This window comes from Mycobacterium paraffinicum, assembly GCF_001907675.1.
GTDB lineage: Bacteria > Actinomycetota > Actinomycetes > Mycobacteriales > Mycobacteriaceae > Mycobacterium > Mycobacterium paraffinicum_A.
The window spans coordinates 112,978-166,676 of sequence record NZ_MPNT01000014.1 but is presented as its reverse complement, the minus strand read 5'-3'; the positions used below and the strand labels follow the sequence as shown (position 1 = coordinate 166,676).

Annotated in this window: 46 protein-coding genes and 2 pseudogenes (1 of these 48 running past the window's edge); 26 read left to right on the top strand and 22 right to left on the bottom strand. The window is 67.0% G+C overall.

All coding sequences use genetic code 11. The features are described 5' to 3' along the window. The 3 genes and pseudogenes from BRW65_RS17045 to BRW65_RS17035 all read right to left on the bottom strand — a co-directional run. A pseudogene (locus BRW65_RS17045) lies at window positions 1–133 on the bottom strand (acetyl-CoA C-acyltransferase); the annotation flags it as partial. Window positions 134–167: 34 nt separating this feature from the next. Beyond that, window positions 168–830 carry a 3-oxoacid CoA-transferase subunit B gene (locus tag BRW65_RS17040; protein ID WP_073876521.1) on the bottom strand — a complete coding sequence of 221 codons (663 nt, stop codon included), beginning with the start codon at window positions 828–830 and terminating at the stop codon, window positions 168–170. A 1-nt stretch (window position 831) separates the two neighbouring features. Beyond that, window positions 832–1,479 (bottom strand): CoA transferase subunit A, encoded by a 648-nt coding sequence (locus BRW65_RS17035; protein WP_208611838.1) that lies wholly within the window; start codon window positions 1,477–1,479, stop codon window positions 832–834. Between the two features lie 213 nt (window positions 1,480–1,692). Here BRW65_RS17035 and BRW65_RS17030 point away from each other — a divergent pair, with 213 nt between their 5' ends. After that, window positions 1,693–2,460, top strand: a complete 768-nt coding sequence (locus BRW65_RS17030) for an IclR family transcriptional regulator (RefSeq protein ID WP_073876517.1) — start codon at window positions 1,693–1,695, stop codon at window positions 2,458–2,460. A gap of 266 nt (window positions 2,461–2,726) precedes the next feature. Here the strand turns inward: BRW65_RS17030 and BRW65_RS17025 are convergent, their stop codons facing one another. Beyond that, window positions 2,727–3,248, bottom strand: a complete 522-nt coding sequence (locus BRW65_RS17025; RefSeq protein ID WP_073876566.1) for an Lrp/AsnC family transcriptional regulator — start codon at window positions 3,246–3,248, stop codon at window positions 2,727–2,729. Window positions 3,249–3,404: 156 nt separating this feature from the next. Between BRW65_RS17025 and BRW65_RS17020 the strand changes: the two genes are divergently transcribed. Both BRW65_RS17020 and BRW65_RS17015 read left to right on the top strand, forming a co-directional pair. After that, on the top strand, window positions 3,405–6,884 hold the full coding sequence (locus BRW65_RS17020; protein WP_073876515.1) for an indolepyruvate ferredoxin oxidoreductase family protein: 3,480 nt from the start codon (window positions 3,405–3,407) through the stop codon (window positions 6,882–6,884). A 476-nt stretch (window positions 6,885–7,360) separates the two neighbouring features. Further along, window positions 7,361–7,960 carry a TetR/AcrR family transcriptional regulator gene (locus BRW65_RS17015; RefSeq protein WP_244168117.1) on the top strand — a complete coding sequence of 200 codons (600 nt, stop codon included), beginning with the start codon at window positions 7,361–7,363 and terminating at the stop codon, window positions 7,958–7,960. Between the two features lie 242 nt (window positions 7,961–8,202). On the opposite strand, the gene BRW65_RS17010 is transcribed toward BRW65_RS17015, so the two are convergent. Together BRW65_RS17010 and BRW65_RS17005 are read right to left on the bottom strand one after the other, a co-directional pair. Then, entirely contained in the window at window positions 8,203–8,985 is a 783-nt protein-coding gene (locus tag BRW65_RS17010; protein WP_073876513.1) for an alpha/beta hydrolase, read from the bottom strand. Between the two features lie 420 nt (window positions 8,986–9,405). Next, the gene (locus BRW65_RS17005) at window positions 9,406–9,870 is read right to left on the bottom strand and encodes a TetR/AcrR family transcriptional regulator (RefSeq protein ID WP_244168116.1); all 465 of its coding nucleotides are present in this window, start codon (window positions 9,868–9,870) and stop codon (window positions 9,406–9,408) included. Between BRW65_RS17005 and BRW65_RS17000 the strand changes: the two are divergent. The 3 genes and pseudogenes from BRW65_RS17000 to BRW65_RS16990 form a co-directional block, all read left to right on the top strand. Further along, window positions 9,794–10,744 (top strand): annotated as a pseudogene (locus BRW65_RS17000) (cytochrome P450); the annotation flags it as partial. The gene BRW65_RS17005 and the pseudogene BRW65_RS17000 sit on opposite strands and share 77 nt — an antisense overlap. A 65-nt stretch (window positions 10,745–10,809) precedes the next feature. Continuing rightward, window positions 10,810–11,955 carry a M20/M25/M40 family metallo-hydrolase gene (locus BRW65_RS16995; protein ID WP_073876511.1) on the top strand — a complete coding sequence of 382 codons (1,146 nt, stop codon included), beginning with the start codon at window positions 10,810–10,812 and terminating at the stop codon, window positions 11,953–11,955. Between the two features lie 85 nt (window positions 11,956–12,040). Further along, complete coding sequence (locus BRW65_RS16990) at window positions 12,041–12,292, top strand: hypothetical protein (RefSeq protein WP_067758071.1); 252 nt, start codon at window positions 12,041–12,043, stop codon at window positions 12,290–12,292. Window positions 12,293–12,297: 5 nt separating this feature from the next. Here the strand turns inward: BRW65_RS16990 and BRW65_RS32335 are convergent, their stop codons facing one another. Continuing rightward, a complete protein-coding gene (locus tag BRW65_RS32335; RefSeq protein WP_244168115.1) occupies window positions 12,298–12,762 on the bottom strand; it encodes a class I SAM-dependent methyltransferase in 465 nt (154 codons plus the stop codon). Between the two features lie 473 nt (window positions 12,763–13,235). On the opposite strand from BRW65_RS32335, the gene BRW65_RS16980 reads away from it, so the two are divergent. Genes BRW65_RS16980 through BRW65_RS16970 form a run of 3 tightly spaced genes read left to right on the top strand, consistent with a single transcriptional unit; the run spans window position 13,236 to window position 15,411 of the window. After that, complete coding sequence (locus BRW65_RS16980; protein WP_073876561.1) at window positions 13,236–14,252, top strand: GHMP kinase; 1,017 nt, start codon at window positions 13,236–13,238, stop codon at window positions 14,250–14,252. Next, window positions 14,240–14,857, top strand: coding sequence for a D-sedoheptulose-7-phosphate isomerase (locus tag BRW65_RS16975; protein WP_208611833.1), 618 nt, complete (start codon window positions 14,240–14,242; stop codon window positions 14,855–14,857). The genes BRW65_RS16980 and BRW65_RS16975 overlap by 13 nt, the downstream gene beginning before the upstream one ends. Window positions 14,858–14,859: 2 nt before the next feature. Further along, window positions 14,860–15,411: a D-glycero-alpha-D-manno-heptose-1,7-bisphosphate 7-phosphatase gene (locus BRW65_RS16970; RefSeq protein WP_073876507.1), complete on the top strand. Its 552-nt coding sequence runs from the start codon at window positions 14,860–14,862 to the stop codon at window positions 15,409–15,411. Here BRW65_RS16970 and BRW65_RS16965 read toward each other — a convergent pair. Beyond that, window positions 15,398–16,204, bottom strand: a complete 807-nt coding sequence (locus BRW65_RS16965) for a WecB/TagA/CpsF family glycosyltransferase (RefSeq protein ID WP_244168114.1) — start codon at window positions 16,202–16,204, stop codon at window positions 15,398–15,400. The two genes, BRW65_RS16970 and BRW65_RS16965, sit on opposite strands and share 14 nt — an antisense overlap. A 284-nt stretch (window positions 16,205–16,488) precedes the next feature. Between BRW65_RS16965 and BRW65_RS16960 the strand changes: the two genes are divergently transcribed. The 3 genes from BRW65_RS16960 to BRW65_RS16950 are packed head-to-tail and all read left to right on the top strand — an operon-like array spanning window position 16,489 to window position 18,804. Further along, entirely contained in the window at window positions 16,489–17,439 is a 951-nt protein-coding gene (locus BRW65_RS16960; protein ID WP_073876557.1) for a GNAT family N-acetyltransferase, read from the top strand. After that, on the top strand, window positions 17,436–18,122 hold the full coding sequence (locus BRW65_RS16955) for a DUF5642 family protein (RefSeq protein ID WP_073876505.1): 687 nt from the start codon (window positions 17,436–17,438) through the stop codon (window positions 18,120–18,122). The genes BRW65_RS16960 and BRW65_RS16955 overlap by 4 nt, the downstream gene beginning before the upstream one ends. Window positions 18,123–18,150: 28 nt before the next feature. Further along, window positions 18,151–18,804 (top strand): DUF5642 family protein, encoded by a 654-nt coding sequence (locus BRW65_RS16950; protein WP_073876503.1) that lies wholly within the window; start codon window positions 18,151–18,153, stop codon window positions 18,802–18,804. A 132-nt stretch (window positions 18,805–18,936) separates the two neighbouring features. Here the strand turns inward: BRW65_RS16950 and BRW65_RS16945 are convergent, their stop codons facing one another. Beyond that, window positions 18,937–19,533 carry an alpha-ketoglutarate-dependent dioxygenase AlkB gene (locus BRW65_RS16945; RefSeq protein ID WP_208611831.1) on the bottom strand — a complete coding sequence of 199 codons (597 nt, stop codon included), beginning with the start codon at window positions 19,531–19,533 and terminating at the stop codon, window positions 18,937–18,939. A 72-nt stretch (window positions 19,534–19,605) separates the two neighbouring features. Between BRW65_RS16945 and arcA the strand changes: the two genes are divergently transcribed. After that, a complete protein-coding gene (gene arcA / locus BRW65_RS16940; protein WP_073876499.1) occupies window positions 19,606–20,820 on the top strand; it encodes an arginine deiminase in 1,215 nt (404 codons plus the stop codon). Between the two features lie 83 nt (window positions 20,821–20,903). Here arcA and BRW65_RS16935 read toward each other — a convergent pair whose 3' ends face one another. After that, the gene (locus BRW65_RS16935) at window positions 20,904–22,472 is read right to left on the bottom strand and encodes a dolichyl-phosphate-mannose--protein mannosyltransferase (protein ID WP_073876497.1); all 1,569 of its coding nucleotides are present in this window, start codon (window positions 22,470–22,472) and stop codon (window positions 20,904–20,906) included. Between the two features lie 25 nt (window positions 22,473–22,497). Between BRW65_RS16935 and rsmI the strand changes: the two genes are divergently transcribed. Beyond that, window positions 22,498–23,334 (top strand): 16S rRNA (cytidine(1402)-2'-O)-methyltransferase, encoded by an 837-nt coding sequence (gene rsmI, locus BRW65_RS16930; RefSeq protein WP_073876555.1) that lies wholly within the window; start codon window positions 22,498–22,500, stop codon window positions 23,332–23,334. 3 nt (window positions 23,335–23,337) lie between these two features. Here rsmI and BRW65_RS16925 read toward each other — a convergent pair whose 3' ends face one another. From BRW65_RS16925 to BRW65_RS16915, 3 genes are read right to left on the bottom strand one after another with little or no spacing between them, the layout of a single operon-like run. Continuing rightward, window positions 23,338–24,591, bottom strand: coding sequence for an aminodeoxychorismate synthase component I (locus BRW65_RS16925; RefSeq protein WP_073876495.1), 1,254 nt, complete (start codon window positions 24,589–24,591; stop codon window positions 23,338–23,340). Between the two features lie 60 nt (window positions 24,592–24,651). Then, window positions 24,652–25,563 carry an RNA polymerase sigma-70 factor gene (locus tag BRW65_RS16920; RefSeq protein WP_073876493.1) on the bottom strand — a complete coding sequence of 304 codons (912 nt, stop codon included), beginning with the start codon at window positions 25,561–25,563 and terminating at the stop codon, window positions 24,652–24,654. Next, entirely contained in the window at window positions 25,560–26,741 is a 1,182-nt protein-coding gene (locus BRW65_RS16915) for an NAD(P)/FAD-dependent oxidoreductase (protein ID WP_073876491.1), read from the bottom strand. The genes BRW65_RS16920 and BRW65_RS16915 overlap by 4 nt, the downstream gene beginning before the upstream one ends. Window positions 26,742–27,032: 291 nt before the next feature. On the opposite strand from BRW65_RS16915, the gene BRW65_RS16910 reads away from it, so the two are divergent. Then, entirely contained in the window at window positions 27,033–28,652 is a 1,620-nt protein-coding gene (locus BRW65_RS16910; RefSeq protein WP_073876553.1) for a hypothetical protein, read from the top strand. Window positions 28,653–28,889: 237 nt separating this feature from the next. Next, complete coding sequence (locus BRW65_RS16905) at window positions 28,890–30,752, top strand: putative bifunctional diguanylate cyclase/phosphodiesterase (protein WP_073876551.1); 1,863 nt, start codon at window positions 28,890–28,892, stop codon at window positions 30,750–30,752. A gap of 63 nt (window positions 30,753–30,815) precedes the next feature. Here the strand turns inward: BRW65_RS16905 and BRW65_RS16900 are convergent, their stop codons facing one another. Further along, on the bottom strand, window positions 30,816–31,610 hold the full coding sequence (locus BRW65_RS16900; RefSeq protein ID WP_073876489.1) for an FkbM family methyltransferase: 795 nt from the start codon (window positions 31,608–31,610) through the stop codon (window positions 30,816–30,818). Window positions 31,611–31,953: 343 nt separating this feature from the next. Between BRW65_RS16900 and BRW65_RS16895 the strand changes: the two genes are divergently transcribed. From BRW65_RS16895 to BRW65_RS16870, 6 genes are all read left to right on the top strand, one after another. Beyond that, window positions 31,954–33,609, top strand: coding sequence for a hypothetical protein (locus BRW65_RS16895; RefSeq protein WP_073876549.1), 1,656 nt, complete (start codon window positions 31,954–31,956; stop codon window positions 33,607–33,609). A gap of 177 nt (window positions 33,610–33,786) precedes the next feature. Next, complete coding sequence (locus tag BRW65_RS16890) at window positions 33,787–35,238, top strand: polysaccharide biosynthesis tyrosine autokinase (RefSeq protein WP_073876486.1); 1,452 nt, start codon at window positions 33,787–33,789, stop codon at window positions 35,236–35,238. A gap of 26 nt (window positions 35,239–35,264) precedes the next feature. After that, complete coding sequence (locus BRW65_RS16885; protein WP_073876547.1) at window positions 35,265–36,710, top strand: O-antigen ligase family protein; 1,446 nt, start codon at window positions 35,265–35,267, stop codon at window positions 36,708–36,710. A 136-nt stretch (window positions 36,711–36,846) separates the two neighbouring features. After that, on the top strand, window positions 36,847–37,860 hold the full coding sequence (locus BRW65_RS16880; protein ID WP_073876545.1) for a glycosyltransferase family 4 protein: 1,014 nt from the start codon (window positions 36,847–36,849) through the stop codon (window positions 37,858–37,860). Further along, window positions 37,847–38,803, top strand: coding sequence for an aldo/keto reductase (locus BRW65_RS16875; protein ID WP_073876485.1), 957 nt, complete (start codon window positions 37,847–37,849; stop codon window positions 38,801–38,803). The genes BRW65_RS16880 and BRW65_RS16875 overlap by 14 nt, the downstream gene beginning before the upstream one ends. Next, window positions 38,800–40,497: a GMC family oxidoreductase gene (locus BRW65_RS16870; protein WP_073876483.1), complete on the top strand. Its 1,698-nt coding sequence runs from the start codon at window positions 38,800–38,802 to the stop codon at window positions 40,495–40,497. The genes BRW65_RS16875 and BRW65_RS16870 overlap by 4 nt, the downstream gene beginning before the upstream one ends. Before the next feature lie 103 nt (window positions 40,498–40,600). Here BRW65_RS16870 and BRW65_RS30970 read toward each other — a convergent pair whose 3' ends face one another. Next, complete coding sequence (locus BRW65_RS30970) at window positions 40,601–41,419, bottom strand: class I SAM-dependent methyltransferase (protein ID WP_167374056.1); 819 nt, start codon at window positions 41,417–41,419, stop codon at window positions 40,601–40,603. Between BRW65_RS30970 and BRW65_RS16860 the strand changes: the two genes are divergently transcribed. Together BRW65_RS16860 and BRW65_RS16855 are read left to right on the top strand one after the other, a co-directional pair. Continuing rightward, complete coding sequence (locus tag BRW65_RS16860; RefSeq protein ID WP_073876479.1) at window positions 41,403–42,719, top strand: UDP-glucose dehydrogenase family protein; 1,317 nt, start codon at window positions 41,403–41,405, stop codon at window positions 42,717–42,719. The two genes, BRW65_RS30970 and BRW65_RS16860, sit on opposite strands and share 17 nt — an antisense overlap. Window positions 42,720–42,728: 9 nt before the next feature. Next, entirely contained in the window at window positions 42,729–43,682 is a 954-nt protein-coding gene (locus tag BRW65_RS16855; protein WP_073876478.1) for a UDP-glucuronic acid decarboxylase family protein, read from the top strand. Here the strand turns inward: BRW65_RS16855 and BRW65_RS16850 are convergent. From BRW65_RS16850 to BRW65_RS16820, 7 genes are read right to left on the bottom strand one after another with little or no spacing between them, the layout of a single operon-like run. Continuing rightward, window positions 43,657–44,865, bottom strand: a complete 1,209-nt coding sequence (locus BRW65_RS16850) for a glycosyltransferase family 4 protein (protein WP_073876476.1) — start codon at window positions 44,863–44,865, stop codon at window positions 43,657–43,659. The two genes, BRW65_RS16855 and BRW65_RS16850, sit on opposite strands and share 26 nt — an antisense overlap. Then, window positions 44,855–45,814, bottom strand: a complete 960-nt coding sequence (locus BRW65_RS16845) for an NAD-dependent epimerase/dehydratase family protein (protein ID WP_073876475.1) — start codon at window positions 45,812–45,814, stop codon at window positions 44,855–44,857. The genes BRW65_RS16850 and BRW65_RS16845 overlap by 11 nt, the downstream gene beginning before the upstream one ends. Window positions 45,815–45,871: 57 nt before the next feature. Beyond that, a complete protein-coding gene (locus tag BRW65_RS16840; RefSeq protein WP_084187845.1) occupies window positions 45,872–46,915 on the bottom strand; it encodes a glycosyltransferase family 4 protein in 1,044 nt (347 codons plus the stop codon). A gap of 23 nt (window positions 46,916–46,938) precedes the next feature. Continuing rightward, window positions 46,939–48,399: an oligosaccharide flippase family protein gene (locus BRW65_RS16835; protein WP_073876473.1), complete on the bottom strand. Its 1,461-nt coding sequence runs from the start codon at window positions 48,397–48,399 to the stop codon at window positions 46,939–46,941. A gap of 6 nt (window positions 48,400–48,405) precedes the next feature. Continuing rightward, window positions 48,406–49,992, bottom strand: coding sequence for a sugar transferase (locus BRW65_RS16830; RefSeq protein WP_084187844.1), 1,587 nt, complete (start codon window positions 49,990–49,992; stop codon window positions 48,406–48,408). Continuing rightward, window positions 49,977–50,549, bottom strand: a complete 573-nt coding sequence (locus tag BRW65_RS16825; RefSeq protein WP_073876470.1) for a dTDP-4-dehydrorhamnose 3,5-epimerase family protein — start codon at window positions 50,547–50,549, stop codon at window positions 49,977–49,979. The genes BRW65_RS16830 and BRW65_RS16825 overlap by 16 nt, the downstream gene beginning before the upstream one ends. 44 nt (window positions 50,550–50,593) lie before the next feature. Next, entirely contained in the window at window positions 50,594–51,796 is a 1,203-nt protein-coding gene (locus BRW65_RS16820) for a PPE family protein (protein WP_073876468.1), read from the bottom strand. Window positions 51,797–52,391: 595 nt separating this feature from the next. On the opposite strand from BRW65_RS16820, the gene BRW65_RS16815 reads away from it, so the two are divergent. Both BRW65_RS16815 and BRW65_RS16810 read left to right on the top strand, forming a co-directional pair. Beyond that, window positions 52,392–53,069, top strand: a complete 678-nt coding sequence (locus tag BRW65_RS16815; RefSeq protein WP_073876466.1) for a TetR/AcrR family transcriptional regulator — start codon at window positions 52,392–52,394, stop codon at window positions 53,067–53,069. Between the two features lie 128 nt (window positions 53,070–53,197). Continuing rightward, a protein-coding gene (locus BRW65_RS16810) for a TetR/AcrR family transcriptional regulator (RefSeq protein WP_073876464.1) crosses the window boundary here: on the top strand, window positions 53,198–53,699 show its 5' portion. The gene runs 209 nt beyond the window's last position; the window shows 502 of its 711 coding nt (coding positions 1–502); its start codon is at window positions 53,198–53,200; its stop codon lies beyond the right edge, outside the window.

Below are 53,699 nucleotides of genomic sequence, written 5' to 3'. Positions count from 1 at the left end.
AGGCGGGAACGTTGGCCTTCTCCAACGCTCCGGCAATCGCAATCGCACCCAAATCGCTGGCCGAAAAATCCTTCAGCGAACCCATCAACTTGCCGATCGGCGTGCGCGCTCCAGCAACGATCACCGATGCCATTGGTGAATTCCTTTCGTCTTGCATCGTGGGTCTGTCATCGAGGTAGGCCGAGTTGGGAATCATTGCGCGCGTCGATAATTGGTGCGCCAGTGGCTGCGCGGACGTTATCGAGGGTGACCGTTGGTGCTAATCGACGCACCAGGATCTGGCCGTCGATAAGGTCCATCAGGGCCAGGTCGGAGATGACGCGGTCGACCACGCCGACACCGGTGAGTGGAAGACTGCAGCGCTGCAAGACCTTTGGTGATCCGTCCTTGGCGACGTGTTCGGTCAGCACCACAACTCGGCGGGTTCCGGCCACGAGGTCCATGGCCCCGCCCATGCCCTTGACGAGTTTTCCGGGTACCATCCAGTTGGCCAGGTCACCGGTGCGTGATACCTGTAGGGCTCCGAGGATGGCGATGTCGATGTGGCCGCCGCGGATCATTGCGAAGCTTTGTGCCGAGTCGAAAAACGAGGCGCCGCCCACGGCCGTCACGGTCTGTTTGCCGGCGTTGATGAGATCAGCGTCGACGTCCTCGTCGTAGGGGAAGGGCCCCATCCCTAACAGGCCGTTTTCGCTGTGCAACATGACGCGCGTGTCGGTGGGGATGTAGTTGGCCACCAGTGTCGGGATGCCGATGCCCAGGTTGACGTAGTCGCCGTCGGTCAGTTCGCGCGCCGCCAACTGGGCCATCTCGTCGCGTGTCCACGCCATCTCACACCTCCGCCGGATGAGGCCGGATCACTCGCTGTTCGATGAATCCCGGTGCCGTCACTTCGACAAACCGGTCAACATAGATGCCAGGGGTCATCACGTCGTCGGGGTGCAGGAACCCGTCGGCGACCTCTTCGACCTCGGCCACGCAGACACGGCCGCAGGTCGCGACGAGGGGGTTGAAGTTGCGAGCGGTAAGGCGGTAACGCAGGTTTCCCTCAGCGTCGGCTGTCTTCGCGTGTACCAGCGACAGGTCGGCGACGATGCCGCGCTCAAGGATGTACTGCTTGTCGTCGAAGACCGCGGTGGCCTTGCCCTCGGCCACTGGGGTTCCCACGCCGGTGCGGGTGTAGAAACCCGCGATGCCCGCGCCGCCGGCGCGCATCCGCTCGGCCAGCGTTCCCTGAGGGCAGAACTCCACATCGAGCAGGCCATCGAGATACTGCGCGGCGAACAACTTGTTCTCGCCCACGTAGGACGCAATGACTTTGGCGATCCGGTTGCCCTCGAGGAGCAGGCCAAGACCCTTGCCGTCGACACCGAGGTTGTTCGAGACGACCGTCAGATCCCTGACGCCGCTGTCACGCACGGCCTCGATAAGGGCTTGCGGTATGCCACATAATCCGAACCCGCCAACCGCGATCGTCATGCCGTCGCACAGAAGATCCTCGACCGCGTCGGCGGCGCTACTGCGGAGCTTCAATTACTACCTCCCAGTGAGAGGCCGTCCGTTTAACGGACGACGCCTCCACTGTGCACATACGCTGTACTTCAGGCAAGTTAATCGTCGGTAGCGATCAGATGCTGGAAATATCTCGGGATTGGTGTCCGAATAACGGACGTAGTCGGGAGGTCTGGTCAGTTGGGTGAATCGACGGGCGTCGTCAACCGGGTCGCGGCGGTGCTGCGTGTGATCGCCGAGCGTGGCGTCGTAGGGGCGTCGACGACCGATGTCGCCCGCCATAGCGGCGTTCCGCGTCCGTCGGCGCACCGATTGCTACAGGCCCTACACGCTCAGGGATTGGTAGATCGGGATCAGCGGTCCGGCAGGTGGTATCTGGGCCCCGAGGTTTACATCCTGGGCGCGGCGGCCGCTCCCCGGTTCGATGTGACAGAGAAGGCCGTCCAGTGTGTGCATCGGCTGGCGATCGAGACCGGCGAGAGCGCGTTCTTCTCACTGCGCCGCGGCGACCACACCGTCGTCATGCTCCAAGAAGATGGCGATTTCCCCATCCGGTCGCATGTACTTCACGAAGGCGCTCGGTTTCCTCTCGGTGTCGTGTCCGCAGGTTTAGCCGTGTTGGCTTATCTGAGCGACGATTACATCCAGACGTATCTCGATCGCGTCGACCTGGTCACCCGGTGGGGTCAAGCGCACAGCACCGCGGCGGTCCGGGCCGGGATTGCCGAAACGCGCAGGCGGGGCTGGGCCACCAATCCGGGACTGGTGGTGCCTGGTTCATGGGGGATGGCTGCCGCAGTGTTCGACGCAAGCAGGTCCCCGATCGGGGCACTGACCATCACCGGCATCGAACAACGCTTCGGCGACGACCGCCGAGGCGGCCTCGGCCAATTACTCCTGCGCGAATCCAACCACCTGAGCAAGCTGATCGTCGGGGCACCCCGGTGACCCGATATCGGTGCCGCGACTAGTAAGTGCAGCGTCGAGCGCTCGGCGATACGCCCAGGTGGCGCGGCGGTAGCTAGCACGCCCGTGGGAGGTCATTGCCAACTTTGACCGATGAGACGTTGCGTGACGCCGTTTTGTGCTGCGTCAAAGGCGTTCATATGCCTACGCGCCGGGGAGCAATCGCGGCGTCGCCGGCTACGAGACCTCTACGGCTGCACTGCGTTCGGCGAGGCACAGACGCAGCTGGAAAACGGACCACGGCAACATCACGCGAGCTCACCGCTGGGATCAATTGCGGGCGTTGATCTTCCCCAGCCCGCATCCCGTGTCATCTCCTTGAGCAGCGGCATCACCCGGTACGGCAACGGTGTGGTCAGGGCCAGGGTCGTGGTGGAATGCACGACGCCGTCGACAGCCACGATCTGTTCGATCAATTGCTGTAGGCCAGCCTCGCTGACCGTTGCGGCACGCACCAACAGATCTTCTCGGCCTGTGGTGGCATGTACTTCCAGCACGTACGGAATGCGAGCCAATGCGGCAACGATCTCGGCGAGCCGCCCTTGCTGAACTTCTAGTCCAATAAACGCCTGGGTGGTGACACCGGCCTGCGCCAGGTCAAGCGACGGACGAAATCCGGTGAGTATGCCTGAGTCTTCTAGCCGGCGCCGCCGAGCTTGGACAGTGTTGCGCGCGATGCCAAGTTCGGTTGCGATTTCGACGACGCCGGCGCGGGCGTCGCGCGAAAGCACATCGAGAAGTCTGACGTCGAGTTGGTCGAGACTGATCACTTCTGTCACCTCCGAAGTCGAGCAAGGATGCATATCTAACCTGCGCGCTCAGTTGTCAATGTACTAGTTGCGCATCTGGTTGCGCATCGCAACGCTTGGAGACACGTATGAATCAGTTGCGGCCTCGCAATGCTACGTAAAGGCGGTGATCGGGTCATGACCGAGACCAGCGTTGGATCGGCTTCACCCAACGTGCTTGCGGCTCGGTACCAACCTGGCTCGGGCCCCGTTCTGCTGACGGGCGTTCAAGCCATCGCCAGGCTGTTGGTCGAACAACACGAACGCGATCTCCGCGCGGGACGTCGCGTGGCGACGTTCGTTTCCGGGTATCAAGGCAGCCCACTGGCGGGTTTAGACCAGTTGCTGGCCGGAATCCCAGCGCTGCGCACCGATCACGACGTCAGGCTCCGGCCGGCGGTGAACGAAGAATTGGCCGCCACCGCGGTATGGGGCAGTCAAATGGAACTTCCCGAAGGTACGAGGACGCACGACGGTGTTATCGGCGTCTGGTATGGGAAGGGGCCTGGACTCGATCGGGCGAGTGACGCGCTGCGCCACGCGGCGATGTACGGTGCGCACCCCGGTGGCGGCGCGCTGGCCCTTGTCGGAGACGATCCGGCTGCGAAGTCATCGAGTGTGCCCGCAGCCAGCGAACGCAGCTTGGCGGCGCTGTCGATGCCAATCTTTTTTCCGCGCAACGCCAATGAAATCGTCGCCTTCGGTATGTATGGGGTCGCGCTGTCCCGGATATCGGGATGCTTCTCCGCGATGAAATTGGTCGCAGATATCGCCGACGGGTTGTGGACCCTCGACCGCGATTTCTCCGACTTCGACATCGCGATTCCAACGTTGCACTGGGAGGGGCGTCCGTGGACGTATCGCCAACGGGTCCTGAAAGCACCACCGGACAGCGTGCTGGCCGAGGCCGATCTGTATGGTCCCCGGTGGGCCATGGTGGAAGCCTTCACCGCGGCCAACGACATCGACCGAATCGAGATCGACCCCGGCGACGCTTGGCTCGGCATCATTGCAGTGGGTTCGGCCTACGACGCGACTCGTGAGGCGCTGACTACATTGGGCCTCACCGAACGCGATCTGTGCGATAAAGGAATCCGCGTCATGCGCGTCGGCATGCCATACCCCCTCGATGCAGGAAAGGTTCGTCGTCTCGCTCGCAACGTCGAGCAGGTGTTGGTCGTCGAAGACAAGACCGGATTCGTCGAAAGCCAGGTCAAAGAAGCACTTTTCGGCCGTTCGGCACCTGAGGTCATCGGCAAGCGCGGACTCGACGGACAGCGACTGATGCCGGCCGATGGTGAACTCACCGCCGCACGCCTGATCGCCCCGCTGCGGACCGTGGTGAAGGACCGCATCGCCAATCTCGCACCGACTCGTCCATCGCTGCAACTGACCGTGTTGCCCGCCAGCCGCACGGCGTACTTCTGTTCTGGCTGTCCGCATAACCGCTCCACCGCCGTTCCTCCCGGTTCATTGGCCGCTGGCGGAATCGGTTGCCACACACTGGTTACCATGTCGACTCGCGTCGACTCCGCGGTCACCGGCCTCACGCAGATGGGCGGCGAAGGCGCCCAGTGGATCGGGCAGTCACCATTCACCGACGTCGATCACATCTTCCAGAACGTCGGCGACGGAACCTATTTTCACTCGGGGCAGCTTGCCGTTCAGGCGTGCGTCGCCGCCGGGGTGAATATCACCTACAAGATCCTGTACAACTCCGCCGTCGCCATGACGGGCGCTCAAGAGGTCGAAGGCGGTCTATCGGTACCCGCACTCACCCACAAGCTGATCGCCGACGGCGCAACGCGCATCATTGTCTGCGCCGACGAACCTCAACGCCATCGCGGCGCGTCCTTCGCCCCCCACACCCAGCTGTGGCACCGCGATCGGCTCGATGAAGCCCAACGCGCGCTACGCGACACCAAGGGCGTGACGGTTCTGATCTACGACCAACAGTGCGCCGCCGATGCCCGGCGTAAGCGTAAACGAGGGAAGCTACCCGCGCGGACCACACGTGTCGTGATCAACGAGGCGGTATGCGAAGGCTGTGGAGATTGCGGCGTCAAAAGCAACTGCCTGTCGGTGCAGCCGGTCGACACTGAACTCGGACGCAAGACGCGCATCGACCAGACCACCTGCAATACCGACTACTCATGCCTGGATGGCAACTGCCCCTCGTTCGTCACGGTGGAGCTGCCGACTAACAATGGCCACGGCAAGCCGCCAGACGTTCCATCGCCACCACGCGTTGACGAGCCCACCCTGCCCACCGTGGCGGACACGTTCAACGTGTTTCTCGCCGGCATCGGCGGTACAGGCATCGTCACCGTGAACCAAACTCTCGCAATGGCGGCCTTGCGCAGCGGTTTGCACGCCGAGGGGCTCGACCAGACCGGGCTCAGCCAAAAAGCGGGCCCGGTCACTTCCCACCTCCGGCTGAGCACTCGACCCGTCGACTCCTCGAACCGAGTCGGCTCGCAATCCGCAGACTGTCTGCTCGCCTTTGACCTCTTGACCGCTGTCGACGCCAAAAACATCGGCTATGCGGGCCCCGAGCGCACAGTGGCAATAGCGTCGACCAGCAAGACACCCACCGGGGCCATGGTCTACGACCCCTCCGTGACCTACCCCGATACGGCCGACCTGCTATCCCGATTGGACGTCTGCACACGGGCGCTAGTTTCGTTCGATGCGCTCAGTGCAGCCCAGCGGCTCTTCCACGACAGCACAGTGGCGAACTTTCTCCTTGTCGGGGCCGCCTACCAGCTTGCGGCCCTTCCCATTCCAGCTGCCGCGATCGAAGAGGCCATCCGCATCAACGGCGTTGCTGTCACGGCCAATTTATCGGCCTTCCGGTGGGGCCGGGTCGCGGTCGGTGACCCCGCCGCCTTCGCCGCTGTCACCGCCAAGCCGCTCACCGCATCCAACGATCACTCCGCTTTCGTTGAGCGCATTGTTTCTGAATCGTCGTTGACCGGCAGCCCCGCTGAGGTTTTGAAGCGTCGCTGCGCAGACCTTGTCGCCTACCAGGGACGTCGGACCGCACGCCGACTGGTTGCGCTGGCCGAACGCACTTGGCGCGCCGAGCGTGACGTAACCGACCGGACCGAGCTTTCCGAAGCCGTCATCGGTTACTTCTTCAAGCTCTTGGCGTACAAGGACGAATACGAGGTGGCTCGCCAGCTGACCGATCCGGCCTTTCGTGATGCCGTGTCAGACCAGGTCCCGGGTGCACGCAATGTGACCTTCAAGCTGCACCCGCCGATGCTCAAGGCGTGGGGCGTGAAGAGCAAAATCGGATTCGGACCTCGTACCCACTTTGCGCTGCGGCTGTTGGCCAAAGGCCGGTTCCTGCGCGGTCGCGCGCTGGACCCCTTCGGACACACCACGATGCGGCGCTTGGAGCGCGGCTTGATCGATCACTACGAGGCCATGATCAATGTGCTCACCGAGGGCCTGACTGCAGACAGTTACCCGACCGCCGTCGAGGCCGCCAGCGCCCCAGATATCGTGCGCGGCTACGAAGAAGTCAAGCTCGCCAACGTCGTCCGATATGTCGAAGCCTTGACCAAGCTGGGCATTCAGGTGCCGCGCCTGCCTTCGATCGAGACCCGATAACCGTGTTCTCGACCGCCCGTCTGGCAGCCCGTGATGACCGATATTCGGACAGTCCGGCCAGGAGAGGTGGACCTAACGTCGCTTCGACCATCAATTGGTTAAGGAGGGTCCGATGGATCGGCGAAATGTTCCGCAACTTCTTGCCGGTTCCTAACATCGAACCGATCGACGTGACCGAGGCAATGGTCTAACTGTGCAGCCGGTCCGGCAGATACATCACCGGTGTCACGCTGCCCGTCGATGCAGGACTCACCCTCGAGTGGCAAGTCTATCTTCCGCGCGACGGACGGATTTCACGATGCGTGTCAATGCGGATTCTGAGACAAGCCCGCAAACGCGCACTCTGCGCATACCCCAGGCGCCAGAGGACGAGTGAGCGAAGTGCCACCGGCCCGAGACCCGTTGCTATACATAGAAAGACTCCATGTTCGCCGCGACTGGGAACGCTGTCGGCTACTACGCAGAAATGCCCTCGTTTGACCCAGACCAGCCCGAACGGCAGTCGAGGCCGGCGTCGAGGTGCGGTCCTCGAACGAGCGCTATACGAGGCTGTATTGGCTGAATTGGCCGAGGTCGGCTACGTCGGACTGACCATGGAGGGGGTCGCGGCGCGTGCCCACACTGGCAAAGCTTCCCTCTACCGGCGCTGGTGCAACAGACGTGACTTGGTGCACGCGGCTTTGGTCTTCGCTCTACGGCATATACACGAGCCTCGTACGGGCCGGGCGGCTCGAGAGAATTTGCTGCTGGTGTTCACCGCGCACTGCGATCTTCTGGCCGGAAAGACTGCCTTCCCGGCCCTAAACATTGTGGAACAGCTCCTTCACGAACCCGAAATGCGTGCCGTCTTCGCGAATGCCGTGGTGGGCCCGCGCCTGAAGATTATCGATTCGATTTTGCAGGCCGCCGTCGACACGGGTGACATTGATCCTGCAACGCTCAATCCGCTGACCGCGCGGATCGGGCCGGCCTTGATCAACGAGCACTTCATGTTCACCGGCAAGCCGCCGAATCGACGCCAGCTGGCGCTTGTCATCGACACTGTGCTTCCGCCAAGGTCGTCACGCGCGTATTGAATCCCAAGTGGTCATACAAGTGCACGAGGTTGGCGCCTTCCTGCACCCCTGCCGCGGTCGCCGATTGAGAATCCGTTGCGGGTGAGCCGAAACGAGCGTCGGCGATCCTCAGGAGATTTGAATCGCGGTCAATTGAACTGGCGCGCGCGGCACCAGTCTTTACGAACTCCCGTATCGGACAGTCGGTTCGGCGCGCGTCTGACGATGACGGCCCTGCCGTCGGCACCGTCGCAGTGTCAACATTATCCGGCGAGGAGCTCATTCTTGGTCAGCCACGCATCGATGTGACTCATGGTTGTCGATAGGGAAGCCCCAGAAAAGACCATATGGTCGGAGTCGGGTATCACGACGACGTCGGCGTGCCGGTATTGGGCCGCTGTCTCGCGCAAGACTCCGGTGGGCACGATCAGATCGCATTCGCCTCCGATCACCAAGACGGGCGCGGTCACCGCGGCGGCGTCTACCCGAGTGGCCTTCGAGAGCCTGAGCAACGCGAGGAGCATCTCGCATTGCGCTCGTCCGGAATCGCAAACCAGGCCGTCATATATCTCGCGGGCGGTGTCCTCGGATTGGGTGTTGGCCACCCATTGCCGGAATCGCTCGAATGGCGGAGGGGGCACCGGCTTGGCCCAGGCGCGCGGGCGTAAGAACCACGGCGCCGACATGCGCCTATTGGCCGGAGTGGAGCCGCCGATGCCGGCGGCGGGGGCGGGACACGCCGCGACCAACCCGATGTGGCGGGTCCGTGCGGCGACCAGTTGGGCAAGCAGGCCGCCCATCGAGTGCCCGACCAACAACGGTGGACTTTCGAGCGAGGAGACGAAAGCCACCAGGTCGTCGACGTAGTCCTGGAGGCTGACCGACGCGACCTGGCTGGCTCCCTCGTGGATCGGCAATTCGTGATAGCGCAGCGTCGGCGTGTGCGCCGTGAATCCGCGGTCGTGGAATGCGGCGCGGGCGGCGGCCAGCTGTTCCCCGCGTGACCAGTTGCCGTGAATCAAGACCGCATGCCGCGTTTCGGACATACCGAAAAGGATGGCACCGGCGCCAACCCCTTGGCGGCGATTTGGCTGGACCGTCCGCAACTCCGGTGTCCGCTGGCCTTTGGCGTCGCCGAGCACCCGCTCAGTCCAGTAAGCGAAGTTTCCCGCCAGAAGATGCTCAGCACTATCGGTTGGCGGCCACCAGGTGGCAAGGTCATCAGCTGGAAGGGACTGAACAGAGTCCCAACGGAACAAGCTGAGGCCAGACCGCTACGGTTCAAGCAACGGGCCGTAACCCGAGGTTTCCCCACCTCAGTCCCTCCCACCAACCATCGCCTCACGCGACGCGGTGAAGGTCCTCGACGAACAGGAAGCCCAACCGTGCGGGCGTGAACACCGCGGTTTTGACGAACTGTCGCATCACGAAAGACGGCCGTCAGCGACTGGCACAAGGGCGCTGCGTCACCTATTGGCAAAGCCGGGCGCCAGGAACCGCTGCAACACCGTTCGTTCGACGCGGCTGTCCGCCAGTGGCCAGTAGGCCAGGGACAACACCACGCGCACGATCCACTGCGCCGCCACGGGGTCGTCGGTGATTCCCGTGAGTTCCGCGGCGAGATGGCTCAGCACCGGCGAGGAATGCAGCTCGCCCAGATCCGGGCTACTCCCAGAACTGAGCATCAGTCGCCGTAGCGGATCCGACCGGATCTGTTCGAGAGCGACGGTGACGGCGGTGATGACGCGCTCGGGGCCGGCGAGTCCGTCCACGGCGCGCCGAACCGTCTCGATGATCCCCGCCGACAGGCGGATCAGCACCGCGTCGCGGCTCTGGGCCTTGCCGCCCGCGTAGGCGTTGGCGACCGCCGACGAGCCGGCGCATTCCGCGCACCGGAAGGCGCTGTTGCCGCAGCTCGCGGCCAAGCGCATCCGCGCGTTTCAGCCCTTCATCGCCGATACCGCTGCCGCCATCTGGAACGCCCGCGCCCGCGGCGGACGCATCGAATGGATGGGCGCGATGGCAAACCGCTTGCCCATGATGATCGTCGGGCGAATCATCGGCGTTCCCGACGCCGACGTCGACAAGCTCATCCAGTGGGGTTACTCCGCGACCCAGGTCGTCGAAGGCTTGGCCACCCAGGACCAGTTGGATGCGGCCGGCGTCTCGGTGATGGAACTCGGCGGCTACATCACCGAACAGTTCCAGCAAGCGGCAAGCGACCCGCGGGACAACCTGTTGGGTGACCTCGCCACCGCCTGCGCCTCGGGCGATCTGGACGACTTGGCGGCGCTCGCGATGATGATCACCCTGTTCAGTGCGGGCGGTGAGTCCACAGCCTCCCTGATCGGTTCTGCCGCTTGGGTTTTGGGGACGCGGCCGGACATCCAACGGCAGGTGCGTGAACGGCCCGATCTACTCGGGCCGTTCCTGGAAGAGGTGCTGCGCTACGAACCGCCCTTCCGGGGTCACTACCGGCACGTCGTCAACGACACCGAACTGTGCGGCGTCGAATTGCCGGCGGGGGCGCGGTTGCTTTTGCTGTGGGGAGCGGCCAACAGGGATCCCTCGCACTTCGACAATCCCGAAGAGTTCCGACTCGACCGCGCGGCGGGCAAGGGGCACATCAGCTTCGGCAAGGGGATCCACTTCTGCGTCGGAGCGGCGCTGGCGCGGTTGGAGGCGAACATCGTGCTGGGTCAACTCCTCGAGCGGACCGCAACCGTCACGGCCGCCGAAGTGGGGAAGTGGCTGCCCAGCCTGCTGGTGCGGCGCCTCGAACGACTGGAACTCGCGTACGGGTAGGCACGATTGCCCGCAACGCGACGCGGGTACTGATCCTTGCGACAGGCCACGAACCGAAGGACCGAATGGCGCCGCGCGAGGACAATTCCACCCGTCAGCTGTTGCAGGAACTGCTGTGGGCCTACGGGCCGTGCGGGCAGGAAGCCGACGTCCGCGCCGTGTGTGCCCGCGAACTGCGGCCCTTCGTCGACGACATGTGGACCGACGACGCCGGCAATCTGATCGGCTACATCGGTGCCCAGCCCCCGGCCGGGGACGCCGGGAAAGGGCACCGTCACCGGGTCTCCTCGGCGGCCGAACCCGGCGTCGCGACGCGAGTCATGGCGCACATGGACGAGCTGTCCATGCTGGTCAAGCGGGTGGAAACGGACGGCACGCTGCACCTGACGCAGCTGGGGACGATGTACCCGGGCAACTTCGGCCTCGGGCCGGTCGCCGTCCTCGGCGAGAACGAGACGTTCACCGCGGTGCTCACGCTGGGCTCGGAGCACACCACCCAGGAGAGCCAGCGGATCTGGCAGACCAAGCCCGACCAGGGCGATAAGGCGCTGGACTGGGACCACGTCTACGTCTTCACCGGCCGCAGCGCCGACGAATTAGAAGCCGCCGGAGTGCGCCCGGGCACCCGGGTGTGCGTCGACCGCAGTAAACGGACGCTGGTCGAGATCGGCGACTATCTGGGCTGCTACTTCCTCGACGACCGCGCCGCGGCGACCGCCCTGCTGCGCGCCGCTCGGGTGCTGCGCGACCGCGGCCAACGACCCGTCGACGATGTCTATCTCGTGTTCACCACCAACGAGGAGATCGGCGGGGTGGGGGGCACCTACGCCAGCGGGTCGCTGCCCGGCACCCTTACCCTCGCGCTCGAGGTCGGTCCCACCGAGCGCGAATACGCCACCAAAGTCAGCGGCGGGCCGATCATCGGCTACAGCGATGCGCTGTGCGTCTACGACAAGGACGTCGCCGACCGGCTGATGGGCATCGCCACCGACTTGGGCCTGTCGCCGCAGGGGGCCGTGCTGGGCGCCTTCGAATCCGACGCGTCGCATTCCAAGGCCAATGGCCTGACGCCGCGCGCGGGCCTGCTGTGCGTTCCGACGTTGAGCACCCACGGTTACGAGGTGATGCCGCGCCGCGCGATCGACGACATGGCGGCGATCATCGTCGAGTTCGTGATGCAATCCGGCGCGCACGCGCGCGGCGAACCCTGATGCCGTCCCAAAATTTGCCTGAACATTGCCTAAGAGCCGCGTGGCGGCACCCGGCGCGCCGTCCCGAGGGCCATACGGTCAACGGATGAACGTTGACTACTACCTGCAGAAGGTGCCGGTTGAGTCGGTGCGGCCCGGGTTTTCGCTCGCCATCGACCGGGGCGGTGACTATCGCTTGTTCAGAGTCGAATGCACGCAGATGACGCAGCGCAGCGGTCGGCCGGTGATGTTCACGCTCACCTCGGAACCCGTCGATGGCGGCGAACCCTGGGTGTTGGAGTGCGAGGCGGGGACGCCGGTCGTGCGGGTGCTCGGTGTGGGCAAGGTGGCGTCCTAGCCCCGTCAGGCGGGCTTCGCGGCGACGACGAACTGCAACGCGCGCTGGGTCTGCTGTTCGATGTCGACCAGGCCGGCCGACGAGAACAGCTCGACGAAAGCGTGCCGGTCGAACACGGTCAGCCCGATGACACGCGCGCCGCTGTTCATCCCATACCGGATCGGCGGCAGGTCCGGGGTGTAGCTGGTCAGGATCGCGATCCGCCCGCCGGGCCGCAGCACCCGCACCATTTCGTGTGCCACCCCGAACGGCTCGGGCATCAGGTACAGCGCGCCGAAGCAGCAGACCGCGTCGAACGTCTCGTCGGCGAACGGCAACGCACGGGCGTCGCCGCGGACATAACAGGTACGCGGGGTGCTGTTGTCCAAACCGGCGCGCGTCAGCATCGGCTCTGAGATGTCGAAGCCGACGGCCAGGCCGCCATCCGACAGTTGCGCGGCCAGGGAGCCCGTGAATATTGCCTGGGCCACAGGCGACGTCGAGCAATCTCCGCGCTGCGGATAGCTTCAGCGCCGACGCCGCGCGTCGCTGCTCGGCGCCGGTGGTGACGCCGCTGGCGACGTAGAAGGCGGCGGGGCGCCACAGCCGCTCGTAGACCTTGGCGACGAGCGGGCTGTTCATGGCGCGCTGGGCGAACGTCGGGGCGGGCGAACTCGTCGACGCGCCCAGTACATCGAGGAAACCGTGCCGCAGCGTGGCGCTTTCGGTGAGGAGGCCGCGGGTCAATTCGACTGCATCCTGGCTCATTTCATCGCTTTCCTGAAGGCGTGGACGGGTGGGCACAATCCGCAGGTGAATCCCGATTTTTCTGCCGATCCGGCTGCTACGCTAGGGCTCTTCGTGAGAGATCGATGCATTGGGGTTGGCACGTGGCGCATATTTCGCCGACGAACGCGGGACGCGCGTCGGCGGGCTGAGCGGATATACGTCGACAGTGAATTCCGTGCCCCGGCCCCGAATCCGCGCGCGCGCGCCGCTGCGGATCTCGTTCGCTGGGGGCGGCACCGACGTACCGCCGTTCCCGACCACCGAGGGCGGCTGCGTCCTGTCGGCGACCATCGACCGATACGCGCAGGGTTCGCTTTCCCCCCGCACCGATCGTAGGGTCACGATCGAGTCGGTGGATTTCAAAACCACCCACGAGATGACGCTCGACAGCGAGATCCTCTACGACGGCAGCCTCGACCTGATCAAGGCCGCGGTGCGCAGGTTCGGCAAGGACGGCACGGACGGCTACGACCTGGTGCTGCGGTCGAGCGCGCCGCCGGGGTCGGGGCTGGGCTCGTCGTCGACAATGATGGTCGCCCTCACCGGTCTGCTCGCCGAGCACTACCGGGTCCCGATGGGCGAGTACGAGACCGCGCAGCTGGCGTGCGCCATCGAGCGCGAGGACCTGGGCATCACCGGCGGCATGCAGGACATGTACGCCGCGACGTTCGGGGGATTCAACTTCATCGAGTTCACCGACCGCGTGATCGTCAACCCGCTGCGCATCCGCGAGGAGACCGCGTTCGAGTTGGAACTCAGCCTGCTGCTGTGCTTTACGGGCATCACGCGCGATTCCGCTCGCGTGATCGAGGACCAGACGCGGCGCGCCACCATCGGCGCGGACGACACCCTGGCGGGGCTGCGGGCGCAGAAGGAGTTGGCGGTAGCCATGAAGGCCGCCCTGCTGACGAACAAGCTCAACGATTTCGGCGCGCTCCTCGGCGAGGCGTGGACGCAAAAGAAGCGGATGTCGCCTTACATCACCAACGAACGCATCGACGAGCTCTACGACCTGGCCCTGCGCAACGGCGCCCTGGGCGGCAAGATCACCGGGGCCGGCGGTGGCGGTTACATCCTGCTGTTCTGCGACTTCGCGAAGAAGCACCGCCTCATCGAATCCCTCGAGTCGGCCGGTGCGGCGATCACCGAATTCGCTTTCGAGAGCAAAGGACTGACCACATGGCAGGCATGAGCAGCTCGGATGTCGTCGCCCCGAGTGTCGAGCTGGTCCGGGCGCGCCTGGCGGACACGATCTCGGTCAAACAGCAGATGCTGTCGGGCGACATCGCCGCGCAGACCGTCGAGATCGCGCGGCTGATGATCGCGTCGCTACGCTCCGGTGGGAAAGTGATCTTCTTCGGCAACGGCGGATCCGCGCAAGACGCGGGACATCTGGCCGCAGAACTGATGGGGCGCTTCGCTTTTGATCGCCCGGGTCTGGCCGCGATCAGCCTGCCGGACGCCACCGCGGCGATGACGGCGATCGGCAACGACTACTCCTACGACGAGGTGTTCGCGCGCCAGGTGCTCGCCGCCGGCCGCGCGGGCGATGTGGTGGTCGGCCTCACCACCTCGGGCAACTCACCGAACGTCGTCCGGGCGCTCGAGGCGGCCGCCGATGCCGGGATGACGACCGTCGCGCTGACCGGTGCGCGCGGCGGGAAGGTCGCCGGCGTCGCCGCATTGTGCGTCCGGGTGCCCAGCGACAACACCGGGCGTGTCCAGGAGGCCTGCCTGCACCTGGGTCACTCGATCTGCGAGATGGTCGAAGCGGCGCTGTTTCCCCGGCCCTCCTGACGATGGACTTGCGGAACGTCCGCACGGTCTTCCTGGACCGGGACGGGACGATCAACGTCAAGGCCGCCGACGGCGAGTACGTCAGGTCGCCCGAAGAGCTAGTGCTGTTGCCCGGCGCGGCCGAGGCGGTGGCCGCGTTGAACGCGGCCGGCCTGCGCACCGTGTTGGTGACCAACCAGCGATGGCTGTCCGAACCCGCCGCCGAGGCGGCGCGTTTCGCCGCGGTCCAGGACCGGCTCGAACAACTCCTGGCCGACGGGGGCGCCCGCCTCGATGCCGAGTACCACTGCCCGCACGCGACGGCCAGCTGTGACTGTCGCAAGCCGGAGGCGGGCATGTTGTTGCGCGCGGCACGCGAACACGGGTTCGCTTTGGGCGAGTCGGTGATGATCGGCGACAGCGAGACCGATGTGCTGGCGGGCCGCGCGGCCGGCGCGGCGACCGTCCTGCTGCGCCCCGGCGGGGGAGAGTCTCACGGCGCCGACGTCGTCGTCGACGACCTCGCCGCCGCCGTGCGGCTCATCCTGCGCGCGAAGGACTCTAGCCCCGCCTGAACCGTTGCGCCGCGGAGCGAATCACCAACGCCAGCGCAAACGGAAGGTCATCCCGCAGGTATCGCCGGGCGAGGCGGCGCGGCTCGAGCGCCAGCCGGTGCACCCACTCGAATCCCAGCCGTTGCAGGACGGGCGACGCACGTCGGACGACGCCGGCGGTCATCGCGATGCCGCCACCGCAGGCGAGGCACCAGGCACCGGGGAGTTCCGCGCGCAGCAGCTCGATGAGGCGTTCCTGCCGAGGGAAGCCCAGGCCGACGAAGACCAGGTCGGGTGCGGCGGCCACGACGGCGTCGACCGCGCGCCGCGCCCCCTCCTCCGTCTCGTCGAAGCCGAAGGGCGGCGAGCACGCGCCCGCGATGCGCAGGCCGGCGGAGTGCGCGGCGAGCGCCTCGGCCGCCTGCTCCGGTACGCCCTCGGCACCGCCGAGCAGGTATACCGACTTGCCGTCGGCGGCCGCCGCGGCGCTCAGCGGAGATATCAGCGAGGAGCCGGCGACGCGCTCGGGCAACCGCTCGCCCTTGGCCCGGGCCGCCCACACCAGGGGCATGCCGTCGGCGACCACGAGGGTGGCGCGGGCGATCAGGTCGGCGAGTTCGGGGCGGCGCGCGGCCGCCAGGGCCACATCGATGTTCACCGGCACGATCGAGCCGCCCCGGCCGCCGGCCCAGGCCGCGCGGACCGCCTCGACCACCTGCTCTTCGGTCAGGGCGTCGAACCAGAGGCCGCCCACCTGGATTTTCCGCGGGCCCGCGCCGGTCAGCCTCGGTGAACCTCGGCGGGCTGCGCTCACCCGATCATCATGCCCCGCGGCGTCTCCGGCCGACCGGTCGACGCGCTCTCGCGAAGTATCGGCCGCGCGTCCTTGCCGCGCCCGGAACCGAGCCCATAACCTGGGCAACATCCGACCGCGTCGGGGAGTTTCGGGACCGGCGGGGTAGACGACGACGGCAACGCAGGCGGGCAGGTCATGGCACAGCGGCGGTCACCGCGAGGCGCAGACCCACGCCACGACCGCGTGATCGGCGGGCTATCGCAGTGGCCTTGACCGGCGCCCGCGCGGACGAGCTGGCAACGATGGACATCTTCGAGGGATGTCCCACCTCCGACCTCGCGCCGTTGGCCGCCTCCCTGCAACCGCTGCGCGCCGGGACCGGCCAAGTGCTGATGAAGCAGGGCGAGCAGGCCGTCAGCTTCCTGCTCATCTCGTCGGGCATCGTCGAGATCACCCACGTTGGCGACGACGGTGTGGTCATCGTCGAGCACGCGTTCCCGGGCATGCTGATCGGGGAGATCGCGTTGCTGCGCCACATCCCGCGGACCGCGACGGTCACCACCGCCGGGCCGCTGACCGGTTGGATCGGCGACAACGACGCGTTCGTGCGCATGGTGCACATCCCCGGCGTGATGGAGCGGCTGCTGCGCACGGTGCGCCAGCGGCTCGCCGGGTTCATCACGCCGATCCCGATCCGGGTCCGCGATGGCACGCACCTGATGCTGCGCCCCGTGCTGCCCGGTGACAGCGAGCGAACCGTCCACGGCCACATCCAATTCTCCAGCGAAACCCTGTACCGGCGTTTCATGACGCCGCGCATGCCCACTCCGGCGCTGATGCACTATCTGTCGGAGGTCGACTACGTCGACCACTTCGTCTGGGTGGTGATCGACGGCAGCGACCCGGTGGCCGACGCGCGTTTCGTGCGTGACGAGGCCGACCGTAGCGTCGCCGAGATCGCGTTCACCGTCGCCGACGCCTACCAGGGCCGGGGGATCGGCACCTTCCTGGTCAACGCGCTGTCGATCGCCGCCCGGGTCGCCGGGGTCGAAAGGTTCTCCGCGCGAATGCTTTCCGACAACCTGCCGATGCGGGCCATCATGGACCACTACGGGGCGATCTGGCAGCGCGAGGACGTCGGCGTCATCACCACCGTCATCGATGTGCCGCATCGGCGCGACCACGGGTTCCGGCGTGACGTGGCCGGCCAAATCGAGCACGTCGCCCGCCAGATGATCGAGGTGGTCGGCTGAGCCCGTTCCGGATCGGCCCGGTTTCCGCGCTCGCGTTGCTGGCGGCCGCCTGCGGCCACGCGCCCGCACCCGGTCCGCCGCCGGCGCCGACGACGACGACTGCGCCGAAGGCCGTCAACCCGGCCAACATCAGGCGCGTCGTCCGCGAGCTGCCGCCCGGCTACGAGGCGACCACGGGCATCCCCAGCGGGGCGTCCCCCCGGGTGATCTGGAGCCTGGGGCCGGAGGCGTCGGACGCCCACGCGAGGCCGGCGCAGTGCGGGGAGCTCGCCGACCCCGGCAATGGGCGTGACCAGACGGCCCAGGGCGTGTCCGCGTCGGGCACCGGCGGCATCGTCGATGCCGTGGTGGTGGCTTTGCCGGGGCCGGCGGATCTGCCCGACGGCGTGGTGGCCGCGTGTGGTCGGTGGACGATGACCGCCGGGCGCACGACGGCGGCCGTGCACCTGACCGACGCCCCCCACATCGACGGCGTGCCGACCGTAGGGATGGTGGCCGACGTCAAGTCATCCGTCGAGTCGGGCGCCGAGATAGATTCGCGCACATACACCTTCACCGCGTACCTGGGCAACTTCTACGCGTTCACCACGCTGACCACCGACCCGGGCTCGGTGGTGCCCGCGCTGCCGCCGCAATTCGCCGCCGATCTGCTCGTCAAAACGGTGTCCACGTTGCGCAGCTGACGCACCCGCCTTGGGTAGATTAGCCACGGTGTTCAAGGTGGCGGTCACGGTCGCGGCGGTGGGTGTGCTCGCGGGCTGCTCGTCGGGGGAGTCGACATCGGCGAAAGTCGACATCAAGAAGGTCGCCGACGTGAAATCGAGCTTCGGGCCCGATTTCAAGGTCACCGACATCGGCGAGCGGGGGATCGATCCCAAAGTGCTGTCCGGCCGCAAGCTTCCGGAGGGGTTGACGTTCGATCCCGCCAACTGCGCGAAGGCGGCGACGGGACCGGAAATGCCGCCGGACCTGCAGGGCAACATGGCCGCAATCTCCGCCGAAGGTAGGGGCAACCGGTTCGTGGTGATCGCCGTGGAAACGTCAAAACAGTTGCCGCTCAACGAACCCGGCAAGGACTGCGCGAAGGTCGCGTTCTCCGGACCGCAGCTGCGGGGCGGTATGGAGGTGGTCGACGCCCCGCAGATCGACGGGACCCACACGCTCGGGGTGCACCGCGTCCTGCAGGCGCTGGTCGCCGGCGGCCCGCGGACCGGCGAACTCTACGACTATTCCGCCCAATTCGGCGACTACCAGGTGATCGTCACGGCCAATCCGTTGGTGATCCCCGGGCAGCCGGTCGCGCCGGTCGATACGCAGCGCGCCCGCGACTTGCTGGTGAGCGCGGTAAAGGCGGTCCGCAGCTAGCGCGATGACGGTGAGCACCGGAACGGCGCGAGCAAGGAATCGCGCGATGGGGCCTAGCGCGATGACGGTGAGCACCGGAACGGCGCGAGCAAGGAATCGCGCGATGGGGCCTAGCGCGATGACGCTGAGCGCCTAGCGCACGCCGCGCGGCCGGAACTGAATGCTGATGCGCGGGCCCACCGGCGTCGACGTCTTGGGCACGGCGTGCTCCCAAGTGCGTTGGCACGACCCGCCCATCACCAGCAGATCCCCGTGCGCCTGCGGCAGCCGCAACGACGGGCCGCCGCCGCGCCGCCGCATGGCGAACGTGCGGGTGGCGCCCAGGCTGATGATCGCCACCATGGTGTCTTCGGAGCTGCTGCGGCCGATGGTGTCGCCGTGCCAGGCGACGCTGTCGGAACCGTCGCGATAGCAGCACAACCCGACCGTGGTGAACGGCTCGCCGAGTTCGCCGGCGTAGATGTCGTTGAGCCGGCGCCGCAGCCGGGCGAGCAGGGGATGCGGCGGCTCGTCGACGGTGAGGTCGTGAAAGCTCACGAGCCGGGGCACATCGACCACCCGGTCGTACATCTGGCGGCGTTCCTCCCGCCAGGGCACCGCGCTCAGGAGGGTGTCGAGCAGGTCGTCGGCCTCGGTGAGCCAGCCGGCGCGGATTTCGATAAAGGCGCCGTCACCAAGCTGCCTGCGCTCGGTGTGCTGGAACAGGGAGCCTTGTACCGCCATCTCCACGGTGCCCAGTCTATCGCACACCCGTTCGACTGGGCCGGTGTCGGGACGGTCGGGTCCGGCGCCGCTACCGTTGTGGGTGTGGTTGAGCTGGGCACCGATTCCGAGGTGGGGGCACTACGCGTCGTCATCCTGCACCGCCCCGGCGGCGAGCTGCGGCGGCTCAATCCGCGCAACATGGATCAGCTGCTCTTCGACGGGCTGCCCTGGGTCGCCCGCGCGCAGGACGAGCACGACCAGTTCGCCGAGCTGCTGCGCTCCCGCGGCGTGGAGGTCCTGCTGTTGGCGGACCTGCTGGCCGAGGCGCTGACCCACAGCGGGGCCGCCCGGATGCAGGGCGTGGCCGCCGCGGTTGACGCCCGTAGGCTGGGAGTGCCTCTGGCGCAATCCCTTTCGGGTTACCTGCGTGGACTGGACGCGGGCAGGCTGGCCCAGGTGCTGATGACTGGCATGACGTTCAACGAATTGCCCGCGGATATCCGGACCGACGTGTCGCTGGTGCTGCGCATGCACCAGGGGGCTGACTTTGTCATCGAACCACTGCCCAACCTGGTGTTCACTCGCGACTCGTCGATCTGGATCGGCCCGCGGGTGGTCATCCCCACGCTGGCGCTTCGCGCTCGGGTCCGCGAGGCGTCGCTGACCGACCTCATCTACGCCCATCACCCGCGATTCACCGGAGTGCGGCGCGCCTACGAGTCGCGCACCGCGCCCGTCGAGGGCGGCGACGTGTTGCTGCTCGCCCCAGGGGTGATCGCGGTCGGGGTCGGCGAACGGACCACCCCGGCGGGCGCGGAAGCGTTGGCCCGCAGCCTCTTTGACGACAACCTGGCGAGCAAGGTGCTCGCCGTGCCGATTGCCCAGCGGCGCGCGCAGATGCACCTGGACACGGTGTGCACCATGGTCGAGACCGACACCGTCGTGATGTATGCCAACGTGGTCGACACGCTCTCGGCGTTCACCATCGAGCGCACGCCCGACGGGGTCGCCATCAGCGACGAGGCGCCGTTCCTGGAGGCCGCCGCCAAGGCGATGGAGATCGACCAGCTGCGCGTCATCGACACGGGGCGCGACCCCGTCGTCGCCGAACGGGAGCAGTGGGACGACGGCAACAACACGTTGGCGTTGGCGCCCGGCGTCGTCGTCGCCTACGAGCGCAACGCGCAGACCAACGCCCGGCTGCAGGACGCGGGCATCGAGGTGCTCACCATCGCGGGCTCCGAACTGGGCACCGGCCGCGGCGGCCCCCGGTGCATGTCCTGCCCCGTGGCCCGCGATCCGGTGCGTTAGACGCGGTCTGGGCGCCGAGATTGCCGCCAGGGTTGTGGACAGCGCGGGTTTCACAGCCCTCACGGCAATCTCGGCGACGAAAGCTACCGCCAGCTGGGCAGCCAGATCTCCATGTCCCACGTCTGCTGCGAAATCGGCAACCCGGTGAGCACCGGGAACAGCCAGGCGAAGTTGGTCACCACTACGGCCACGTAACAGCAGACCGCGATCAACCCCAGCGTGCGTCGTTCCGGGCTCAGGCCGCGCGGTCGCCCCGGCGGGTAGAGGATGTCCCCGCAGATCAGGGCGATCCCCATCACCAGGAACGGCGCCATCGTCGCGGCGTAGAAGAAGTACATCTGGCGGTCGATGTCGGCGAACCAGGGCAGCCACCCGGCGCAATAACCGGTCAGCACAACGGCGTAACGCCAGTCGCGGCGGATGAATGTGCGCCAGCACGCGTACACCAGGACCGGCACCGCCAGCCACCACATGGCCGGGGTGCCCACCAGCATCTCCGCCTTGACGCACGACTGCGCACCACATCCGGGCACGTTCTGCTGATCGATCGCATACAGCACCGGCCGCAACGACATCGGCCAGGCCCACGGCTTGGACTCCCACGGGTGGTGGTTGCCGGCGGCGTTGGTCAGGCTCTTGTGGAAGTCGAAAGCCTTGGCGGTGTAATGCCAAAGCGAGCGAATGGCATCCGGCAGCGGGAGCACCGAGTGGGGGCCGATCGACTGGCCCACCTCGTGCCGGTCGATGGCCGTCTCGGACGCGAACCACGGTGCGTAACTGGCCAGATACACCGCGAACGGGATGAACACCAGCGCGTAAGCCGTCGGGATCAGATCACGCCGCAAGACCCCGGCCCAGGGCCGGGTCACCTGGTACTGGCGCCGCGCCGCCACGTCGAACGCCAACGACATCGCGCCGAAGAACAGCACGAAATACAGCCCGGACCACTTTGTCCCGCAAGCCAATCCGAGCAGGACACCCGCCAGGAAGCGCCACCATCGCACCCCCAGCCGCGGACCCCACACCGTCTCGGCGGCGCGCCCCTGAAGCAGCGCGACGTGCATGCGCTCGCGCACCTGGTCCCGGTCGACGATCAGGGCGCCGAACGCCGCTACCACGAAGAAGGTGAGGATGCCGTCGAGCAGGGCGGTCCGCGCGGTGACGAAGCTGACGCCGTCGCAGATCACCAGGATCCCGGCGATCGCACCGACCAGCGTGGAGCGGCTGATCCGTCGGACGATCCGCGTCACCAGCACAACCAGCACCACGCCCAGCAGGGCGCCGGTGAACCGCCAGCCGACGCCGTTGTAGCCGAAGATCGCCTCGCCGAACGCGATCAGCTGCTTGCCGACCGGCGGATGGACTACCAGGCCGAACCCCGGGTTGTCCTCCACGCCGTGGTTGTGCAGCGCCTGCCAGGCCTGGGGCGCGTAGTGCTTCTCGTCGAAGACGGGCGTGCCGGCGTCGGTCGGGGAACCGAGGTTGAGGAACCGGCTGATCGTTGCCAGCACGGCGATCACACCCGTCACGACCCAGCCACGGATCTGATCGGTGGGGCCGAAATCGGCCACCGGAACCATCGGCCCGGGGCTGACCACGGGCACGACACGCTCCTGGCCGGCGACCGAGGTTTCGCGGGGCGGGGCGGACATCGGTGTCGATCGTAGGCTGTCCGACATGACCACTGGCCGCCTGTTGCTGGGCGCGACCCCGTTGGGTCAGCCGTCGGACGCCTCGCCCCGGCTGATCGAGGCCCTCGCCCACGCCGACGTGGTGGCGGCCGAGGACACCCGGCGGGTGCGGACGCTGGCGAAAGCCCTGGGTGTCACGATCACCGGCCGGGTGATCAGCCTGTTCGACCGGGTCGAGGCGGCACGGGTGGATCCCCTGATCAGCGCGCTGCAGGCCGGCGCGACGGTGCTGGTGGTCAGCGATGCCGGGATGCCGCTGATCAGCGACCCGGGCTTCCGGCTGGTGGCGGCGTGCGTGGAGGCCGGGATTCCGCTGACGTGCCTGCCCGGCCCCTCGGCGGTGATGACCGCCCTGGCGCTGTCCGGGCTGCCCGCGGAGAAGTTCTGCTTCGAGGGGTTCGCCCCGCGCAGGAAAGCCGCGCGGCGGGCGTGGCTGGACACGCTGGCCGACGAGCGGCGCACCTGCGTGTTCTTCGAATCGCCGCGCCGGCTCGCCGCGTGTTTGCGCGACGCCGTCGACCAACTCGGCGGCGCCCGGCGGGCGGCGATCTGCCGGGAGCTGACCAAGGTGCACGAGGAGGTGGTGCGCGGGTCGCTCGACGAGCTGGCGGCGTGGGCGGACGACGGGGTGCTCGGCGAGGTCACCGTCGTGCTGGCCGGCTCCACCCCGCGCGCCGACCTCCCGTCGCTGGTCGCGCGGGTGGAGGAGCTGGTCGCCGACGGCGCGCGCGTCAAGGACGCCTGCGGCGAGGTGGCCGCCGAGCATCCCGGGGTGCGCTCGCGCCAACTCTACGACGCGGTGCTGCAATCCCGCCGCGCGTGAGGGTCAGCCGGCCGAGAACGCCGCCGCGATGCGCGGCTGCCCGACGACGGGCGACGCCTTGTACAGGCATTCGGCCCACTCGGCGTCTGGATCCGAGTCGGCGGTGATGCCGCCGCCGACGCCCAGCACGGCGCCACCGGCGGCGTCGAACTCGACCGTGCGAATGGCGACGTTCAGTTCACAGCCCGCCACGGGAGAAGCCAGACCAATTGTGCCGCAATAGATTCCGCGGCGATGTGGCTCCCAGCGCGAAAGCAGTTGGCGCGCTCGGTGTTTGGGGGTTCCGGTGACCGAGGCCGGCGGGAAGGCGGCATCCAGCAGCGCTGACGTAGGCAGTTCGGGGGGCACCCGCGCCGACACGGTGGACACCAAGTGCCACACGCCAGGGGCGCGCCGCACCACCAACAACTCGGGCACGGTCACGGTGCCGACGATCGCCACGCGGCCGAGGTCGTTGCGCACCAAGTCGACGATCATGATGTTCTCGGCGACCTCTTTCGCCGACGCCCGCAGCGCCGACGGCCAAGCATCCAGGGGCAGGGTGCCCTTTATCGGGCTGGACGTCACGAGGGTCCCGCGCCGCCGCAGGAACAGCTCCGGGGACAGCGACGCCACCGCGCCCCACGGCCCGGCGACGAAGGCCGCCCGCGCCGGGGAGGTGCGGGCGATGCCGTCGGCGAAGAAATCCAGCGGGGTACCGCTGATCGTCCCGGTGAATTGCGTGCACACGCACGCCTGGTACACCTCGCCGGCGCGGATGGCCTCCAGGCAGTTGAGCACGCCGTCGCGGTGTGCGGCCCGATCGGCCGACCCCCAGTCGATCCGGCAGTCGCGGAGCGGCGCGGGCGCGGTGACCAGCGCGGCGGCCAGCCAGTCGGGAATGGCCGCTCCGGAAAGGCTCTCGTACCACCACTGCCCGTCCCGGTCGCGGCGCAGCACGCAGTCGGTCCAGCCGCCGGCGGCTTCGGGGATGCGGTTCGGCCGGTCGTCGGCGCCCGGATCGGGATAGGAGAGGTAACCGATCCAGCCGCCACCCACCGCCTGCGGCTCGACGGTTGGTGGGTCCTGCCGGACGGCGAAGGCGGCGTCGAGCTCGACCGGCTGTGCCGACACGCTCGGGGCGATCACCGCCAGGGAGTCGAACCAGTCGCCGGTCAGCGCGGCCGGCGGCGGCAGGCCGAGACGCGCCGTGGCGTCACCGACGGCGCGCAACACCTGGGTTGCGGCGCCAAGGTCGCCGAGCCGGTCGATACGCACCGCCCTAGCTTGACAGAAGGGCGGGTTTTCGCACTTCGGGCGTCGTCGACCGGCCGCAGCCTACCCGCGGCTGACGTCTCGGGCGGTCGCCAGGGCCGCCAGCTTGTCCGGGTTGCGGGTCACGTAGAAGTTGGTGATCAAGGCGTCGGCGATCTCCAGCGTGATCACCCCTTCGAGGTGATCGCCGAGGTAGAGCAGCACGGCCGGCGCGCTGTTGCAGGTCACCATTTCCGCGCGGAATTCCGCGAACTCGCTCGCCTTGCGGATCAGGCCGACGATGGCCCGGGCCACCCGGTCGGCGCCCACCACGGGCCGGCGGGCCGCGCTCACCTTGCCGCCGCTGTCGGCCGTCCAGGTCGCGTCCGGGGCGAGCATCGTCATCAGCGTTTGGACGTCGCCGCTGGCGGCCGTCTGTAGGAACTGGGCGGTGAGCTCGGCGTTGCGCTGCGGATCGGCGGCGTCGAACCTTTTCCGCCGCGCCCGCACGTGTTCGCGTGCCCGGTGCGCCACCTGCCGCACCGTCGGCGCCGGCCTGCCCACCGCCTCCGCGATCTCACCGTAGTCGAAGCCGAACACCTCGCGCAGTAAGAACACCGCCCGCTCGTCGGGGCTCAGCGTTTCCAGCAGGACCAGCATCGCCATCGAAATGGATTCCGCCAGAACGACGTCCGACGAGGGATCCTGCTCGTCGAGCAGCAGCGGCTCGGGCAGCCACGGGCCCACGTACTCCTCGCGTCGGCGGGCGTCGGCGCGCAGCGCGTTGAGCGCCTGGCGGGTCACCAGCTGGGCCAGGTAGGACTTGGTGTCGCGAACCGTGGACAGGTCGACGGCCGCCCACCGCAGATAGCTGTCCTGCAGCACATCGTCGGCCTCGGTGGCCGAGCCCAGCATCTCGTAGGCGATGGTGAACAGCAGCGGCCGCAGCGCGGTGAACCGTTCGGCGTGCTCACTGCCGGCGGGCGGGCGCGTCATCGCAGCGCGATCTCGGCCGGTTCCTGCGCGGGCCGCTTGCCGCCCTTGAGCCAGCGGTAGGAGCCCGGCTTGGCGGCCTCCCGCCGGATGGCCCACAGCGTTCCCTTGCAGATGGCCTCCTTGATCGACGCGGCGGTCCGGCCGCCGATCGCCAGGTTCACCGGAGTGTCGTCGGTGCGGGCCAGCTGGACCGTCCCGTACGTGCGGCCCAAGCTGATGCACTGTCCGACGAACGCCTGGTTGAGCGTGGTGGGGGCGGTCCCGGAGATGCGGCTCAGCACGGTGTTGGCCGCCTGCGCGCCCAGGGGTCCGGCGGCCTGGCAGCTCATCCGCAGCGGCTGGCCCGACGGCGCGGCGGCGTCACCGGCCGCGACGATGTAGGGGTTGTCCACGCTGGTCAGCGTCTCGTCGGTGAGCAGCCGGCCCAGCGCGTCCGTGCTCAGGCCGCTGCGGGCGGCCAGGTCCGGCACGGCGAACCCTGCCGTCCAGATGGTCGCCGCGCTCGGCAGCACGGCGCCGTCACTCAGCACCACCGCGTCCCAGCGCACCTCGGTCACCGTCGCGGATTCCAGCACGTTGACACCGAATCCGCGCAGTCGCTTGGCCACGGAACGCCGGCCGCGCCTGCTCAGCGACGGGCCGAGCGCCTCGCCGCACACCAGGGTCACCTGGCGGCCCCGTTCGGCGAGCTCGGAAGCGGTTTCGATGCCGGTCAGCCCGCCGCCCACGACGGTGACGGGCGCGGCCAGCGGCAGGTCGGCCAGCGCGTAGCGCAACCGCTGCGCGCCGTCCAGGTCGGCTATCGAGTAGGCGAAGTCCGTGAACCCCGGCACCGTCGCGGGCGTCGCGCCGGTGCTGCCGACGGCGTAGATCAGATAGTCGTAGTCGAGCTCGGCGCCCGAAGACAGCAGGATGCGCCGGGCGGTGGCGTCGATGCGCTCGACGATGTCGACGACCAGCCGGATACCGTCGCCGAGCAGCGTCGCGTAGTCGGCGGTCGCCGCGCCGGTGTCGGCGACCAACTGGTGCAGCCGGATTCGCTCCACGAAGACGGGTCGCGCGTTCACCAGGGTGATGTCGACGTCCGGTCGCTGGCGTAGATGGTTCGCGGCCAGGGTTCCGGCGTATCCGCCTCCGACCACGACGACATGAGTTCTCTGGGCGGCCACCTCGGTCATTGCTGTCTCCTGTTCTCACGGGCTTGATGTCCTTGAGACACCGCCGGCGCGTCGAGCGTGACAGGGCTGCCATTATTGTGACCCGTGTCACTGCGGCCGCGGCTGGACCCGGGGACCGCCGGGTCCTGCGTGCTAGGCTGCGCTACGCCAATTCGTGACCTGCCCCGCGTTAGCTACACGCACCAGATAACCCAGGCAGTATGGGGCCACTTCAGTGAGCATCGGTGTGTGTTGGGAGAAGCAACCGTGAAGTCGAGGAAGAGCGCGCTGGCCGCTGTCGTGTGCACGGCGATGGTGCTCAGTGGCTGTGGGGGCAAGAGCGATCCCGGCCCGCTGTCCGCCATGGTCAGCCCGGCCATTCCGCCCACCGCCCAGGAGATCCCCAACCCGCTGCGCGGCCAATACGAAGACGGCCTGAATCCCCTTTTCCCGCAAGGCAATCCGGCGCAGCAGCGGTACGCTTCCTGGCCCGCGTCGGATGACGCCAGTCTGCGGGTCTCGTGGCGGCAGCTGCAGCCAGTCGACCCGCGCACGCTGCCCCCCGACGCTCCCGACGACCGTAAATTCGACTTCAGTGCGATCGACGACGCGCTGACGAAGCTCGGCAGCCGTAACATGCGGCTGATCCTGGGCGTGTACGCCTACAAGTCCTGTTGCAACGATTCCTATCCGGGCAACACCAACATCGCGATTCCGGACTGGATGCGTCCGGCGGCCACCGGGTATCCCGCGCCGCCCAACAGTTCCGCACCGGGGGTCACGCAGGTGGTGCCGAACTGGAACGACGCCGGCTACCTCGACAACTTCGGCCAGCTGCTCGCCGCGCTCGGGCGGCGCTACGACGGTGACGAGCGGCTTAGCGTGTTCGAGTTCTCCGGGTACGGCGATTTCGGCGAGAACACCGTCGCGTACTTGCGTGACGCGCTGGGCGCGCCGGGCCCCACGGCGGACGACAGTCAGCCGAAGTTGGGCTATTACAGTCAGTTTCGCGACCAAAGCATCACGAAGGCGTCCATCGCGCAGCTGGTCGCCGCCAACGTCGGCGCGTTCGGCCATACCCAATTGGTGACCACCGCCGAGAACCCGGAAATCGTGCGCGAGTTGCTCGCCGACGACGTGACGAAGAAGCTGTCCGCGCCGGTCGGCATCCGCGCGGATTGCCTTGGCGCGCAGTCCCCGCTGCCGGAATGGGCCGAGTCCAACGACTCGCACTACGTGCGGTTCGACGACGCGGCCGTCAACGCGATCAAGCAGCGGCTCACCTCGGCGCTGGTGATCAGCCAGTGGTGCCGGCTGCCGAACGGGACCGACCCCCGGTCCTACTACGAGAAGGCCCTGCACGACGTGGTCAGGTATCACGTTTCGATGACATCGAGCGCCAACTTCCCGGACCGGGATGCGACATCGGCGATGGACCCCAAGCTGTATCTCCTGTGGGCCAAGGCGAACACCGCCGCCGGTTACCGGTATTCGGTGGAGGCCAAGCCGGGATCACAGTCGATCGCTGGCAAGGTCGCTGCCATCTCCGTCGTCTGGACCAACTACGGCGCCGCGGCGGCCACCGAACAGTGGACGCCCGGATACAAGCTGGTCGACTTCTCGGGAGCGGTGGTTCGCACCATCGCGGGGACCGTCAATCTCAAGTCGCTGGTCCACGACGACTCCAGCCAGTCACGCGAGGAGGCCGTTCCGGAGTCCTCGACAGAGTCGGTGCGCGTCGACGTGACGGGCCTGGCGCCCGGGCATTACACACTGCGGGCGTCCGTGGAATGGCAACAGCACAAGCCGGGCGCCTCGCACGTGGTGAACTACGCGCCGATGGCGCTGGCCCGCGATGGCCGCGACGGTTCCGGGCTGTATCCGATCGCAACACTGGACATCGCCAGCGACGCGGCGGCCAACGGTCAATGACGCACAGCGGCTCCCGGCCGGAAGATGCTTGTTAGCCCGGATCCGGCGGCGCCTGCGTGATACGTTTTGCTGACCAATACGCGTCCTGACCTGCCCGGGTCCGGATAGACCCCAGGAAGCAAATCAGAGGACCCGCCGATGCGCATGGGCGCGCGGTCGACGGGTTTCGCCAGCGAGAACATCCCACGATCGGGCGACCGTCAACACAGTGGGGTGCGCGCCGCATCGGAGGAGACCATGCCACGCAGTCTGGACTTGGTCGTCACCTCCGTCGCCACCCAGCTGATGGAGGCGACCGCAGCGACGGCCAACCTGGTGAGCGAGAAGGTGCTCGCGCAGTTGGTCGAGCAGTTCGACGTGGACGCGAGCTTCTTGCGGCATCTCGACCCGCACACCCGAGAGTCGACGTTGGTCGCCGAGTGGCCGCCACGAACCGACGCCTCGGACGCGGATCCGACGGCCTTCGCCGAGCTCGACATCGCGGAGTCGGTGCTCGCTCAGTGCAAGCAGGGGCGGAAGCCGGTGGTGATCCGGCCGGCCCAATCCAAGCGCTTTTTCCGCCGCCCGCTGGGCGGGGCCAAAGTGGCCGCCTCGCCCTCGGTGGCCGCCGCCCCACTGGTCTCGGGCGACACAACCACCGGCCTGCTCGGCTTCGTCAAATTCGGCGCCCGTAAGTGGGAGCAAGACGAGATCAACACCCTCGAGGCGGTCGCCGCGCTGCTCGCGCAGCTGCAAGCCCGCATCGCCGCCGAAGACAAGCTCCGCTATCTCGCCGAGCACGACGATCTGACCGGGCTGTTCAACCGTCGCGCCTTGGTGGCGCACCTGACCGAACGCCTCGTGACGGGGCGGCCGGGACCTGTCGCGGTCCTGTACCTCGATCTCGACCGGCTCAAGCCGATCAACGACTACCTCGGTCACACCGCGGGGGACTGGTTCATCAGGGTCTTCGCGCAGCGCATCAAGGTCTGCACTCCCAACAGCACAATCGCCCGGCTGGGCGGTGACGAGTTCGTCGTCGTGCCCGACCAGCCGATGTCGCCCGAGGACGCGGAGTCGTTCGCCCGCAACCTCTCGGCCATGCTGTGCGAGCGCCTGGCGATCGGCGGCCACGTGATCAGCCGCACGGTCAGCATCGGGCTCGCGGTCGGATTCCCGGGCCGGGACAACTGCACCGACCTGCTCCGCCGCGCCGACGAGGCGGTGCTGACCGCCAAGCGCGGGGGCGGCAACCAGATCGCGGTCTCCACCGACGACATGTCCCTCAAGCGCGCGTTCCGCAACGACATCGAGCTGCACCTGCAGGGCGACATCGGCAGCGAAGCGTTGCTGCTGCACTACCTGCCGGAGGTCGACCTGTCGACCGGCGCCATCGTCGGCGCGGAGGCGCTGGTGCGCTGGCGCCACCCGATCTGGGGGCTGCTGCTGCCGGATTCCTTCATCGGAATCGCCGAATCGACCAATCTGGCGATGGAACTGGGCCGCTGGGTGATGCGCACCGCGTGCGCCGACTTCAGTCGCTGGCAGGCGAACGGGGTCGGCCGGGGGACCGTGATGCGGATCAACGTGTCGCCGCTGCAGCTCATCACCCGTGGGTTCGTGCGCGACGTCGCCGACACCATCGACGAGTTCGGCCTCGACGCCGGCTCCGTGTGCCTGGAGATCACCGAGCGCGCCGTGGTGCACGACATCGATACCACCCGAAAGACGTTGGCGGAGCTCAAGGAAATCGGCGTGCAGCTCGCCATCGACGACTTCGGTACCGGCTACGCGGTGTTGTCGCATCTGAAATCCCTGCCCGTCGACATGCTCAAGATCGACACCGGGTTCGTGCGGGACCTGGGTAACAACGCCGGCGACCTGGCGATCGTTCGCGCCATCATCGGGCTGGCCGAGGCGTTCGGTCTGGACGTGGTGGCCGAGGGCGTCGAAACACCGGTCGCCGCAATGACATTGATCCAGCACGGGTGTCGGCGGGCGCAGGGCTTCCTGTTGTCGCGCCCCGTCCCCGCGGATGCGATGGAGGCCCTGTTGTCCGCACGCTGGCTGCCGTTGCCGTTTTTGACCGGCCGCAAGGCGTTGCCGACGGGCTCCGTCTAGCTCGCCCCGGTGGCCGAACAGTGAGAACTCGCGCGACCGTCGGTCCGGCGTGCCGCCTACCGCTCACGTGTCCTGAGGGATGAAGACGAAGTTGTTGACATAGACGCCGCGGGGCGCCCAGTCGTTCTCCCGGTCGCCGACGTTGGATGGGTCCTGGTGCGTGCGCGGGTCGAAATCGTCGATCGGCCGCCGGACGCCGTCGAGGTCGAAATACCCGCGGTAGCCGCACTGGCGTAGCAACGCGGTGATCTCGGCGACCGCGTTGGGGTAATGGCGTTGCTCGGCCTCCACCATGATCGCGGGCCGGTCACGCGCGAGTGTATTTGTGGCCCCGCGCAATACGGCGAGTTCATGGCCCTCGACGTCGATCTTGATCATGCCGATGTCTTGCAGGTGTAGATCGTCGAGCCGCTTGATGGGGACCTCGATGCTGCGGATCCCGCTGTTGTCGACATCGCTCAGGGCATTGGTGGTGTCGATCGTGCTGCGGCCCGGCTCGGATTCGACCACCCTCATGCTCCCGACTCCGGCAGTGTCAGACAGCGCGATCGCCTCCACCCGTACGGGAACGCCGGCGGCGTCGAACATCGAGGCCAGGTCGCGGGCTTGCGCGGGCCGGGGTTCGAACGCGATCACCGATCGCGACGACGCCAGCATGGCGATTGTGAATTGTCCGACGTCGGCACCGATGTCGAGGGAGATCCGGTTCGGGTCGCACAACGAAACCGCCAACTGGATGTCCGCCCGGCTTTCCCCAAGCTGTTGCAGGATGCGGTATTTCCGCCGCCAGAAGAACCGTGGCGCCAGTGCCTTCACCGCGGGCGCCAGCCGACGTGTGGCCGATCGAACCAAAGCCATCGTGCGGTCTCCTGAGCGATTCTCGTCCGATCAGCCGAGCGGATTGCGCGACCATACCAATCCGAGTCGCCGGACGGGGCGATGCCCGGCAAGGAACGCGCCCACGGCGGCCGCCGCCCAACGATGGCCGGGATATGCACCGAAGATGTGCATGATTGACCGATGATGTGGGCAGCGTTGCATCGTTGCCGATTTCATGTGGTGCGCTTCGGGTGGAGAGCGCCAGCGACCGGAGAGGTGTCAGTTCTTGAAGCTGATGGAGGGCCCACGTTCGGTGTGCGGAAGGCCGACCCCCCCGACGCCCGTGTTCGCCAACACGGCTCGGACGTTGCGCAAGGCGGCAATGCTCGTCGCCGTTTGCCTGACGCTCTTGTCGAACGGGTGTGGTGGCCGCGGAAACCCCGAGATGGTGACCGCGATAGTCAGTCCCGCGATACCGCTGGCCGTCCAGGACGTACAGAACCCGCTGCGCGGCCAATACGAAGATCTTTTGATCCCGTTGTTCCCGCAAGCCAATCCCGCGCAGCACCGGTACCCGCCCTGGCCCGCCTCCGATGACGCCAGCCTGCGTGTCACTTGGCGGCAGTTACAGCCCACGGATCCCAGCACGCTGCCCCCCGACGCCCCGGACGATCAGAAATTCGACTTCAGCGTGATCGATGACGCGCTGAACAAGTTGGCCAGCAGAAACATGCGGATGACCCTTCGCATCGTCGCCTACCACTCCTGTTGCGACACCGTGTTTCCGAACAACACCAACATCGCGATCCCCGACTGGATGCGCTCGGCCGCCACCGACTACGCCGGACCGGCACGGTATTGGTGGACGCCGGGAGTGGTGCAGGTGGTGCCGAAGTGGAACGACCCGAGGTACCTCGACGCTTTCGGACAATTGCTCGCCGCGCTGGGGCGACGGTATGACGGCGACGAGCGGCTCAGCGTTTTCGAGTTCTCCGGCTACGGGGATTGGAGCGAGAACCACATCGCGTATTTGCGCGACAAGCTGGGCGCTCCCGGCCCTTCGGCCGACGAAAGTGTCGCGAAGCTGGGCTATTACAGCCAGTTTCGTGATCAGAGCATCACGATCGCATCGATCAGGCAGCTGGTCGCGGCGACCGTGAGCGCGTTTCGGCGGACGCAGTTGATCACGACACTGCTGAATCCGGAAATTGTGCGGGAAATGCTTTCCGATGAGGTCACAAAGAAAGTGGCGGCCCCGGTGGGAGTGCGGGCCGATTGCCTGGGGGTGATCGCGCCGCTGCCCGGGTGGGTCGAATTGGACGGCTCGCGTTATGTGCAGCAGAAGGATCCGGTGATCGCCCAACTCAAAGATCGGTTGCTCACCGCGCCGGTCATCACCGAATGGTGCCTGTTGCCGGACGGCACCTCGCCGCAGTCCTACTACCAAAAGGCCTTACACGACGTCATCAAGTACCACGTCGCGATGACGTCGAGTTGCGACTTCGCGGACACGGAATCGTCGACCCCGATGGACCCGGCGCTGTACCTGTTGTGGGCGCAGGCGAACGTCGCCGCCGGGTATCGCTACTCGGTCGAGGCGCGCCCGAGCCCGCAACCAATACACGACGGGGTGGCGACCGTCGCGGTGACGTGGACCAACTACGGTTCTGCCGCCGCGATCGAGAAATGGGCTCCCCGCTATCAACTGGTGAATTTCTCGGGCGCGGTGGTCCGCACGCTCCCGACGACCGTCAACCTCAAGACGCTGGTCCACAACGACGGCGGCGGCAACCCCGGCAACGAACCGGTCCCGGTGTCGTCGACCGAGTCGGTCAAGCTCGACTTGGCGGGCTTGGCGCCCGGCAACTACACGCTGCGGGCATCGGTGGAATGGCAACAGCACAAGCCGGACGCATCGCACATGGTGAACTATCCGCCCATGGAGTTGGCGCGCAACGGGCGTGACGGTTCGGGCGGCTACCCACTGGCAACGGTCAACATATCGCGCGATGTGCTGACCGCCGGCCCCCGAGCGTGAAAGGGCGCCTGCGACGGTCACCGCCGGGTTTCTGAGCTGCCGCGATGACCTTCAGAATCGCTTTTCGGACAAATGTCGCATGGCGATGCTTCAATAATGTTCAATGTTTCTGCCCATCCGATAACCGACCGGATGGATGCTTTCGCGCCCTAGAGCTTTCAGAAAGGCCATTGGTCGATGGATTTCCGTACCTTTGTCCGGATTCTCGCCGCGCACTGGAAGCTGGCAGCGGCCGCGGTGCTGGCGTGTACGATCGGCGCCGCGGCCATCACGGCGTTGCAGACCAAGCATTACCAGTCGTCCACCACGGTCCTGATCTCGTTTTCCGGCGCCACCGACCTGACCGAGCTGTACAACGGCACGCTCACAGCGCAGGAACGGCTGTCGTCGTACGCCCAGATCGCCGGCGGCCGGACGGTCGCGGACCGCGCGATCAAACAGCTTCAGCTGCCGATCAGTGCCGACGATCTGCTGACCCAAACCCAGGTGAAGTACACCGCTAAATCGCAGCTGTTCACCATCACCGTCAAAGACACAGACCCGAGGCGAGCGGCGGCGCTGGCCGGAGCGATAGCCGACCAATTCGCCGCGATCATCCCCACGCTGGGCACGGTTTCACGGCCGGACGCTCCCAATGCGGGCCCCCGGCCCGACGCCACGGATGCGACGTCGCCGCCTGGCCAGCCCCGGGAAACGCCGGGAGTGCAGGAGCAGAACGGAAAGCCGCTCCCAGTGGCGCGGGCGCGGGTGGTGGAACCGCCTCAGGTTCCCGACCACGCGGTCACCCCGGCACCGGTACGCAACATGGCGATGGGCGTGGTCGCCGGCCTGCTGCTCGGCATGGCCGTGGCGCTGACCCGCGAAGCCAGCGATCGCACCGTGCGCACCCGCGAGAAGCTCGAAGAGCTGTCGGGCCTACCGACGCTCGGCGAGTTGCCGCGACGGCGCGGCGGGGCTCCGCGGTTCGGCACCGACGTCACGTTCGACGACGCCGTGCGGGACATGCGTACCCGGGTGCGCAGGACGATCGGCCCCGACGGTCGCCGGCTGCTGGTGGCGTCACCGTTCGGCGGCGAGGGAACCACGACGACGGTCCTCAACCTGTCCCGGGCATTCGCCGAAGTCGGTGACGACGTGCTGGTGGTCGAGGGCGACACCCGCCGGCCGGTGATCGCCGGCTTGCTGAAGGTCGAATCGGGCGAAGGCTTGGCCAACGCGCTGGCGAACCCCGAGATCGCGGCCGAAGCCGTCAAACCGACACCCTTCCAAAGGCTGTTCGTCCTGGCGGCACGCGCGGCCCGCCGGGAAACCTTGCCCTGCTCCGCGTACCCGCCGGAAGTGCTCGACGCCGTGCTGGGGGAATTGTCGTCGCGATTCGACCGGATCGTGGTCGACGGGCCGCCGGTGCTGGCGACGGCCGACGCGGTCTTGCTGTCCGGCGCCGTTCAAGCGACGGTGCTGGTGGTCCGGGCGGGACGCACCACGACCGACGAACTCAAGGACGCGTTGGCAACGCTGCGCTCGGCCAACGCGGAGATCGTCGGCACGGTCCTGACCGACGCGAGGCTGTCGCTGCACCGCAAGGCCGCCGCCCAGGTCTACCGTTCGAAGGCCAGTCCTTCGACGTGATCTACTACCTGCGCAGTCGGCATCGCATGGCCATGAGCGCAGCCTCGCTCGCGCTGTTCCTCTTCGGATGTTTCGTGTTCGGCGTGCTCTCGGTGCGACTCACCACGGAGGGCATCATGCTGATCGCCGCCACCTTCTGCCTGGTTGTCTACTGGGTGAGACCCGAGGCGATGGTGTGGGTGGCGTTGGTGGCGGCGTTCGCGGCGCTGCCAGCGGGCCTGCACGTCGGCAAAGTCGTCGGCCCCGCGGTCATCTACCTGTATCTGCTGGCCGCGATGCTGGCGATCGGCTACCTGATTCCGATCGTGAAACCGCGATTCTCCGATTTCTGGTTGCCCGCCGTGTTCCTGGTCGTGCTTGTGATGTCGACCGCGGCTGGATTCGAGAACGGGCATGACGCCACCATCGTGCTGCGCGAATCGCTGTCCATGCTGGAAATCGTCGTGGGCTACGTGCTGGCGCTGTTGGTGGTGTACGGCGACTACATCAAGTGGTCGATCCGCGTGACGGCCGGCATCCTGTGGTTTTCGGCGGGCATGGCGGTCGTGAGTTCGCTGCATGCCATCCGGCTGGCGGGCCGGTCTGAAAGTTTGGGGGCGGCGACCGGGGCCGACCAGGCCGTCCGGATCATCCTGACCACGCAATCCCCGGCCACCGCGACGCTGAGCGCGCTGGTGGCCGCCGCCATAATCGGCCGCCTGAGGCCCGCCACGCTCCTGACTTTGGGCCCACCCGCGCTGATCATTTCGCTGCTGTCGTTCTCCCGCAACACGCTTATCTCGATGGCCGTGGCGGCGGGTGCGGCTCTGTTGGTCAGCCTGAGCGTGTCAACCGTGCGCCGGACCCTCGTCGTCGTCGCCATCTGCGCGGCGGTGGTCGCGGTGACGTTGCCGGGATTGCTGTTCTTGCTGCACGGTTCGCAAGCCGGCGCGTGGCTGGGCGACCAGCTCACGGCCTTCAACGAGCGGGTGCTCGGCGGGGTTTCGTCGAGCGCGCTCGCCGTGGACGAATCGGCGCTGGAGAGGGTGCGGGAGAACTCCCTGCTGAACCGCTCGATCGCTCAGGCGCCCGTATTCGGCCATGGCCTGGGTTACGCGTATCAGCCGCCGAAGGGTGACGACGAGTTTTCCGCGAAGTTCTATCCCGCCTACTCGCACAACTTCTATCTCTGGTGGCTGGCGAAAGCAGGTGTGGTCGGTATGACGGCGTTCGCCGCCTTCGCGCTGATCCCGTTGATCAAGGCGGTGCGCTGCCGGACCGCGGCGGCGAAGGTCAGCGTGGCGGTCAGCGCGGGCCTCCTCGCGATATCCGTGGTGTGGCCTTTGCCCGAGATGCCATCGGACGCCTTCGCGCTGGGCATCGCGCTCGGTTCGACGATGGGGTTCGCCGGCATACGTGACCGAGTGCGCGACGCCGAACCCGCGGTCAGCCCCGACGTGGCCGGGCTCGCGGCACCATCCGGAGCCCGCTGAAGTGGGCACGTCGAGCAGTCGACCGGTGTACTTTGACGCCGTCGCCAATCACGTTGGGAGTTAGCCGAATGCGAAGTCTCTGTCTGCTCGACCACCCCCGCCACGCGCCGCTGTGCTATCCCATTTCCGGACCGCGATGATCTCCGTCATTCATGTCGGGCCGGGCGTTTACAGCTTCGGCGGGACGCAGACCGTGATCCGAGTCATCCGCGACTACAAGATGGGCGCGGACGACATCCGCGTCCTGTCCACCTGGGAAGGGCGGCACCACGCGAAGAACTTCGTGCTGACCGCGCGGGCGGCGGCCGTGTTGGCCCGCGCACCCCGCACGACCATCGTGCACTTCCACATCTCCGACGGCGGGGCGTGGCTGCGCGAAGGACCGCTGATTCGACTGGCCAAGGCGCGGGGCTTGCGGATCGTCGCGACGCTGCAGGGCGCCGATGTCGCCAGGGAAGCCCTTCGGCACCGCCGCTTTATCGGTGCCACCCTGCGCCGCGCCGACCACCTCATCGTGTTCTCGGAGGACGCGCAGGCCACCGTTGCCCAGCTGGCTCCTCGGGTGCCGAGCACCATCTCGGTGAACCCGGCGCCGATCGACTGGGACGCGCCCGGGGCCAGCACGACGCCGCCGGTGGCGCTCTTCGCCGGGACCATCGGCCTGCGCAAGGGGGTCGACACGCTCGCCGCGGCGTGGCAGCTGCTGCTCGACGAGGGCATCGAAGGCCAGTGCCGGGTGGTCGGGCCGATCGACGACTACACCCCTCCGCAGCTGGAGCGCTTCTCGGTGGAACCCGCGGTACATCCGGACGCGATCCCCGCGTTGATCCGGTCCGCGCGGGTGGTGGTGCTCCCGTCGCGCGCCGAGGCGATGCCGCTGATCGTGACCGAGGCCCTGGCCGGCGCGCGGCCGGCCGTCGCGACGCCGGTCTCCGGCACGCCGGGCATCGTGCCTGACCCGAAAATGCTCGTCCCCGTTGATGATCCGCCCGCATTGGCGGCGGCGATCGGGCGCTACCTGCGCGATCCGGAGCTGGCGGAGCGCGACGGGCTCAAGGGGCAGGCGCACATCGCGGCGACCCGCAGCCCGGAGGTCATCGGCGCCGAGCTTCGCCGGATCTACGAGAGCCTCGGCGTTGGAGCAGATTGAGCTCAGCGGACCGGCGCTCAAGGTCAGCGCGGTCGGTTTCGGGTGCGGGGGTTTGCTGCAGGCGCCGTTCCGCAAGGAGCGGATGGCCGTGCTGGGCAGCGCGGTCGAGCACGGCATCACGCACTTCGACACCGCGCGGATGTATGGGCTGGGGATGGCGGAGTCCGAGCTGGGGGTCTTCCTGCGCACCGTGAATCGCGACGCGGTGACCGTGGCCACCAAGTTCGGCATCGAGGTCGGCGGCGCGGCCCGGCGCCTCGGCCGCTTCCAGGCGCCCGCGCGGGCGGTGCTCCGCAAAGCCCCAGCACTGCGGCGCGCGGTCAAGCGGCAACAGGAACCGGACCTGACCCCCCGGCGCTACGACGCGGCGGTCGCGACCCGCAGCCTGGACGAGAGCCTGGCGGCGCTGGGCGTCGACTACGTCGACATCTTGTTCGTCCACGGCCCAAGGCCTTTCGACGTCGTCGCCGGCGACGAACTCGGCGAGTTCTTCGAACGGGCCCACCGGCAGGGCAAGATTCGCGCCTGGGGTGTGTCCCAGGACGAGGGCCTCGAGGTGGATTTCGCCGGTGCATTCGCACCGCGGGGCGTCAGCCAGGTCCGCGGCGACCTTCTCGCTCCTCCGCCACGCCCCGCCGACTTGGTGTTTGGCGTCTTCAACCGGTCGTACGACGCGCTCCGCGCTGCGTTGCGGGCCGACGCACGGCTGGCCCGACGTTGGTGCGAAACGCTCCAAGCCGACCCGTTGGCCCCCGGTGTGTTGCCGAGGCTGATCGTCGCGTCGTCGGCAAGGGCCACGGGTTGTCGCGCGATTCTCTACAGCAGCACCGACCCGCGGCGGGTTGCCGACGCGGCGGAAGCCGTCTCGTCGCCGCCGGACGGGGAGCTGCTGACGCGTTTTCTCGCTCTCGCCCGGCAGTTCCGACGCGGCCCCGCCGCGTGATTCGCGGTCCGGCGCAGTTCGCCCACAACATGACGATCCGAACCGATGTCGTGGTGGTCGGGGCCGGCCCGATCGGCATCGTGACCGCGCTGGAGCTCGCGGCTGCCGGCGTCGAGGTGGCGCTGATCGAAAGCGGGTCAGAGCGCACGGACCGCGCGGCACAGGAGCTGGCGGCGTTCGACTCGCGCCAGGACGACTACTTTCATTCACGCAGTGAGGTCGCCGTTCGCCGGCAGGTGGGCGGGACCTCGGCGCTGTGGGGCGGCCGTTGTGTCAAGTTCGACGCCATCGACTTCGAGGATCGGCCCATCACCGCGGAGTCGCCCTGGCCGATCGGGTTCGACGATGTCGAGCCCTATCTGCAGCGGGCCTGCGACTGGGCGGGATGCGGGCAGGCGGTCTTCAATGCGCGGGACGTCCCGGAGTTGGCGCAGCGGGACTTGGTCGTGGGGCTGCCCGACGAACAGGTGCGCACCACCGACCTCGAACGCTGGTCGTTGCCAACGCGTTTCGGGCGCGAATACCGCGCCGAGTTGCGCAAAACCCCCGGCTTGACGGTGTGGACCGGCCTGACCTGCACCGAGGTGGTGACCACCGAAGCCGGTGACGCAGTCGACCATCTCGTCGTCAAGACGCTTGATGGGCGGGAGGGCAGAGTCGTTGCGGCGGACTACATCCTTGCCACCGGCGGCTTGGAGGCGACCAGATTGCTCCTGGCTTCGGACCGCCATCATCCGGCCGGCCTGGGCAACGCGGGTGGCCACCTGGGGCGGTGGTACATGTCCCATGTCGAAGGCCGGGTGGCCCGCGTGCACTTCACCAGCGACGACGTCATCTACGAACACGAGCGAGACCGCGAGGGCGTATACCTTCGCAGGCGATTCACCTTCAGCCCGCAGCTGCAGCGCGACCTCGGGATGCCGAATGCCGCCGTCTGGATGGTGAATCCGCCGATCAGCGATCCGGCGCACGGGAGCGGGATCCTGTCGGGTGTCTACCTGACGTTGATCTCCCCGCTGGGGCGTTTTCTGCTCGCGGCGGCCATCCGCGAGGCCCACACCAAGACCGCGGGCCCGCCGCGCGTCGCCGCGCACCTGCGTAACATCATCCGAGACCTGTTCGGCTCCATCCGATTCGCGGTTCGGTTCTCCTACGCGCGGTTCCTGCGCCGGGGCCGCAAGGCGCCGGGCTTCTTCGTCAAGGGGTCGGGCAATCGGTACGTGCTGCACTACCACGGCGAGCATCTTCCGCACTGGGACAGCCGGGTCGAGCTGACCGACGAACGCGACGCCCTCGGCATGCGCAGGATACGCACCCACATGTATTTCTCCGACGCCGACTACGAAAGCGTTCGCAAGGCAATCGATCTCATCGACGAGCAGCTGCGCCGCCACGGGGTCGGACACGTGGAGTGGCTCTCCGACGACGTCGAGGCGTCGGTACACGATTTCATGCAGGGCTACGCCGGCTTTCATCAGGCCGGCACAACTCGGATGTCTGCGACCGCCGACGGCGGCGTCGTGAACCCGGACCTTCAGGTGCACGGCGTGCGCGGGCTCTACGTCGCGAGCACCTCGGTCCTGCCGACGTCGAGCCAGGCCAACCCGACGCTGCTCGGGATAGCGCTGGGGGTGCGGCTCGCGGAGCGGCTCATCGGTGTGCGATCGGCGCGGCCCGGGAGTCCCGACGGCTGAGGCTGGTGGCTTCGCGCTACCGCCGGGTGATCGTTCCGGGCTGAATTCGTTTATCGCCCATCCGATTTACGGACAGCGAAAATGGGCCAGGGGCGGGGTGGAGTCACTTGACGACCTCGAACAGCCAGTGATGACCGCGCGCCGTGGCGAGCGGGCGGAACTCCCGTGGCGAGCGGGCCATGAGTTCCTTGAATGCCCGCATCTCGTGATCGCGGTCGGGGAACTCGTCGAAGTAGATCAGCGTACCGGGCTTGAGAAACGGCTCCGCCCAACTCAGCACCGTGGCGGCGCTGGAGTACACGTCGCAGTCGACGTTGATGATCAACTGGTCATGCTCGGGGATTTCGAACTTCGGGAGGCTGTCGTCGAACCAGCCGACGACGAACGAGACGCGGGCATCGTCGATCTTGGGCGGCTCGCCGCCGACGGCGAAGTGGCCGGCTCCCAGGCCGGGCCGCCAATCCTGTGGCAGGCCTTCGAAGGTGTCGAAACCGATCAGCCTCGCTTCAGTATGCGGCAGATGCTGCGACCACCACCGCATCGAGCCGCCATCGAACACACCGAATTCGAGGTATAGGGCTTGCCGTGCCGCCGACGCGCTGACCCAGGTTTTGGAGGAGCCCTCGGGTCGGCGCCGATGGCATCCGGTCGCGCTCGGCATCCGCTTGGGGCACGCATAACACTCTATCGGACCTGGGCTGTCGCCAAAGACCCATTTGGACAAAGATTCCCGCTGTCCCGCGCCGGCCGCGCGCCTGGGTCGGCCGCCAATTCCGGTTGATGTCGAGGTCAGAGAATAGGGGAAATAAAATACCGGGATCGTTGACGAAGCTAGCCGAAAAAGTGCGCGTGGATCGCTCGCTTGCGGGACTATTGGGCGATCGTCGGGAAGCGAAGGTGTCGTCTTGAGGATTTCGATCATCGGGTGCGGGTACGTCGGGCTCGTCACGGGCGCTTGCCTGGCGGACAGCGGCAACGACGTGGTGTGTGTCGACATCGACCAGGGGAAGGTGGACGAGCTTCTGGCCGGAGGTGTGCCGATTTATGAGCCCGGCTTGGCCGAGTTGATCGCCAGGAACCGGGAGAATGGATCCATCGATTTCACCACGGATCGTCGGCGCGCGATCGAGCACGGCGACGTGATCTTCATCGCCGTCGCGACGCCCATGAGCGAGAACGGCGAGGCCGACGTGTCGCACGTCCAGGCGGCCGCCGACGATATCGGAACGTACTTGGATCGCTACAAAGTGATCGTGGACAAGTCGACCGTGCCCGTCGGTACCGCCGACGATGTTCGCGCGATCATCGGCCGCAAGGCCAAGCACGAGTTCGACGTCGTATCGAATCCCGAGTTCCTCAAGGAGGGTTCGGCGGTCACCGACTTCATAAAGCCCGACCGCGTCGTCATCGGCAGTGACTCCAAGCGGGCCGTGGAGATCATGCGCGAGGTCTACGAACCGTACTTGCGTACCTTCCACCCGCTGATCGTCATGGACATCAGGAGCGCCGAGATCACCAAGTATGCGGCGAATTGCTTTCTCGCTACCAAGATTTCATTCATCAACGAGATCTCGAACCTGTGCGAGACGGCGGGGGCGGACATCGCAGCCGTGCGGGAGGCCCTCGGGGCCGACCGCCGTATCGGGTATGAGTTCCTCTTTCCCGGCGTCGGATACGGCGGCTCATGCCTGCCCAAGGACGTCCAAGCGTTGATACATACCGCCGCAGGCATGGGGTCGCAGATGCGCTTGCTGCGTGCCGTCGACGAGGTCAACACGGAGCAAAAGGCCACCCTGGTCGCCAAGATCGTCACTCACTTCGGCCCCGGTCGGCCCGCAGCAGACCTGACCGGCTTGCGGATCGGGCTCTGGGGCCTCAGCTTCAAGCCCCAGACCGACGACATACGCGAGGCGCCGTCACTGGTGGTCGCGCGCAAGTTGATCGAGATGGGGGCGACCGTGCGGGCTTTCGATCCGGCGGCGACCGGGCGCGCCAAAGAGGTGCTGGGCAATTCGATCGAGTACGCCGGAAACATGTACGAGGCCATCGAGGGCGCCGACGCGCTCGTCCTCATCACCGAGTGGAAGCAGTTCCAGCGGCCGTCGTGGCAGCGCATGCGGTCGGTCATGCGGGGCCATGTGGTCTTCGACGGTCGAAACATCTATGACCCCAAGCGGTTGCGGGCCGAGGGTTTCGAGTACTACGGCATGGGCCGCCACTAGGCTGGGTGGATGAGAGCCCTCGTCACCGGCGCCGCCGGATTCCTCGGATCCCACCTCTGCGATCGCCTTCGCCGCGACGGCATTGAGGTGCTCGGCCTGGACAACTTCTACACCGGCAGGCGCGAAAACCTCACCCACCTCGAGGGCGACCCCGGGTTCAGCTTCTCCGAGCACGATGTCAGACGGCCGCTGGACGCGGCTGCCGTGACGGGACCGCTGGACCTCGTCTTCAACATGGCTTGCCCGGGTTCGCCGTTCGCGTTCCAGCGCGATCCCGTGTTCACCCTCGACACCAACTACCTCGGTACGAGGAACGTCCTCGAGCTGGCGCTCGACAAAGACGCGGTCATGCTGCAGGCGTCCACCAGCGAGATCTACGGCGATCCCACCGTCCATCCGCAGACCGAAAGCTACTGGGGCAACGTCAACTGCTTCGGCCCGCGTGCGTGCTATGACGAGGGTAAGCGGGTTGCCGAAACACTCATGCTCGAATACGCGCGCCGCTTCGGCGCTCGGATCAAGGTCGTCCGCATCTTCAACACCTATGGGCCCAGGATGGATCCCGAGGATGGGCGGATCGTCTCACAGTTCATCGTGCAGGCACTACGGGGTGAACCGATCACCATCTTCGGCGACGGCAGCCAAACCCGAAGCTTCTGCTACGTCGACGATTTGATCGACGGGCTGGTGAAGATGGCGACCAGCGAATCGTCGTTCACCGGACCGGTCAACCTCGGTAGCCAGGACGAGCTGACCGCCCTCGAAGTCGCGCGCATCATCAAGGAGATGACCGGCTCGTCCTCTCCGATCGTTTTCCAGCCGCTGCCCGAGGACGACCCGAAGAAGCGCAAGCCGGACATCGCCCTGGCGGAGTCGCAACTCGACTGGCGTCCGGTGGTCCCTTTCGGCCCAGGGGTCAAACTCACGATCGAGCATCTCAGGTCTGCCGATCCCGGGCGATGACTTCCCGATAGACGCGAACGGTCTGCTCTGCAACCGATTTGGGGTCGAAACGCTTCTCCGCCTCGGCGCGTACCCGGTGTTCGACGCTCGCTCTGAATGCGTCGTCGCCGAGCATCCGGCGGATGTGCCCGGCGCAGGCCGCGACGTCGCCATGCGGAAACAGGAGCGCGGTGCGGCCATCCTCGACCATGTCCGGAATGCCGCCGACGCGGGAGGCGATCACCGGCAGCCCGCACGCCATCGCCTGCGCGACGGCTTGCGGAGTGGTCTCTTCACGTGAGCCCATCAAGAGGACCTGGGCTCGCGCGTATTCATCGAGCAGTTCTTCGTGGCTGATGGGTCCGAGCAGCCTTACCCGTTCCCGTAGGCCGCATTCCTCTACCGCACGCCGGACCTCGCGTTCGCTGCCGGGGTCCGCAATGGGTCCGGCGACCCTGAGTTGCACGCCCGCCCGCCACGGCAGGTCCGCATCGGCGCGATGGTCGTTGGCAACCGCGCCGACCGCGCGAACGAGATCGTGCACACTCTTGCGCGGCACCAGCGTGCCGACGAACAACGTCCGGCCGGGCTCCGGTGCGCGTTCTATGCGGAAGAAGTCGTCTTGGATCGGGTTCTCGATGAACCGGCAGCGTGCCGTCAGCATGGGTCCATAAACCTGCGCCAGATACGGCGAGATGATGATCATGTCCCGGGCGCGGCGAAACACTTCCCGCTCCATGTTGGCGACAGCCCGTTTCTTCAGGGCGCCCAACGCGTCCCATCGGTTTCTTTGCAGTAACCGGCTTTCGATGAAGAGCACGCCGTGCGGGGTGATGACCGTCGGCGCGCCGCTCGCCAATGCGCCAAGCGCGTGGCGATCTTGACCCTGTCCATGCACGATATCGGGATTGATCGAACGAATCACCGCCGCCAGGCGTGGCACATCGTTGACGCGCAGTGTGACCAACCTGGGGAGGTTCAGGCGCTTGACGTAGTGAACGTGCAGTGCGGCGTCCCGGCGATAGGTGGTGGTTACACCGTTCATCGCGCTGACAACGTGGCACTCGACGTCGGAACGGGCTGCCAGCGCATGGGCCAGCGTGTACGTCACCGACTGCACCCCGTTCTCCACCGCCGCGCCTTCATCGACGGGATAGTCACCCACCAGGGCAACCCGCAGCGGGCTGGCGAAATCAGGGCGCACCGCGGTCGCTCTCGAGCGCGATGTCCGGGTATTCGGCGAAGATTTTTCGCGCCGTGGCCTGGCTGAACGGCTCCGCCGCACGGCCGATGGTGCGGCGCAGCCGTTGCGTATCCGGGCACAGGAATGGTCGGTCGTTGGGGCGTTGACGCTCGGGCACCGAGGTGAAGTCAACGGGAAATGGCAGGACGGACGCGATGATGCTCAACGCTTCCCGGACCTCGATCGCCTTGCCGGATCCGATGTTGAGGATCTCCAATCCTTCGACCCGCGAGACGGTGTCGACGATAACGGCGGCCATCGATTCGACGTCCACGTAGTCGCGCAGCGGCCAAAGGTTACCGACTTCCACTTCGCGCTTGCCCTCTTGCGCGATCTGGCGGGTGACCTCGGCGAGCAGGTGCGGGTTGGTTTCGCGTGGTCCGGCGGCGTTGAACAGCCGCCCGATCACCAGTGTGCGGAAACATCCGGTGGACTCGAAATAGCGCATGCACAGCTGCTCGGCCAGATATTTGGTGTGGCCGTAGACATACACCGGCCCGGTCGGGTCGACTTCCCGATGGGGCAAGAAGCTCGGGTGGTAGACGTCGCCGCTGGACGCGAAGAAGAAGGCTTGGACCCCGTGCCGGCGCGACGACTCCAGGACGTTCAACGTGCCATGCACGTTAAGGGTGTACGCCTCGTAGACGTGCTCCTCGCACCAGGGGACGAAGTGCTGCGCCGCAAGATGAATGACGTTCTGCGGCTTGATGTCACGGAATGCCTCGTCACAGGCCTCGGCGTCGAGGATGTCGCGGATGACCAGTGTCGGCTTGCGGGGTGCCTTGTGCCAGCGGTCTTTTCCGAGCGAAAGGTCATCCACGACGAAGACCTCCGCGCCCCGCTCCAGCAACGAGTCGACGACCGACGACCCGATGAATCCGCAACCTCCGGTGACCAGATACCTGCTCACGTTTCTATCCCTCTCGCGTCCAAGGATTCGGATACGCGTGGTGTGCTCGGTATCCGGTCAACGTCGACGGCCCATCACCTCGGCGATGATCTCCAGGAAGCGATCAGCGACAAGGTCGACGGCGCAATGGCGCTCGTAATGACGCGCCGCGGTGGCTCCATGGCGCGCCGCCGTGGCCGGGTCGGCCAGGACGTCGAAAGCGGCGGCCAATCCGCCAACGTCATCGACGCCGACCGGGGGGCATTCCGGGGGTTGGTACTCGGGCGGCCCACCCTCCGTGGAAACGATCGGCATGACGCCCAACTGCATCGAGAGGACCTGCACCCCGCTTTGAGTGGCGCGCCGATAGTGGGCGATCGAGCCCTTGGCGGCCGCCAGCGTGGTGACGACATCGCGGTAGCGGTAGCCGCCGCGACGCCACTGCGTGTGGGCGGGCAGCTTGTCGGCGTCCAGCGCTCCGTCGCCGATCAGTATGAGGTCGTCACCGCGCCAGCCGCCGCCTTCGACGTGGCACTGCCAGGCGCGCAACACCACGTCCACATTCTTGTAGGGATTGAGCCTGCCGAACATGACAAAGTCGTGGCGCCCCTTGGCATCCACGAACGGAGGGACCCGGTCGAGATCGAGATCGCTGGCGAGCGGTACGACGTGCACCGGTGTGCCGATCACGTCGCGTCGGGTCGCGACCGCGCGCGCGACGTAGTCGCAATAGGTGATGGTGGCCGCCGAGCGGGCACCCCAGCGATCGAGCGCCGCGAGTTCGTAGGCCGGCAGCGCTTCCACGGGGTCATGGGGGCGATCGTCGTGGATCACCTGGATGCGCGGCGTCCGGCCGGCCAGCGCGACCCACCGCGGATCACGGACCTGCTCGGCGATCACGACGTCCGGCCGGAAGTTGCGGACCAGCCGCCAGGCCTTGACCGTCGGGGGCCAGGTCTTGGCGGAGAGGAATCGCGGCTCGAGCACCACCTCGTAGTCACGGGCGGCGTCCGACTCCGGGTGTCGGTCGGAGGTCACGAGCAGCACGTCGGCCCCGTGGCGAATCAGCGCTTCGGACTGCACGCGCACCGCCGGCCGTGTCCATGGCGAAAGCCAAAGCACCCGTGGAGAATTCACGCGACCGATCACGCCAGCTGCTTGCTGCGCAGCGACGCCAACGACGACCATTTGAGCGGCCCGACCGCGGCGCTGGTGGCCAGGTAAACCGCGGCGGCGGCCAGCAGAACCAGGACGACATGCTGACCCGCGAGCAGCAGTGTCACCGCGACACTGGCGGCCGTCGGGATCAGCACCCGCAGCAAGAACATCACCGGCGTACGGTAACCGCACCGGCGGTGCAGCCACCAGCTGCTGAACAGCATGTTGAAGAATTCCGTGCACACCAGCGCGATGCCGGGCCCGACGGCGCCCAGGCGGCCGTCGAGAACCAGATTCAGCGTCACGTTGACCACCAGCGTGGCGACCGTCAGCCACAACAGAACCTTTTGATGGTGGCTGGCGACCAGGCCCTGGCCGAGGGTGCCGCCGACGAACCGCAGCGCCGCCGCGATGAACAGCAGCGCCAGCGTCGGTGTTCCCCGTGCGACGAACGCCTTGTCGCCGAAGAACGCGATCAACGGCCCGGCCAGCAGCGCTCCGACCACCGCGACGGGGACCGCCGCGAAGTACATGAGCTCGACGCTGCGGCGCAGGAAGGCGGCGAACGCCGCCACGTCACGCGCATACAGTTCGGTGCCCGTCGACAGCGTCGCCTTGAGGAACACCAGCGACACCACGATGGTGTTGAACGCGATCGTCAAGGCCAGCCCGTAGACGCCGACCTCGGAGTGGGTGTTGAGCAACGACAGGATCACACCGTCGGCGCGGGTGTACAGGATTCCCACGACCAGGAATCCGATCAGGGGCAAAGTTTCCCGCAACAGATCTGCGGCCTCGCGCAGCGCGAACACCGGGCGCACCGAGATGTGCCGCATCGCCGCGGCGCCCTGGATCACCAGCTGCACGGCGGGCGGAATGAGCTGTGCCACCGCGAACCAGATGACGTTCGAGTGCGCGGAGACCAGAGCCGCGACCATGGCCAGCGTTGCCGTGCGGGCGGTGACGTCGGAGATGGCCACCGCGGAGAACCTGACGGTGGCCAGAAACACCGGCTCGAAGCGGGTGGTCATGGTTTGCAGCAGCAGGCCCCCGGACAGCACCACGAGCATGACCCGCACGTCGTAGTCGTGATAGACGAGCAGCCCCGACCCCGCCGCCAGCGCCGCGAGCGGGACGCAGTAGATCAGGGCCAGTCCGCTGTTGACGCGCACCAGGCGTTCCAGGTCGCCGCGGCCGGAGGTGACGCGGCGGACGATCACGGTGGCGACCCCGAGATCGGCGAAGCTGTTCCACATTCCCACGAATGCGACCGCGATGGAGAGCTGGCCGTAGCGACCCGGACCCAGGTAGCGCGCGGTCATCGCCACGGAGACCACCGAGGCCAGCATTCCCAGTGCGCGGCAGATCAGTTGGATCGAGAAGGCGTGAGCCATCCGGGAGAGCGGCACCGACGGGACGACCGCCGCGGGCGTCGTCGGCTCGGTCATGACTCCCTAGTATGCGCCGTGACTGGTCAGAACGGCCTTAACCGTCTTGGCGATGATCATGAGATCACCCGACATCGACCAGTTGTCGACGTAGGACAGGTCCAACCGCACCGACTCTTCCCACGAGAGGTTCGATCGGCCGCTCACTTGCCACAACCCGCTGACCCCCGGCTTCACCAGCAGCCGCCGCTTGACGTCACTTTCGTAGTTTTCGACCTCCCGGCGCAGCGGGGGGCGTGGGCCGACGACACTCATGTCGCCCTTGAGCACGTTGATGAATTGGGGCAGCTCGTCGATGCTGAACCTGCGCAGGATCCTGCCGACGGGGGTGACCCGCGGGTCCTCGCGCATCTTGAAGAGCATGCCGCCGGCGCTCTCGTTGAGCGCTAACAGATGCTCGATCTGGGTGTCGGCGCCGTCGACCATGGTCCGGAATTTCAGCATTCTGAAGGGCTTGCCGTCGATCCCGATCCGTTCGGATGGGTAGAACACCGGGCCCTTGCTGGTGAGCTTGACGGCGGCGGCGGCCGCGATGAGGATGGGCGACGTCGCGATCAAAGCGGCCAGCGAGAACAGGAAGTCGAATACCTGTTTCTGAAAGCGTTGCGTGCCTTCGTATTGCGGCTTCTCGACGTGCAGCAGCGGCATTCCCGCGGTGGGGCGCAGGGTCAGGCGGGCTTCCGCGACGTCCATCACGCCCGGCGAGACCACGACGTCGACGTCCATCGTCTCCAACTGCCACATCAGCTCTCGGATCCCGTGCATCCCGAAGTGGTCCGTCTGCGTGACCGCCACGGTGTCGGCGCCACAGGCTTGAATGGCGGCCACCGCGTGGGAGACGTCACCGAGGATCGGCACTGCGCGGCCGCCGAGCGCGATGGTGTTGCCGCGCGGTGGCCCGTAGCCCGGAATGCAAACGCCCACCACGACGTACCCGTCCAGCGGGTTGCGCGAGAGTTCGTGGGCCAGGTGGGAAACGGCCTTCCGGTCCCCGATCGCCAGCACCGTCGTCTGGCATTGGCCGTTCGCGCGCAGCTGCCGGATGTGCTTGCGCCACAGGCTGCGGCTCCCCAGCAGGCCCACGGTCCCGACGGGGAGAGCGATCGCCAGATATCCGCGGGCCAGGTCCACCTTGGCGAGCAAGGTGACCATCGCGATGATTCCGAACGTCCAGAACGAGGCGCTACCGATCCGGCGGTACTCGTCGATGCCTGCGCCGATGACTCGCGGTGAGCGCGTTTGGAATACCGCCAGCGCCGACAGCCACAGCGCCGCGAAGAGGAACGACAGCATCGTCATCGCGACGTCCGAGTAACCGGAGGTGTTGGCGATTTCGCCGAATCGGACGTACTGCGCCAGCAGCACCGACGCGCACACGATCACCGTGTCGCTGATGCGCAGGTGGTGCGAATACTTGTACTGCCACCGCCGGATGGCGTTGCCACCCGGCAAGGGAGCCGCGGCCGCGGTGGTCGGCAGGGCGCCGGACCGCCGACTTGGCAACGACGTCGTGCCGGCCGGCTTCCGCTTGGTCGGGCCGGGTTCGGCGGTCACGACGTGAACCAATTCCTGGGTCATCAACGGGTTAGACATGACGCTGCACTCTCGATCGAAGCGAAGCTCGGCGTTCGCGATGGCCAACTGGCGTCCTGCTCGGAGATGACGGTGACCGGCAGCGGCCACACGATGCCGAATTCCGGGTCGTTCCAGTGGAATCCCTGGGCGTCGGACGGCGCGGGCTCCCCGCCGACCTGATAGCTCACTTCCGTGTTGTCGATCAGCGTTTGGAAGCCGTGGGCGACAAAGGGCGGCAGGAACAGCGCCCGGTAGTTGTCCGCGCTCAACTCGACCATGACGTGGTCGCCGTAGGTCTGCGACCCGGGGCGGATGTCGACCGCGACGGCGGCGATCGCGCCGCGGGTGCAGCGGACCACCTGGGTCTGGGCGTACGGCGGCACCCGGTGGTGCAGACCGCGCACCGTGCCGCGGGTGTAATTGAAGTAGATGTTCGTTTGGGTGACGTTGAAACTCAGTCCCCGATCGGCGAATTCGTCGGCACAAAAGGAACGGGAAGAGAAGCCGCGATGGTCACGTTGCGGCTCGAGGTCAATGATCGTCACGCCGGCGATCTGGGTGGGCGTGTACTTCATTCACCGCTCCTTGGGTAATGGGTCGTCTTCGGTCGAGTCATGGCCTACGCGTATCCACCGGACGGCGGCCGCGTCATCACGGTCGGGATGACGCCGTACCGGGGGCCGAGGTTCTTGCCCGACGCGGCGGCCAGGCGCGGCAGCGAACCCATGATGCTGGGCGGCGTGTTGGCGCCGGCGAGGCTGATGGTCGGCAGCGCGGAAGCGGCGCTGTGCGCTGCCGGTATCACGCTGGTCCAGCTCGCCGGAATCGCCAGCGGGCCGAGCGAGGCCGCGCTGCCGAGGCTGCCGGCGACACCCGATCCGAGCGAGCCGAGCGATCCGAGCGCGCCCGCGCCGGTGCTCGCCGCGCTGGCCGCCCCCGCGGCCGCGGTGCCCGCGGCCTGCATCGCCCCGTTCGCCAAGCCTTGGGCGGTCTGGGCCATGCCGAGGATGGAGGACATCCCGTACAGCGGGGTCGCGCCCGCCATGAAGTAGGTGGGCAGCGAGCTGGGCAGGCTGGACGCGAGGCTGTCCATGAACGACGAGCCGGCCGTGCTGGTGGCGGTACCCGCGGTGCCGGTGCCGACGTCGGTCAGGGTGGAGGTGCCGGAGGTTATCGGCGACGAGAGCGAGTGCAGCGCGCTGGGCACCGACGAGACCACGTTGGCCGCATGTTGTGTTTCCGCGAGCCCGCCGGCCTGAGTCACAGCTGCGGTCTGGTTGGCCAGCCCCGCCGGGTTTACGACGTCCGGCGGCGGGTTGAACGGTGTCACGTCGCACGCGGCCGCCGAACCCGCGGCGTACTGGTACATCGCTGCGGCGTCCTGCGCCCACATCTCGCCGTATTCGGCCTCGGTGGCCGCGATCGCCGCCGAATTCTGGCCGAAGAAGTTCGTGGCGATCAGCGTGGCGAGCTGAACCCGGTTGGCGGCGACGGCCGGCGGGGGGACGGTCATCGCGAAGGCGGCCTCGTAGATCTCGACGGCGAGCCTGGCCTGACCGGCCGTCTCCGCGGCCCGCGCGGCCGCGCCGGCGGTCCACGCCATGAACGGGGCGAAGGCGGACGCCATGACCAACGACGAGGGACCCAACCAGCGTCCGGTAGTCAAGCCGGCGATCACCGAGCGGTAACAGCTTGAGGCGGAATGCAATTCGGCGGCAAGCCCATCCCAGGCCACCGAGGCCGCCACCAGGGACACCGGACCGGGACCGGCATACATCCGCGCGGAATTGAACTCCGGCGGGAACGCCCCAAAATCGATCACGTCAGACCTCGGCCGCAGTGGCGACGCGGGTCACCGGGCGGAAGCAGCCGGTTGCCATGCCGTACCAGAGCTGCAGGAGCGGGGCCCTAAACATACCTAAAGTATGATACAGATCAAATCCGCTTGCGAAGAGTATTTGGGCAGCTCGCGCAGAGGTCGTTGGTCCCTTTCCGGGCCCCCTACCTGCTGACGCCGCTAGCGCGCGTGGCCTCGTGGTCACGACCGGCATGTGCGTCTCCTCACGTCCTGCACGTGGCCCAAATCGGGCGTTTTTGCCGCTCAGCTGGGCGAACTGAGGGTTTGAGCCCCCACACCCTACAAACTGACATTGTGATAATAGCGTATAAAACATACTAATAGTCTGTAAAGACCCGTGTGATGTGCACTACAAGTCTTTTACGTAAGCGTCAAGCCGGGTCGCTGCGGCTGCTAATCTCAGACGTAGCCCATGTACTGCCCGGGAGTGGCCGGTCGGTGTCGCTCAAGACCGCCCAAGATCCGAGGTGTATGCCCTGCTCATCAACGTGACGGCGATCGACGAGATCTTCGCAACCCGCGACGACATCGGTCGCGAGACCTGAGCTGGCAGATTCCCATGACTTCCCACTCGACCGATGGACGCGCCGACGCGACGCGGCGGCAGATTCTGCGCGCCGCCTCGCACCAGTTCGCGCGCAGGCCCTACCACGACGTCGGCCTCGATGACATCCTGGCCGAGGCCCAGTTGACCAAGGGCGCGATGTACTTCCACTTCAAGTCCAAACACGCCTTGGCGGTCGAGCTCATCGACAAGCAGATAGCCGCGGCCACCGTCGCGGTCGGTGACTTGTTGACCCGTGGGCTTTCGGGCCTGGAAACCCTTATCGATTTCTCGTACCTGATCGCCGTTCAAGACATCAAGACCGATCTGGTCAGGGCCGGCCTGAACTTGATCGAGTCGGTCGGGCAGTCGGGTGGGCTGCAGGACACATTGGTGAGCGGCTGGGTGGAAGCCCTGTCGGCGGTCGTCCACCAGGCCATCGCCGAGGGTGACATCAACGAACAATGTGATCCCGACGCCGTGGGTCGGCTGATGGTGTCCCTGCATATGGGGCTGCGCAAGACCAGCAATCTGGACGACCCGGAACGCTTCCTCACCGACCTGGAAAAGTGCTGGATGCTTATCCTCGGTGGGATCTTGCAACCGGACCGGGCCGACTACTTCGGCCAATTCCTAAGGCGGCGAGCGGCGCTCGCCGTCAACGCCAGTTCGAGCGACCAAGGGCAGCCTTAACGGCGACCAGGTTGACCAGACTGCCCGCCGGCCTTGGTCGCGGCTGCTAACGTTGGACATCTTGCGGTGGATGTGAACCCACATCAATGACTCCGCGCACCCGACGCGACTCCGGAGGTGCAGAGATAATGCCGCGCCAGGTTCGATCCGAAGCCACTCGGCGGAAGATCATCGACGCCGCGATCGACGTGTTCTCCGAAGTCGGGTATGCCGCCGCCGGGTGGGGGGCGATCATCGAGCGGACCGGGATGACCAAAGGCGCCCTGTATCACCACTTCGATTCGAAGGAATCGCTGGCGTCCGACATCCTCAAGGAAGGCTCCGAGACGCTGCTCACGGCATTTGGGAACGTGTGCAAGTCGTCGTCGCCGGGGCTGGAAAACCTACTGCACGGCGCCTTCACCATCGTCGTAGTGCTGAACTCGGACAAGACCGTTCGCACGGCCGAGCAATTGGCCTGTGCCTTAAGCGGATTGAACGAGGCCGCCGGGAACTTTTATGCCGACCTGGCGGCAAAGATCGCCGATGAGGCCAGGCGGGCCGTCAGCGAGGGAGACCTCCGCAAGAACGTCGACCCCACAGTGCTCTCTGAGTTCCTCGTCGGAGCCATGTTCGGAACGCGGTTGGTAT

Bases quoted from the DNA above. Each gene is read 5' to 3' on its own strand.
- BRW65_RS17040 (WP_073876521.1), bottom strand. From the start codon at position 830: ATGGCGTGGACACGCGACGAGATGGCCCAGTTGGCGGCGCGCGAACTG.
- BRW65_RS17035 (WP_208611838.1), bottom strand. From the start codon at position 1,479: ATGACGATCGCGGTTGGCGGGTTCGGATTATGTGGCATACCGCAAGCC.
- BRW65_RS16835 (WP_073876473.1), bottom strand. From the start codon at position 48,399: ATGACCGAGCCGACGACGCCCGCGGCGGTCGTCCCGTCGGTGCCGCTC.
- BRW65_RS16935 (WP_073876497.1), bottom strand. From the start codon at position 22,472: ATGTCCGCCCCGCCCCGCGAAACCTCGGTCGCCGGCCAGGAGCGTGTC.
- BRW65_RS17010 (WP_073876513.1), bottom strand. From the start codon at position 8,985: ATGTCCGAAACGCGGCATGCGGTCTTGATTCACGGCAACTGGTCACGC.
- BRW65_RS16910 (WP_073876553.1), top strand. From the start codon at position 27,033: ATGGTGCTCAGTGGCTGTGGGGGCAAGAGCGATCCCGGCCCGCTGTCC.
- BRW65_RS16900 (WP_073876489.1), bottom strand. From the start codon at position 31,610: ATGGCTTTGGTTCGATCGGCCACACGTCGGCTGGCGCCCGCGGTGAAG.
- BRW65_RS17020 (WP_073876515.1), top strand. From the start codon at position 3,405: ATGACCGAGACCAGCGTTGGATCGGCTTCACCCAACGTGCTTGCGGCT.
- rsmI (WP_073876555.1), top strand. From the start codon at position 22,498: ATGACCACTGGCCGCCTGTTGCTGGGCGCGACCCCGTTGGGTCAGCCG.
- BRW65_RS16825 (WP_073876470.1), bottom strand. From the start codon at position 50,549: ATGAAGTACACGCCCACCCAGATCGCCGGCGTGACGATCATTGACCTC.
- BRW65_RS16815 (WP_073876466.1), top strand. From the start codon at position 52,392: ATGACTTCCCACTCGACCGATGGACGCGCCGACGCGACGCGGCGGCAG.
- BRW65_RS16855 (WP_073876478.1), top strand. From the start codon at position 42,729: ATGAGAGCCCTCGTCACCGGCGCCGCCGGATTCCTCGGATCCCACCTC.
- BRW65_RS16960 (WP_073876557.1), top strand. From the start codon at position 16,489: ATGGACATCTTCGAGGGATGTCCCACCTCCGACCTCGCGCCGTTGGCC.
- BRW65_RS16885 (WP_073876547.1), top strand. From the start codon at position 35,265: ATGGCCATGAGCGCAGCCTCGCTCGCGCTGTTCCTCTTCGGATGTTTC.
- BRW65_RS30970 (WP_167374056.1), bottom strand. From the start codon at position 41,419: ATGATCGAAATCCTCAAGACGACACCTTCGCTTCCCGACGATCGCCCA.
- BRW65_RS16880 (WP_073876545.1), top strand. From the start codon at position 36,847: ATGATCTCCGTCATTCATGTCGGGCCGGGCGTTTACAGCTTCGGCGGG.
- BRW65_RS16830 (WP_084187844.1), bottom strand. From the start codon at position 49,992: ATGTCTAACCCGTTGATGACCCAGGAATTGGTTCACGTCGTGACCGCC.
- BRW65_RS16915 (WP_073876491.1), bottom strand. From the start codon at position 26,741: ATGACCGAGGTGGCCGCCCAGAGAACTCATGTCGTCGTGGTCGGAGGC.
- BRW65_RS16995 (WP_073876511.1), top strand. From the start codon at position 10,810: ATGGCGCCGCGCGAGGACAATTCCACCCGTCAGCTGTTGCAGGAACTG.
- BRW65_RS16970 (WP_073876507.1), top strand. From the start codon at position 14,860: ATGGACTTGCGGAACGTCCGCACGGTCTTCCTGGACCGGGACGGGACG.
- BRW65_RS16920 (WP_073876493.1), bottom strand. From the start codon at position 25,563: ATGACGCGCCCGCCCGCCGGCAGTGAGCACGCCGAACGGTTCACCGCG.
- BRW65_RS16905 (WP_073876551.1), top strand. From the start codon at position 28,890: ATGCCACGCAGTCTGGACTTGGTCGTCACCTCCGTCGCCACCCAGCTG.
- BRW65_RS17005 (WP_244168116.1), bottom strand. From the start codon at position 9,870: ATGCGCTTGGCCGCGAGCTGCGGCAACAGCGCCTTCCGGTGCGCGGAA.
- BRW65_RS16890 (WP_073876486.1), top strand. From the start codon at position 33,787: ATGGATTTCCGTACCTTTGTCCGGATTCTCGCCGCGCACTGGAAGCTG.
- BRW65_RS16895 (WP_073876549.1), top strand. From the start codon at position 31,954: ATGCTCGTCGCCGTTTGCCTGACGCTCTTGTCGAACGGGTGTGGTGGC.
- BRW65_RS16975 (WP_208611833.1), top strand. From the start codon at position 14,240: ATGGCAGGCATGAGCAGCTCGGATGTCGTCGCCCCGAGTGTCGAGCTG.
- BRW65_RS16990 (WP_067758071.1), top strand. From the start codon at position 12,041: ATGAACGTTGACTACTACCTGCAGAAGGTGCCGGTTGAGTCGGTGCGG.